The sequence below is a fragment of the Streptomyces sp. NPDC050674 genome (assembly GCF_040654575.1).
Classification (GTDB): Bacteria; Actinomycetota; Actinomycetes; order Streptomycetales; family Streptomycetaceae; genus Streptomyces.
Genome location: NZ_JBFAIG010000012.1, coordinates 111,169 through 167,825, shown reverse-complemented (window position 1 = coordinate 167,825; position 56,657 = coordinate 111,169). Strand labels below are relative to the sequence as shown.

Annotated in this window: 51 protein-coding genes, 1 tRNA gene and 1 pseudogene (2 of these 53 only partly in view); 27 read left to right on the top strand and 26 right to left on the bottom strand. The window is 71.3% G+C overall.

Annotated elements, in window-relative coordinates; genetic code table 11:
• Nucleotides 1-88 carry the 5' portion of an acyl-CoA dehydrogenase gene (locus AB0I06_RS21280; RefSeq protein ID WP_363120372.1) on the bottom strand. It extends 1,127 nt beyond the left edge of the window, so only the first 88 of its 1,215 coding nucleotides appear in the window; its start codon is at nt 86-88; its stop codon lies off the left edge, out of view.
• Between the two features lie 5 nt (nt 89-93).
• A complete protein-coding gene (locus AB0I06_RS21275; protein ID WP_363120371.1) occupies nt 94-1,128 on the bottom strand; it encodes a phosphotransferase family protein in 1,035 nt (344 codons plus the stop codon).
• A 198-nt stretch (nt 1,129-1,326) separates the two neighbouring features.
• Here AB0I06_RS21275 and AB0I06_RS21270 point away from each other — a divergent pair, with 198 nt between their 5' ends.
• On the top strand, nt 1,327-2,277 hold the full coding sequence (locus tag AB0I06_RS21270; protein WP_363120370.1) for an NADP-dependent oxidoreductase: 951 nt from the start codon (nt 1,327-1,329) through the stop codon (nt 2,275-2,277).
• A 27-nt stretch (nt 2,278-2,304) separates the two neighbouring features.
• On the opposite strand, the gene AB0I06_RS21265 is transcribed toward AB0I06_RS21270, so the two are convergent.
• The 4 genes from AB0I06_RS21265 to AB0I06_RS21250 are packed head-to-tail and all read right to left on the bottom strand — an operon-like array spanning nt 2,305 to nt 4,594.
• Nucleotides 2,305-2,664 carry a DUF202 domain-containing protein gene (locus AB0I06_RS21265; RefSeq protein WP_363120369.1) on the bottom strand — a complete coding sequence of 120 codons (360 nt, stop codon included), beginning with the start codon at nt 2,662-2,664 and terminating at the stop codon, nt 2,305-2,307.
• On the bottom strand, nt 2,661-3,053 hold the full coding sequence (locus tag AB0I06_RS21260; RefSeq protein WP_363120368.1) for a DUF202 domain-containing protein: 393 nt from the start codon (nt 3,051-3,053) through the stop codon (nt 2,661-2,663). The genes AB0I06_RS21265 and AB0I06_RS21260 overlap by 4 nt, the downstream gene beginning before the upstream one ends.
• A gap of 10 nt (nt 3,054-3,063) precedes the next feature.
• Nucleotides 3,064-3,642, bottom strand: coding sequence for an NUDIX domain-containing protein (locus AB0I06_RS21255; RefSeq protein ID WP_363120367.1), 579 nt, complete (start codon nt 3,640-3,642; stop codon nt 3,064-3,066).
• Between the two features lie 46 nt (nt 3,643-3,688).
• Entirely contained in the window at nt 3,689-4,594 is a 906-nt protein-coding gene (locus tag AB0I06_RS21250) for a DMT family transporter (RefSeq protein WP_363120366.1), read from the bottom strand.
• Nucleotides 4,595-4,959: 365 nt separating this feature from the next.
• Here AB0I06_RS21250 and AB0I06_RS21245 point away from each other — a divergent pair, with 365 nt between their 5' ends.
• The 4 genes from AB0I06_RS21245 to AB0I06_RS21230 all read left to right on the top strand — a co-directional run bounded on the left by AB0I06_RS21245 (nt 4,960) and on the right by AB0I06_RS21230 (nt 8,923).
• Nucleotides 4,960-5,910 carry a hypothetical protein gene (locus AB0I06_RS21245; RefSeq protein ID WP_363120365.1) on the top strand — a complete coding sequence of 317 codons (951 nt, stop codon included), beginning with the start codon at nt 4,960-4,962 and terminating at the stop codon, nt 5,908-5,910.
• A gap of 33 nt (nt 5,911-5,943) precedes the next feature.
• Nucleotides 5,944-7,479 carry an APC family permease gene (locus AB0I06_RS21240; RefSeq protein WP_363120364.1) on the top strand — a complete coding sequence of 512 codons (1,536 nt, stop codon included), beginning with the start codon at nt 5,944-5,946 and terminating at the stop codon, nt 7,477-7,479.
• A gap of 111 nt (nt 7,480-7,590) precedes the next feature.
• Entirely contained in the window at nt 7,591-8,316 is a 726-nt protein-coding gene (locus AB0I06_RS21235) for a molybdopterin-dependent oxidoreductase (protein ID WP_363120457.1), read from the top strand.
• A complete protein-coding gene (locus AB0I06_RS21230; protein ID WP_363120363.1) occupies nt 8,300-8,923 on the top strand; it encodes a cytochrome b/b6 domain-containing protein in 624 nt (207 codons plus the stop codon). Before AB0I06_RS21235 ends, AB0I06_RS21230 begins: the two co-directional genes overlap by 17 nt.
• 69 nt (nt 8,924-8,992) lie before the next feature.
• On the opposite strand, the gene AB0I06_RS21225 is transcribed toward AB0I06_RS21230, so the two are convergent.
• Genes AB0I06_RS21225 through AB0I06_RS21210 form a run of 4 tightly spaced genes read right to left on the bottom strand, consistent with a single transcriptional unit; the run spans nt 8,993 to nt 12,790 of the window.
• Nucleotides 8,993-10,024 (bottom strand): L-idonate 5-dehydrogenase, encoded by a 1,032-nt coding sequence (locus AB0I06_RS21225; RefSeq protein WP_363120362.1) that lies wholly within the window; start codon nt 10,022-10,024, stop codon nt 8,993-8,995.
• A gap of 20 nt (nt 10,025-10,044) precedes the next feature.
• A complete protein-coding gene (locus AB0I06_RS21220) occupies nt 10,045-10,809 on the bottom strand; it encodes an SDR family oxidoreductase (protein WP_363120361.1) in 765 nt (254 codons plus the stop codon).
• A 13-nt stretch (nt 10,810-10,822) separates the two neighbouring features.
• Nucleotides 10,823-12,220 carry a gluconate:H+ symporter gene (locus AB0I06_RS21215; protein ID WP_363120360.1) on the bottom strand — a complete coding sequence of 466 codons (1,398 nt, stop codon included), beginning with the start codon at nt 12,218-12,220 and terminating at the stop codon, nt 10,823-10,825.
• Nucleotides 12,221-12,271: 51 nt separating this feature from the next.
• Nucleotides 12,272-12,790: a gluconokinase gene (locus tag AB0I06_RS21210; protein ID WP_363120359.1), complete on the bottom strand. Its 519-nt coding sequence runs from the start codon at nt 12,788-12,790 to the stop codon at nt 12,272-12,274.
• A 139-nt stretch (nt 12,791-12,929) separates the two neighbouring features.
• Here AB0I06_RS21210 and AB0I06_RS21205 point away from each other — a divergent pair, with 139 nt between their 5' ends.
• Nucleotides 12,930-13,631, top strand: coding sequence for a FadR/GntR family transcriptional regulator (locus tag AB0I06_RS21205; protein ID WP_363120358.1), 702 nt, complete (start codon nt 12,930-12,932; stop codon nt 13,629-13,631).
• 6 nt (nt 13,632-13,637) lie between these two features.
• Here AB0I06_RS21205 and AB0I06_RS21200 read toward each other — a convergent pair whose 3' ends face one another.
• Both AB0I06_RS21200 and AB0I06_RS21195 read right to left on the bottom strand, forming a co-directional pair.
• Nucleotides 13,638-14,012: a YchJ family metal-binding protein gene (locus AB0I06_RS21200; protein ID WP_363120357.1), complete on the bottom strand. Its 375-nt coding sequence runs from the start codon at nt 14,010-14,012 to the stop codon at nt 13,638-13,640.
• A 62-nt stretch (nt 14,013-14,074) separates the two neighbouring features.
• Nucleotides 14,075-14,159: transfer RNA gene (locus AB0I06_RS21195), tRNA-Leu, on the bottom strand.
• 196 nt (nt 14,160-14,355) lie between these two features.
• Between AB0I06_RS21195 and AB0I06_RS21190 the strand changes: the two genes are divergently transcribed.
• From AB0I06_RS21190 to AB0I06_RS21180, 3 genes are all read left to right on the top strand, one after another.
• The gene (locus tag AB0I06_RS21190) at nt 14,356-15,681 is read left to right on the top strand and encodes a M20/M25/M40 family metallo-hydrolase (RefSeq protein ID WP_363120356.1); all 1,326 of its coding nucleotides are present in this window, start codon (nt 14,356-14,358) and stop codon (nt 15,679-15,681) included.
• Between the two features lie 149 nt (nt 15,682-15,830).
• Entirely contained in the window at nt 15,831-16,064 is a 234-nt protein-coding gene (gene chpH, locus AB0I06_RS21185; protein ID WP_215122472.1) for a chaplin ChpH, read from the top strand.
• Between the two features lie 130 nt (nt 16,065-16,194).
• Nucleotides 16,195-17,286, top strand: a complete 1,092-nt coding sequence (locus AB0I06_RS21180; RefSeq protein WP_363120355.1) for a chaplin — start codon at nt 16,195-16,197, stop codon at nt 17,284-17,286.
• Between the two features lie 79 nt (nt 17,287-17,365).
• Here the strand turns inward: AB0I06_RS21180 and AB0I06_RS21175 are convergent, their stop codons facing one another.
• A complete protein-coding gene (locus AB0I06_RS21175; protein ID WP_010045410.1) occupies nt 17,366-17,554 on the bottom strand; it encodes a DUF5703 family protein in 189 nt (62 codons plus the stop codon).
• A gap of 47 nt (nt 17,555-17,601) precedes the next feature.
• Between AB0I06_RS21175 and AB0I06_RS21170 the strand changes: the two genes are divergently transcribed.
• Nucleotides 17,602-18,303: a hypothetical protein gene (locus AB0I06_RS21170; protein ID WP_363120354.1), complete on the top strand. Its 702-nt coding sequence runs from the start codon at nt 17,602-17,604 to the stop codon at nt 18,301-18,303.
• Between the two features lie 63 nt (nt 18,304-18,366).
• Here the strand turns inward: AB0I06_RS21170 and AB0I06_RS21165 are convergent, their stop codons facing one another.
• The 3 genes and pseudogenes from AB0I06_RS21165 to AB0I06_RS21155 all read right to left on the bottom strand — a co-directional run.
• A complete protein-coding gene (locus AB0I06_RS21165) occupies nt 18,367-20,877 on the bottom strand; it encodes a helix-hairpin-helix domain-containing protein (protein WP_363120353.1) in 2,511 nt (836 codons plus the stop codon).
• Entirely contained in the window at nt 20,874-21,857 is a 984-nt protein-coding gene (locus AB0I06_RS21160; RefSeq protein ID WP_363120352.1) for an aldo/keto reductase, read from the bottom strand. Before AB0I06_RS21160 ends, AB0I06_RS21165 begins: the two co-directional genes overlap by 4 nt.
• Before the next feature lie 112 nt (nt 21,858-21,969).
• Nucleotides 21,970-23,070: pseudogene (locus tag AB0I06_RS21155) on the bottom strand (polysaccharide lyase family 1 protein); the annotation flags it as partial.
• A gap of 207 nt (nt 23,071-23,277) precedes the next feature.
• Here AB0I06_RS21155 and AB0I06_RS21150 point away from each other — a divergent pair.
• Both AB0I06_RS21150 and AB0I06_RS21145 read left to right on the top strand, forming a co-directional pair.
• The gene (locus tag AB0I06_RS21150) at nt 23,278-24,333 is read left to right on the top strand and encodes an LLM class F420-dependent oxidoreductase (RefSeq protein ID WP_363120351.1); all 1,056 of its coding nucleotides are present in this window, start codon (nt 23,278-23,280) and stop codon (nt 24,331-24,333) included.
• A gap of 316 nt (nt 24,334-24,649) precedes the next feature.
• The gene (locus AB0I06_RS21145; protein ID WP_363120350.1) at nt 24,650-25,438 is read left to right on the top strand and encodes a ferritin-like domain-containing protein; all 789 of its coding nucleotides are present in this window, start codon (nt 24,650-24,652) and stop codon (nt 25,436-25,438) included.
• Nucleotides 25,439-25,448: 10 nt separating this feature from the next.
• Here AB0I06_RS21145 and AB0I06_RS21140 read toward each other — a convergent pair whose 3' ends face one another.
• Complete coding sequence (locus tag AB0I06_RS21140) at nt 25,449-26,444, bottom strand: magnesium and cobalt transport protein CorA (protein ID WP_363120349.1); 996 nt, start codon at nt 26,442-26,444, stop codon at nt 25,449-25,451.
• 61 nt (nt 26,445-26,505) lie between these two features.
• On the opposite strand from AB0I06_RS21140, the gene AB0I06_RS21135 reads away from it, so the two are divergent.
• The 4 genes from AB0I06_RS21135 (at nt 26,506) to mshC (ending at nt 29,977) form a co-directional block, all read left to right on the top strand.
• On the top strand, nt 26,506-27,192 hold the full coding sequence (locus AB0I06_RS21135) for a histidine phosphatase family protein (RefSeq protein ID WP_363120348.1): 687 nt from the start codon (nt 26,506-26,508) through the stop codon (nt 27,190-27,192).
• A gap of 78 nt (nt 27,193-27,270) precedes the next feature.
• The gene (locus AB0I06_RS21130; protein ID WP_363120347.1) at nt 27,271-27,858 is read left to right on the top strand and encodes a DUF3090 domain-containing protein; all 588 of its coding nucleotides are present in this window, start codon (nt 27,271-27,273) and stop codon (nt 27,856-27,858) included.
• Nucleotides 27,822-28,652 carry an SCO1664 family protein gene (locus tag AB0I06_RS21125; RefSeq protein ID WP_363120346.1) on the top strand — a complete coding sequence of 277 codons (831 nt, stop codon included), beginning with the start codon at nt 27,822-27,824 and terminating at the stop codon, nt 28,650-28,652. Before AB0I06_RS21130 ends, AB0I06_RS21125 begins: the two co-directional genes overlap by 37 nt.
• 95 nt (nt 28,653-28,747) lie before the next feature.
• The gene (gene mshC, locus AB0I06_RS21120; protein ID WP_363120345.1) at nt 28,748-29,977 is read left to right on the top strand and encodes a cysteine--1-D-myo-inosityl 2-amino-2-deoxy-alpha-D-glucopyranoside ligase; all 1,230 of its coding nucleotides are present in this window, start codon (nt 28,748-28,750) and stop codon (nt 29,975-29,977) included.
• 71 nt (nt 29,978-30,048) lie between these two features.
• On the opposite strand, the gene AB0I06_RS21115 is transcribed toward mshC, so the two are convergent.
• The 6 genes from AB0I06_RS21115 to AB0I06_RS21090 all read right to left on the bottom strand — a co-directional run bounded on the left by AB0I06_RS21115 (nt 30,049) and on the right by AB0I06_RS21090 (nt 37,070).
• Nucleotides 30,049-31,032, bottom strand: a complete 984-nt coding sequence (locus tag AB0I06_RS21115; protein ID WP_363120344.1) for a PAC2 family protein — start codon at nt 31,030-31,032, stop codon at nt 30,049-30,051.
• Nucleotides 31,033-31,190: 158 nt separating this feature from the next.
• Entirely contained in the window at nt 31,191-31,862 is a 672-nt protein-coding gene (locus AB0I06_RS21110) for a FadR/GntR family transcriptional regulator (RefSeq protein ID WP_363120343.1), read from the bottom strand.
• A 127-nt stretch (nt 31,863-31,989) separates the two neighbouring features.
• Nucleotides 31,990-33,606, bottom strand: a complete 1,617-nt coding sequence (locus AB0I06_RS21105) for a glycerol-3-phosphate dehydrogenase/oxidase (RefSeq protein ID WP_363120342.1) — start codon at nt 33,604-33,606, stop codon at nt 31,990-31,992.
• Nucleotides 33,607-33,614: 8 nt separating this feature from the next.
• Nucleotides 33,615-35,153, bottom strand: coding sequence for a glycerol kinase GlpK (glpK, locus tag AB0I06_RS21100; protein ID WP_363120341.1), 1,539 nt, complete (start codon nt 35,151-35,153; stop codon nt 33,615-33,617).
• An 85-nt stretch (nt 35,154-35,238) separates the two neighbouring features.
• Entirely contained in the window at nt 35,239-36,033 is a 795-nt protein-coding gene (locus tag AB0I06_RS21095) for an MIP/aquaporin family protein (RefSeq protein WP_363120340.1), read from the bottom strand.
• A 263-nt stretch (nt 36,034-36,296) separates the two neighbouring features.
• Nucleotides 36,297-37,070, bottom strand: a complete 774-nt coding sequence (locus tag AB0I06_RS21090; RefSeq protein WP_363120339.1) for an IclR family transcriptional regulator — start codon at nt 37,068-37,070, stop codon at nt 36,297-36,299.
• 305 nt (nt 37,071-37,375) lie between these two features.
• Here AB0I06_RS21090 and metH point away from each other — a divergent pair, with 305 nt between their 5' ends.
• The 4 genes from metH to AB0I06_RS21070 all read left to right on the top strand — a co-directional run bounded on the left by metH (nt 37,376) and on the right by AB0I06_RS21070 (nt 45,428).
• Nucleotides 37,376-40,894 (top strand): methionine synthase, encoded by a 3,519-nt coding sequence (gene metH / locus AB0I06_RS21085; RefSeq protein ID WP_363120338.1) that lies wholly within the window; start codon nt 37,376-37,378, stop codon nt 40,892-40,894.
• 128 nt (nt 40,895-41,022) lie between these two features.
• Complete coding sequence (locus AB0I06_RS21080) at nt 41,023-41,724, top strand: HAD family phosphatase (RefSeq protein ID WP_363120337.1); 702 nt, start codon at nt 41,023-41,025, stop codon at nt 41,722-41,724.
• 408 nt (nt 41,725-42,132) lie between these two features.
• Nucleotides 42,133-43,737: an ABC transporter substrate-binding protein gene (locus AB0I06_RS21075; protein ID WP_363120336.1), complete on the top strand. Its 1,605-nt coding sequence runs from the start codon at nt 42,133-42,135 to the stop codon at nt 43,735-43,737.
• Between the two features lie 107 nt (nt 43,738-43,844).
• The gene (locus AB0I06_RS21070) at nt 43,845-45,428 is read left to right on the top strand and encodes an ABC transporter substrate-binding protein (RefSeq protein WP_363120335.1); all 1,584 of its coding nucleotides are present in this window, start codon (nt 43,845-43,847) and stop codon (nt 45,426-45,428) included.
• Between the two features lie 75 nt (nt 45,429-45,503).
• Here the strand turns inward: AB0I06_RS21070 and AB0I06_RS21065 are convergent, their stop codons facing one another.
• Entirely contained in the window at nt 45,504-46,175 is a 672-nt protein-coding gene (locus AB0I06_RS21065) for a response regulator transcription factor (protein WP_030606450.1), read from the bottom strand.
• A 54-nt stretch (nt 46,176-46,229) separates the two neighbouring features.
• A complete protein-coding gene (locus tag AB0I06_RS21060; RefSeq protein ID WP_363120334.1) occupies nt 46,230-47,201 on the bottom strand; it encodes a RecB family exonuclease in 972 nt (323 codons plus the stop codon).
• A gap of 197 nt (nt 47,202-47,398) precedes the next feature.
• Here AB0I06_RS21060 and AB0I06_RS21055 point away from each other — a divergent pair, with 197 nt between their 5' ends.
• The 3 genes from AB0I06_RS21055 to AB0I06_RS21045 all read left to right on the top strand — a co-directional run bounded on the left by AB0I06_RS21055 (nt 47,399) and on the right by AB0I06_RS21045 (nt 51,173).
• A complete protein-coding gene (locus AB0I06_RS21055) occupies nt 47,399-49,324 on the top strand; it encodes a site-2 protease family protein (protein WP_363120333.1) in 1,926 nt (641 codons plus the stop codon).
• A 49-nt stretch (nt 49,325-49,373) separates the two neighbouring features.
• Nucleotides 49,374-50,276, top strand: coding sequence for a tRNA (adenine-N1)-methyltransferase (locus tag AB0I06_RS21050; protein ID WP_363120332.1), 903 nt, complete (start codon nt 49,374-49,376; stop codon nt 50,274-50,276).
• 318 nt (nt 50,277-50,594) lie between these two features.
• On the top strand, nt 50,595-51,173 hold the full coding sequence (locus AB0I06_RS21045; RefSeq protein WP_363120331.1) for a hypothetical protein: 579 nt from the start codon (nt 50,595-50,597) through the stop codon (nt 51,171-51,173).
• A gap of 59 nt (nt 51,174-51,232) precedes the next feature.
• On the opposite strand, the gene AB0I06_RS21040 is transcribed toward AB0I06_RS21045, so the two are convergent.
• Entirely contained in the window at nt 51,233-51,538 is a 306-nt protein-coding gene (locus tag AB0I06_RS21040; protein ID WP_363120330.1) for a ferredoxin, read from the bottom strand.
• A gap of 245 nt (nt 51,539-51,783) precedes the next feature.
• On the opposite strand from AB0I06_RS21040, the gene arc reads away from it, so the two are divergent.
• The 4 genes from arc to prcB form a co-directional block, all read left to right on the top strand.
• Entirely contained in the window at nt 51,784-53,550 is a 1,767-nt protein-coding gene (arc, locus tag AB0I06_RS21035; protein ID WP_363120329.1) for a proteasome ATPase, read from the top strand.
• A gap of 233 nt (nt 53,551-53,783) precedes the next feature.
• Complete coding sequence (gene dop / locus AB0I06_RS21030) at nt 53,784-55,295, top strand: depupylase/deamidase Dop (protein ID WP_363120328.1); 1,512 nt, start codon at nt 53,784-53,786, stop codon at nt 55,293-55,295.
• 178 nt (nt 55,296-55,473) lie between these two features.
• Nucleotides 55,474-55,692 carry a ubiquitin-like protein Pup gene (locus tag AB0I06_RS21025; protein ID WP_057579613.1) on the top strand — a complete coding sequence of 73 codons (219 nt, stop codon included), beginning with the start codon at nt 55,474-55,476 and terminating at the stop codon, nt 55,690-55,692.
• Nucleotides 55,693-56,007: 315 nt separating this feature from the next.
• Nucleotides 56,008-56,657 carry the 5' portion of a proteasome subunit beta gene (prcB, locus tag AB0I06_RS21020; protein WP_363120327.1) on the top strand. It continues 196 nt past the right edge of the window, so 650 of the gene's 846 nt are visible here — the first part of the coding sequence; its start codon is at nt 56,008-56,010; its stop codon lies beyond the right edge, outside the window.

The following is a 56,657-nucleotide window of genomic DNA, read 5'->3' as shown; positions in this document are numbered from 1 at the left end:
CGGCCTCGGCCGGGTAGACGTACTCGTCCATGAAGGCGAGGAGCTTGGCGCGCAGCTCTTCGGTGCGCGCGTCGAAAGCGAAGTCCATGTGGATCAGCCCTCCTGGAGGCCTTCGTGGAGCGTGGTCAGTCCGTGCCGGACGAAGACGGGGACGAGGTCGCCGATGCGGTCGAAGCCGTTGCCGACCGTCTGGCCCAGCGTGTAGCGGTAGTGGATGCCCTCGAGGATCACGGCGAGCTTGAACCAGGCGAACGCCGTGTACCAGGAGACCGCGGAGACGTCGCGTCCCGAGCGCGCGGCGTACCGCTCGATCAGTTCCGACGGCGCCGGATGCCCGGGGGCCTCGGCGGTCGTGGAGACGGGGGAGTCGGCCATGCCCAGCGGCATGCTGTACATGACCAGCAGGCCGAGGTCGGTGAGCGGGTCGCCGAGCGTCGACATCTCCCAGTCGAGGATCGCCTTGATCCGGTCGTCCTCGCCGATCAGCACGTTGTCGAGCCGGTAGTCGCCGTGCACGACGGCCGGGGCGGGGGAGTGGGGCAGTTCGCCTCCGAGGGCGGCGTGCAGCTCGTCGATGCCGTCCAGGTCGCGGTTGCGGGAGGCGTCCAGCTGCTTGCCCCAGCGCCGCAACTGCCGGTCGAGGAAGCCCTCCGGTCTGCCGAAGTCGGCCAGGGACACCTCGCCCGGGTCGACCGCGTGCAGTTCCACCAGCGTGTCGACGAGGTTCAGCACCGCGCCCCGGGTCCGCTCCGGCCCGAGCGGGGCCAGCTGGTCGGCGGTGCGGTAGGGGGTGCCCTCGACGAACTCCATGACGTAGAACGGCGAGCCGAGCACCTCCTCGTCCTCGCACAGCAGCACCGGCTCCGGGACGGGCACGGCGGTGGGATGCAGGGCGCTGATCACCCGGTGCTCGCGCTTCATGTCGTGCGCGGTGGCCAGGACATGGCCGAGCGGGGGCCGGCGCACGACCCACCGGGAGGTGCCGTCGGAGACCGCGTAGGTGAGGTTCGACCGTCCGCCCTCGATCAGCCGGCCCGACAGCGGGCCGTTGACCAGGCCGGGCCGCTCGCGGTCGAGCAGGCCGCGCAGCCGGTCGAGATCCAGTCCGGGAGGATGGTCGGGGCTCATGCGTCGCTCCTACGGGCAGGTGAACAGTTCCCGACTCATGATGCCGACCGGTCGGTATGTCGTCCAGAGCGGGACCGAAACGTGATCGGGGCCACGATAGGCCGACGGCACCTCGCGCGGGGCGCCGGGGAGGTTTCGGCCGGTTCGTTCAGGCCATCCGGCTTGCGTGCCCCGCGACGAGCCCGGAAGGTCAAAGCCATGAAGGCCATCAGCTACTCACGGTACGGCGGTCCCGAGGTGCTGGCGTTCGGGGAGGTGCGCGACCCGAAGGTCGGCCCCGACGCGGTGCTGGTCAAGGTGCGGGCGGCGGCCGTCAACCCCGTCGACTGGAAGGCCCGCGAGGGCTACCTCGACGGCATCCTCGCCCCCGTCTTCCCCGTGGTGCCCGGCTGGGACGTCTCGGGCGTCGTCGTACGCCCCGGGGTGGCCGTCTCGGAGTTCGACGTCGGCGACGAGGTCATCGGGTACGTGCGCGAGGACTTCCTGTCCCGCGGCACCTTCGCCGAGTACGTGGCGGCGCCCCTGCGCACCCTCGCGCGCAAGCCCCGCACCCTCTCCTTCGAGGAGGCGGCCGGGCTGCCGCTGGTCGGGCTCACCGCCCACCAGGTGCTGGTCAAGGTGCTCCAGGTGAAGCGGGGCGAGACCATCCTGGTGCACGCGGCCGCCGGTGGCGTCGGCTCGATCGCGGTGCAGCTCGGCGTCCATCTCGGCGCCCGGGTGATCGGCACGGCGAGCCAGTCCAACCACGACTTCGTGCGGGGCCTGGGCGGCGAGCCGGTGGTGTACGGCGAGGGCCTGGGCGAGCGGGTGCGCGGACTGGCCCCGGAGGGTGTGGACGCCGTGTTCGACACCGTCGGCGGGGACGCGCTGAAGGTGTCGGCGAACCTGCTGGCCCCCGAGGGCCGCCTGGTGTCCATCGCCGACAACGACGTGGTGAACTACGGCGGCCGCTACTACTTCGTCCGCCCGGACGCCCAGGACCTCCAGCACTTGGCGGACCTGGCGGAGCAGGGCGTGATCGGCGTGCACGTCGACGCGACGTTCCCCCTGGAGCGGGCGGCGGACGCGCACCGGCTGAGCCAGGAGGGCCGCACCCGAGGCAAGATCGTCGTGACGGTGGACTGGGAGGACGAGGGCGAGGCCGGGTGACGAACGGGGCGTCCTAGTGCCACGGCACTAGAGAACCAGGGCGGCCCCGCACACCGCCATCGCCACCGTGCACAGCACCGCCGCCGCCGCGTGCCGGGGCGCGAACGCGGGCGGGCCCGGCGCGGCCGCGAGCGTACGGATGCGCAGGTGGGCGACGCGCAGGAAGCCCAGCCAGAGCACACAGCACAGCGCGCACGCGAGGACCCCGGCCGCCGACGCCCCGCCGTGCAGCACCGTCTTGACCGCCAGCACGGCGACGACCGTGCCCGACAGCGTCGTACGCCGCCAGGCGAGCCGGGTCCGTTCGGGCTGGAGGCCGGGATCACGGTCGGGGTCCCGCGGCCCTGGATCGCCGGGGCCGGGCGGAGGGCCGGCCGGGGTGTTCACCCCTCCCACCCCACGAGCACCACCAGGACCATGGCGACCGCCACCACCGCGACGACGAGGCTCAGCAGGGCCGGGAACCGGGACACCGGCAGGTCCTCGCCCCGGCGCATGGCCCGCTCGCAGCGCACCCAGTGGTTGACGGCCCGCAGGGAGCACAGCACACCCGCGGCCAGCAGGGCGAGCGCCAGCCCGACCCGCCAGCCCCAGCGCAGGTCCGGCAGGAACTGGTCCACGGCGAAGCCGCCGCCGATCAGCGCGAGCGCGGTGCGCAGCCAGGCCAGGAAGGTGCGTTCGTTCGCCAGCGAGAACCGGTAGTCGGGCGTCTCGCCGTCCTCCCGGACCTCGGCGGGCGCGAACCACACCCGGACGTTCCGCACGAACTCGATCACGTGCGCGACCCTACCCGTCGGCCCGGCGCGTCCCCGCTTCAGCCGCTCCGGGCGCTTGGGCTGCTTCAGCCGCTCCGGCCGACGACCGGAACGCCTTGAGCCGCTCGTACGCCGCCAGCCCGTCCGGTACCCACTCCCAGTCGCCGAGGCGGCGCTCGACCTCCTCCTCGGGCACGAAGTCGTACCAGGCCACCTCCTCGGCCTGCGGCCGTACCGGGAGCTGGCAGCGGACCTCGTAGACCGCCGCCCACCAGGTCCCTCCGCAGCCGTCGTCGTAGAGGAACTTGAAGAGGTACCGCGGCTGCGGCAGGCCGGTCACCCCCAGTTCCTCCTCCGCCTCGCGCAGGGCCGCCGTGTCGTAGGACTCGCCCGCGCCGACGACCCCGCCGACGAACATGTCGTGCAGGGAGGGGAAGACCAGCTTGGTGGGGGTGCGCCGGTGCACGAAGACGCGGCCGTCGGTGTCCCGGGCCTCGATGAACACACAGCGGTGGCGCAGCCCCCGGGCGTAGGCCTCGCCGCGCGGGGACCGGCCGACGACCCGGTCGTTCTCGTCGACGATGTCGATGATCTCGTCAGCAGAGCTCATGCCCCTCATCCAAGCAGGGGCGTGCGTCCGCGAAGCGCTCGGCCCGTCAGGGCGAGGCCGGGCTGACCGCGGGCGCGGCCACCGGTGTCCGCCGCGGCGCTCCCTGCGGCATCGCCGGGTGCAGTCCGAGCAGCACGATCCCGGCGACCACCGCGAGCAGGCCACCGGCCTCCCAGCTCAGCGCCACCGCGTCCGTGCGCAGCCGGTCGCCCAGGAAGCCGACGCCGCAGACGATCCCGGCGAGCGGCTGGGCCGCGGTCAGGGCCGGCAGCGACTTGCGCAGGGACGCGGTCTCGAACGCGCTCTGCACGAGGACCAGCCCCGTCACACCCAGCGCGAGCACCGCGTACGGCTCCCAGCCGGTGAGCAGTCCGGCGAGGCCGTCCTCGGCCACCTTCTGCCCGCTGATCCGGGTCAGCGCGTCCTGCACGCCGTAGAGCAGCCCCGCGGCCAGGGCCAGCAGCACCGGGCCGGAGCTCAGCCGGGACCGCTTGCCGTGGGTCGTGAGCAGCAGGGCGAGCCCGGTCATGACTCCGATGATCACCCACTGCCGTACCGGATCGGCCGTCGCGGCGCCGCCTTCCGGCCGGCCGGCCACGATGAACGCGGTCACCCCGCCCGCCAGCAGGAAGAGGCCCGCCCAGCCCTGGCGGCCCAGCGGCTGCCGGGTCTGCCGGCGGGAGAGCGCGAGCGCGAAGAGCAGGTTCGTGGCGAGCAGCGGCTCCACCAGGGACAGCTCACCCTGCCCGAGCGCGGCGGCACCGAGCCCCATGCCGGCCACCATCAGCGCGATGCCGCCGAGCCAGCGCGGCACCTTCACGAGGTCGATCAGCAGCCGGAAGGAGAGGAAGTCGCCGAGGGGGGCCCGCTGGGCCGCGTTCTGCTGGAGGACGAATCCGAAGCCCAGACAGCAGGCGGCGCCCAGGGCGAGCGCCAGAACTAGAACCGACACGCGGTGTACCTCGATCGTCAGGTCGGGTCACGGTTGCGCAGGGGCCGACTGTACCGGCCGGCTCCGCCCGGCGCGCCCATACGTCCTGCCATCGTCGGGGCCGGTGGCGCACCGCGCTATGACGTACGCCACAAAAGGGCGAAAGGGAAAAATCGGATGGAGGGGCCCTTGGCCCCTCGCGCCACTCAGATCACAAAACCCTCACAAGTGGCGGCAGTTGACGCGTGTAACGCCCCGGCGACCCTTGACGGCAACCATTGGCTGAGGGTTGGCTGTGCGTGATCAGCTCATGGCAATGCGCACACCCGCGCTCCCTCAGCCGCCGTGAGCCGAAACACCAGAAGAGCGCGTGAGGAAGTCCCGCGGTGCCCCCACCCCCGCCTCCCCTCGGCCGTGGCCGCAGACGTGCGTCGCAGACCTTCGACGAGGCCCTCGACGACGCCGACCTCGTGGCGGCCCGGGCCGCACTGGCGCAGGGCCGATGGCAGGTCGCCCGCTCACTCCTGGTGCACACCGGTGACGACTGGGACCGGCGCGGCCACCGGGTCACCGTCCTCGCGCGTGAGTCCTACTGCGCCGCGTGGGCCCGGGAGTGGCTGCTCGCCGAACCCGAGTCCGCCGACGCCGCCGTGCTGCTCGCCCTCGCCGAGGTCCGCCGCGTCCTGCACGGCAAGGCCAAGCCGCTCCGCGCCCGGGAGGCCTGCCAGGCCGCCGCCGCCCGTGCCCCCGCCGACCCCACCCCCTGGCTCGGCCTGCTCATGCTGGAGTGCGCGGTGGGCGGCGACCAGGACGTGGTCCGCGGCTTCGAGGCGGTCCGCGCCCGGTTCGCCGACCACCACCACGCCCACCACCTGATGGTCGCCCGGCTCGCCGCACGCCGCATCGAGGCCGGTCCGGACCCGCTGCACGAGGTCTACGACTTCGCCGGCTGGGCCGCCGAACAGGCACCCGCCGACTCCCCGCTCGCCATCCTGCCGGTCATCGCGCACGCCGAGCGCTACCGCGCGCTGGCCGCCGCCGGGTACGAGCCCGCCGACCCGGCCGCCTCCGGCCACTGGACGGGCCGCCGCGCCCGGCAGGTCATGAAGGCGGCCTTCGACTGGTGGCTGGAGTGGGAGCTGGAGGGGCACCCGCGGCGGCTGATCGACCTGAACTTCCTCGCCCACGCCAAGTTCTGCGAGGGACGGGGCGCCGAGGCCGCCGCCCTGTTCCACCGCATCGGGCGCCACGCGACCCCGGCCCCCTGGTCCTATCCGGACCGCGACCCGCACGCCGCCTTCGCCGCCGCCCGCGCCGGCGCGCTCGGCACGGCCTGACCACCCGATCCGAAGAGTGAGGACGCTCCCCCGATGACCACGGACAGTTCGAGAACGAGCACAGCCGCCCCCGGCGGCATCAGTACGTTCAAGGGGCAGGAGCGTGCCCTGCGCGCCGACCGGCTCGGGACCGGCGGGCTGCTGCTCTCCGTCCTCGCCGCGACCGCCCCGCTCATGGTCGTCGCGGGTGTCATGCCCACCACATTCGCGGTGATGGGCATCGTCGGCCAGCCGCTGCTCTTCGTCCTCCTCGGCGTCGTCCTCATCCTGTTCAGCATCGGCTACGCCGAGATGAGCCGGCACGTCCACAACGCCGGCGCCTTCTACGCCTACATCTCCCGGGGCCTCGGCGGCACAGCGGGCGCGGGCGCCGCCCTGGTGGCCCTGGTCGCCTACAACGCGCTCCAGATCGGCATCTACGGCATCTTCGGCTTCGAGGTCTCCGGGCTCCTCGCCACCTACGCCGAGGTGGAGATCGCCTGGTGGATACCGGCCCTCGTGGCCGCCCTCGCCGTCGGCCTGCTGGGCTGGCTCAAGATCGACGTCAACGCCCGGGTGCTCGGCGTGCTCCTGGTCATCGAGGTGCTCCTCGTCGTCGTCTTCGACGTGGCCGCCATCGCCGACCCCGGCGCGCAGGGCCTGTCGCTGCACGCCTTCAACCCCGACACCCTCACCGGCGCGGGCGTCGGCACCGCGCTGTGCTTCTGCATCGCCGCGTTCCTCGGCTTCGAGCAGGCCCCCGTCTACGCCGAGGAGACCAGCCGCCCGCACGTCCTGGTGCCGCGCGTGATGTTCCTCGCCGTCGGCGGGGTCGCCGTCTTCTTCGCCCTGAGCTCCTGGGCCCTCACCGTCGCCACCGGCCCCTCCGCCATCGTCGGCACCTCCCGCGAGCAGAGCGCCGGACTGCTGTTCTTCCTCACCGAGTCCCGGCTCGGCGGCACCTTCACCGACGTCCTGCACGTCCTGTTCGTCACCGGCATGTTCGCCGCGCTGCTCAGCTTCCACAACGTCGTCGCCCGCTACGCCTTCGCCATGGGCCGCGAGGGGCTCCTGCCCGCCGCCTTCGGCCGCACCAGCGGCGGCAGCGGCGCCCCCGGCACCGGCTCACTGCTCCAGAGCGTGGTGGCCGTCGTGGTCGTCGCCGGCTTCGCCGTCGCCGACGACAAGCCGGTCGGCGACCCGACCGCGCCCGTCCTGCACCTGTTCACCTGGCTGGGCAACATCGGCGCCCTCGGCGTGATCGTGCTGATGGCGGCGGCCTCCCTGTCCGTCGTGGTGTTCTTCGTCCGCCGCGGCGCCGCCGGAACCCAGGCATGGCGGCTGGTCACCTCCGCGCTGGCGGGCATCGCCCTGCTGGTCATCGCCGGCTACACGGTCAAGGACTTCGAGGTGCTGGTCGGCGCCGGCCCCGACTCCTCGCTGAGCTGGCTGCTGCCCGGCATCATCGGCCTCGCCGCGCTCGCCGGCGTCGTCCTCGGGCTGGTGCTGCGCGCCCGCGCTCCCGAGAAGCACGCCCGGATCGGGCTCGGCAACGAGGCGTTCCAGCTGGACAAGGCGGCCTCCTCCTGAGCGCGGCCCCGTAAGAAGTGGTTACGGAAATCTGACGAGCACCCGCGATCCCTGTCGAACCGGGGCCGCGGGTGCTCGAATGAGTACGTGAACGAGGACGTACACCAAGGTGTGAACGACGAACACCCCGAAGAGCGGGGCACCCCCGTCGGCCGCCGCGTCTTCCTCGGCACCCTCGCCCTGGGCGCCGCGGGCGTGGTCGCCGCGCCCCCGCTGCAACGCGGCCTGGAGGGCTTCCTCGGTGGCGCGGCCGACAAGGACCCCACCGGCCTGACCGGCCTGCTCCCCAACGGGGGCGGCTTCCGCTACTACTCGGTCGCCTCGTCCGTCCCCCGCGAGAACGCCCGCACCTACCGCCTCACCGTGGACGGCCTTGTCGACCGACCGGCGACCTACACGCTCGGCGACCTCAGGGCCCTGCCCCAGACCCGCGTGGTCCGCGACGTCCAGTGCGTCACCGGCTGGCGCGTCCCGCGCACCCCCTTCGAGGGCGTACGCCTCTCCCGCCTCCTGGACGCCGCCCGCGTCCGCCCCACCGCCAAGGCGGTCCGCTTCACCTGCTTCGACGGCACGTACACCGAGAGCCTCACCCTCGACCAGGCCCGCCGCGCGGACGTCCTGGTCGCCCTGCGCATGCGGGACGAGGACCTCGGCCACTCCCACGGCGGCCCGGTCCGCCTCTACGTGGCGCCCATGTACTTCTACAAGTCCGCCAAATGGCTCTCCGGCATCACCGTCACCGACGAGGTCCGGCCGGGCTACTGGGAAGAGCGCGGCTACGACGTCGACGCCTGGGTGGGCCGCTCGAACGGACGGGACGATGACCCTACGAGCTGACACACCCCCGGCCACGGCCGAGGTGCCCCGCTTCACCCCAATACAGCGCTGGATCCACCGCACCACCGCCGCGCTGATGGGCCTCTGCGTCGCCACGGCGGCCTGCCTCTACATCCCGCAGCTCGCGGAACTCGTCGGCCGTCGGGACCTGGTCGTCACCCTGCACCAGTGGTCGGGCCTCGCCCTGCCCGTGCCCGTCCTGGCCGGCCTCGCCTCCCGGGCCTTCCGCGCCGACCTCGGCCGCCTCAACCGCTTCGGCCCGCACGACCGCACCTGGCTGCGCGCCGTCCTGCGCCGCGACAGACGCCACGGGTCCCGCCCCGCGGCCAAGTTCAACGCCGGCCAGAAGATCTACGCGTCCTGGATCGCCGGTGCCACCCTGGTCATGCTCGCCACGGGCCTGATGATGTGGTTCACCCACCTCACCCCCCTGCTCTGGCGCACCAGCGCGACCTTCGTCCACGACTGGCTGGCCCTCACCATCGGCATCGTCCTGGCCGGCCACATCGGCATGGCCGTGGCGGACCCGGAGTCCAGAAGGGGCATGCGCACGGGCAGGGTGAGCAGACAGTGGGCAGAGCGGGAGCACCCTCTGTGGCGCCGGTAGAGCGATCAGGGGCGCGGGGAACCACGCGACAACCCACGACGCACCCGCAGACGCACGCCTACGGATCCGTCACGGCGAAGGGGCGAAATCCAACAGCACCTTGCAGGACCGGCTCCGGTCGGCGGCCAGCGTGAACGCCGACTCGGCCTCCGCCACGGGGACCACCGCGCTGATCAGTTCGTCGAACAGGGACTCGGCCGTGAGCAGGGTCAGTGCCTCGTCGAACTCCCCGTCGAAGCGAAACGCCCCCCGCAGCTCGATCTCCCGGCTCACCACCAGGTTCCCCGCGAAGGGGCTCGGCCCGGGCGGCAGCATGCCGAGCTGGACGACGACGCCGCCGCGCCGCACCAGGCGGAGGCAGGTGTCCAGGCCGGCGGCGACGCCGGAGGCCTCGACGGCCGTGTCGACCTCCGTGGGCCATCCGGGATCCGCGGGGTCGTCGGCCCGTACGAGGGTGTCGGCGCCCGCGGCCGAGGCGTACGCCAGTGCCGTCGGGAGCAGGTCCGTCACGGTCACCCGGGCGGCACCCGCGGCCTTGGCCGCCGCGACCACCAGACAGCCGATGGGCCCGGCGCCGGTGACCAGAAGGTGCCGGCCCCGGACGTCCCCGGCCCGCCGCACCGCGTGCAGCGCCACCGACAGGGGTTCGGCGAGTGCCGCCCGCCGCAGGCCCAGGCCGGGCGGCAGGGGCCGCAACTGCTCGGCCGGTACGACGATCCGGGCGGCGAAACCGCCCTGGACGTGCGGGAAGCGGGCCGCGCTGCCGAGGTAGCGCGTGTCCCGGCACACCTGCCGCCGCCGGTCGGCGCACTCGGGGCACACCCCGCAGGGAGTCGCCGGGTGCACCGCGACGGCCGTGCCGGGAGGGTGGCCTGACCCGCCGTCGCCGTAGGAGAGGACCGTCCCGACCACCTCGTGCCCGAGCACCATCGGCTCCCGCAGCCGGAAGTCACCGACCCCGCCGTGCCGCCAGTAGTGCAGATCGGACCCGCACACCCCGCCGTACCGGACGGCGACCAGCGCCTGCCCCGGCCCGGGCTCCGGCACCGGCAAGTCCGCCACCCGCAGATCACCCTGACCGTGGATCACGCACCCCGGCATCACAGCCGCCTCCCGGCAGGTCACAGCACGCTCGTCATACCGCCGTCGACGTACAGCACCTGTCCGCTGACGAAGTCCGCCGCCGGAGAGGCGAGGAACAGCACCCCGCCCACCAGGTCCTGCGTACGGCCCCAGCGCCCGGCCGGAGTGCGCCGGCGCACCCAGGCGCTGAACTCCTCGTCCTGCACCAGCGGCCGGGTCAGCTCGGTCTCGATGTAGCCCGGGCCCAGTCCGTTCACCTGCACCCCGTACGGCCCCCAGTCCGCGCACATGCCCTTGGTGAGCATCTTCAGCGCGCCCTTGGTGGCGGCGTAGGGCGCGATCCCGGGCCGTACCACCTCGCTCTGCAGCGAGCAGATGTTGATGATCTTCCCGTGGCCGCGTTCCGTCATCCGGCGCGCCGCCTCCCGGCCGACCAGGAAGGCACTGGTCAGGTTGGTGTCCAGGATGCGGTGCCAGTCGGACTCGCCGAACTCCAGCAGCGGGGCCCGCAGTTGCATGCCCGCGTTGTTGACGAGGATGTCGAGCGGGCCCACCCGCTCCTCGACCTCGGCGACCCCCGAGGCCACCGATGATCCGTCGGTCACGTCGAACGCGGCCGTGTGCACCCGGTCGCCGGGCAGCCCGGCGGCGGCCTCGGCGAGCCGGTCCTCGTCGCGCCCGTTCAGCACGACCGTGCAGCCGGCCTCGGCCAGACCGCGCGCGAGGGCGAGACCGATGCCCCGGCTGGAGCCGGTGACCAGGGCCGTACGGCCGCCGATGTCGAAGAGGGGGTGAGCCGTCATCGTCGCAGCCTTCCTAGATCACGAGGGACAGCAGCAGGACGATGCCGCCCGCGACCACGGAGATGATGCACTCCATGACCGACCAGGTCTTCAGGTTCTGCCCGACGCTGAGACCGAAGTACTCCTTGACCAGCCAGAACCCGGCGTCGTTGACATGGCTCAGGAAGAGCGAGCCGGCGCCGATGGCGAGGACCAGCAGGGCGGTGTGCGTGGTCGACATGTCGGCCGCGAGCGGGGCGACCAGACCGGCGGCCGAGACCGTCGCCACCGTCGCCGAACCGGTCGCCAGCCGGATCGCCACCGCGATCAGCCAGGCCAGCAGCAGCGCCGGGATCGACCAGTCCTCGGAGATCTCCAGCACCATCCGGCCGACGCCGGAGTCGATCAGCGTCTGCTTGAAGCCGCCGCCCGCGCCGACGATCAGCAGGATGCCCGCGATGGGCATCAGGCCCTTCTCGACCAGCGGCGAGATCCGCTCCCTGGCGAAACCGGCGGGCCGCAGCAGCGTGAAGATGCCGACGAGAACCGAGGCGAGCAGGGCGATCATGGGGGCGCCGACGACGTCGAAGACCCGCTGCACCATGTTCTCGGGGTCGTCCACGACGATGTCGACCAGCGCCTTGGCGAGCATCAGGATCACCGGCAGCAGCACAGTGAACAGCGTCGCGCCGAAGCCGGGCCGCTTGTCCAGCTCGTCGGAGGCGCGCTGGGGAATCATGTTCTCGGGCGCGGGGACGTCCACCCACCGGGCCGCGTACTTCGAGAACACCGGCCCGGCGATGATCACCGTGGGTATGGCGACCAGCACGCCGAGCGCCAGCGTGATGCCGAGGTCCGCCTTGACCGCGTCGATCGCGACCAGCGGACCGGGATGCGGCGGCACGAGGCCGTGCATCACGGACAGACCCGCGAGCGCCGGGATGCCGATGCGCATCAGCGAGTAGTTGCCGCGCTTGGCGACCATCAGCACCACCGGGATCAGCAGCACGATGCCGACCTCGAAGAACAGCGGCAGCCCGATCACGGACGCGATCAGCACCATCGCCCACGGCATCGACCGGCCGCCGGCCCTGTCGAGGATGGTGTCGACGATCTGGTCGGCGCCGCCGGAGTCGGCGAGCATCTTGCCGAGGATCGCCCCGAGGGCGATCAGCACACCGACGCCGGCGACGGTGGAACCGAGGCCGGTGCTGAAGCTGAGGAGCACCTTGTCCAGCGGCGCCCCGGCGATCGCGCCGAGCGCCAGCGACCCGATGGTCAGCGACAGGAAGGCGTGCAGCTTGAACTTGGTGATGAGCAGGACGATGACGGCGATGCCCGCCAGGACGGCGATGCCCAGCTGAGCGTGGCCGGCCGAGGTGATCGGCTCGGGTGCGTCCGCTGCCAGCATCTCGACGCTGAGTCTGGTCACGGTGGGGAAATCCCTTGCGTTGGGGAGTCGGGGAGAGGGGCCCGGGAGGGGCTACTGGATGGGCTCGGGGAGCGAGTCGAGGGCGGCGGACGCCCGCTCGGTGATCTCCTCCGGACCGCCCGCGACGTCCACCTCGACCCCTGCCTCGTCCGCCGCCAGGGGCTGGAGCGTGGCGAACTGGGAGTCGAGCAGCGCCGTGGGCATGAAGTGCCCCTGCCGGTGCGACATCCGGTCCTCGATCAGCGCGCGGTCCCCCGTGAGGTGCACGAAGACCACGCCCGGCGCGGCGGACCGCAGCCGGTCGCGGTACGACCGCTTCAGCGCCGAGCAGCTGACCACCCCGCCGAGCCCGGCCCGCCCGTGCGCCCACGCGCCGATGGCGTCGAGCCAGGGCAGGCGGTCCTCGTCGGTGAGCGGGGTACCGGCCGACATCTTGGCGATGTTGGCCGGCGGGTGGAAGTCGTCGCCCTCGGCGTAGGGAACGCCGAGCCGGGCCGCGAGCAGGGGACCGATGGTGGTCTTGCCGGTGCCCGCTACGCCCATGACCACGACGACATGGGGGGTGTTCATCGCTGCCTCACTTGTCCGCTGTCCGAGGTCGACACGTGATGTCGACGCCACTGAAACCCATTAGGTAAGACGAATTCAAGAGGTCGTCGCCAATAAGTCTGACTTTTTGTCTCTGTGATCCACCCCGTACGCTGAGTGCATGAGCACAGCGGGCCGGGGGCTGCACGGCCACGTACTGGACACCCTCGGCCCCGAGATCACGGCGGGTGACTACCCTCCGGGCAGCGTCCTGCGCACCGACGAGCTCGCCCAGCGCTTCGACGTGTCGCGCTCCGTGATGCGCGAGGCGGTCCGCGTGCTGGAGTCCATGTACCTGGTCGAATCCCGCCGCCGCGTCGGCGTGACGGTCCGCCCGAAGTCCGAGTGGAACGTCTACGACCCCCAGGTCATCCGCTGGCGACTGGCCGGTGCCGACCGCCCCGGACAGCTGCGCTCCCTGACGGTGCTGCGCTCGGCGATCGAACCGGTCGCGGCCGGCCTCGCCGCCCGGCACGCCACGGCGCGGCAGTGCGCGGAGCTCACCGAGTGCGCCCTCGGCATGGTCGCCCACTCACGCGGTCACAAGCTGGAGGGCTACCTCCTGCACGACGTCGCGTTCCACCGCGTGATCCTCGAGGCCTCCGGCAACGAGATGTTCGCCCGCCTCGGGGACGTCGTCGCCGAGGTCCTCACCGGCCGCACCCAGCACGACGTGATGTTCGAGGACCCCGACCCGGCCGCCGTCACCCTGCACGTCCAGGTCGCCGAGGCCGTCCGCGCCAAGGACGCGGCCCGGGCGGAGGAACTGACCCGCCGGATCACGGTCGGCGCCCTCCAGGAACTCGACATCCTGGCGCCGTAGCGGCCGCTACGCCAGGAACTCCCCGTCGACGTACACCCAGGCCCCGTCGACCCGCTCGAACCGGCTCCGCTCGTGCAGCGACCCGCCCCGGTACGACGCCCGGAACTCCACGGTCCCGGTGGTGTGGAACGCCGAGCCGTCGCTCGCGCCCAGGATCTCCAGCCCGGTCCACCGCGTCCCCGGATCCAGCTCCAGGGTCGCGGGCCGCGTCCGCGGATGCCAGGTCCGCAGGAGATAACCGGAGTCACCCTTGACGAAGGCGCAGTACCGCGACCGCATCAACTTCTCGGCGCTCGGCGCGGCGGCGGCCCCGGAGTGAAAACGGCCACAGCACGCCTCGTAGGCCTCGGGGAGCCCGCAGGGGCAGGAACGCCTGGTCATCGTCGCCCTTCCTGGGAACGACCGAGGGCCGTGACCTCGCGGTCACGGCCCTCAGTTCCATGTGTCCGAGGGGGGACTTGAACCCCCACGCCCGATAAAGGGCACTAGCACCTCAAGCTAGCGCGTCTGCCATTCCGCCACCCGGACAAGGTGTCTGTCGCGTGGGTTCTCCCCGCGGCGACGACGTAAACATTACCAGGCTTTCCGGGGTGGCCGATCACCCCCCGTCCGCACCCCGGCGGGGCGTGAACGGCCTGTGACGGGCCGGGAGCGCTCTTGGGGCGCGGACGCGGGAGAGGGAGGATGTGGGTGACCCACCAGCAGTGACAGCGGGAGGAAGCACGTGAGCGAGACGGACACGGCCAGCAGCGTCACCGGCGAGGACGAGGTCGTGGACCTCTGCCGCGAGCTGATCCAGATCGACACCAGCAACTACGGCGACCACTCGGGCCCCGGGGAGCGCAAGGCGGCCGAGTACGTCGCCGAGAAGCTCGCGGAGGTCGGGCTCGAACCGCGGATCTTCGAGTCCCACCCGGGCCGCGCCTCCACCGTGGCGCGCATCGAGGGCGAGGACCCCTCCCGGCCCGCGCTCCTCATCCACGGCCACACCGACGTCGTACCGGCCAACGCGGACGACTGGACCCACCACCCCTTCTCCGGCGAGGTCGCCGACGGCTGTGTGTGGGGCCGCGGGGCCGTCGACATGAAGGACATGGACGCGATGACCCTCGCGGTCGTCCGCGACCGGCTGCGCAGCGGGCGCAAGCCCCCGCGCGACATCGTCCTCGCCTTCCTGGCCGACGAGGAGGCCGGCGGCACCTACGGCGCCAAGCACCTCGTCCGCAACCACCCCGACCTGTTCGAGGGTGTCACCGAGGCCATCAGCGAGGTGGGCGGCTTCTCGTTCACCGTGAGCGAGCAGCGCCGGCTCTACCTGATCCAGACGGCCGAGAAGGGCATGCACTGGATGAAGCTCACCGTGGCCGGCACGGCGGGCCACGGGTCGATGATCCACCGGGACAACGCGATCACCGAGCTGTCGGAGGCCGTCGCGCGGCTGGGACGGCACAAGTTCCCGGTGCGGGTCACCAAGACCACCCGCGCCTTCCTCGACGAACTCGGCGACGCGCTCGGCACCGAGCTCGACCCCGAGGACATGGAGTCGACCCTCGCCAGGCTCGGCGGTATCGCCAAGCTCATCGGCGCGACCCTGAGCAACACGGCCAACCCCACGCAACTAGGCGCCGGCTACAAGGTCAACGTCATCCCGGGCGAGGCGACCGCCCACGTCGACGGACGGTTCCTGCCCGGGCACGAGGAGGAGTTCCTCGCCGACCTCGACCGGATCCTCGGCCCGAAGGTGCGCCGCGAGGACGTGCACGCCGACAAGGCCGTCGAGACCACCTTCGACGGGGCGCTGGTGGCGGCGATGCAGTCCGCGCTGCTGGCCGAGGACCCGACCGCCAAGGCGATCCCCTACATGCTCTCGGGCGGGACGGACGCCAAGTCCTTCGACGACCTGGGCATCCGCGGCTTCGGCTTCGTGCCGCTGAAGCTGCCGCCGGAGCTGGACTTCGCCGGCATGTTCCACGGCGTGGACGAGCGGGTGCCGGTGGAGGGCCTGAAGTTCGGCGTGCGGGTGCTCGACCGTTTCATCGACGCGTCCTGAAACACCCCTGCCACACGGCGATATTCGGTCGCGCGTACGGAATCTACTGGGAAGAGTGAATGCGACCATAAGCTCGTAGCCTCATTACTCCAGCCTCGTTACAGGTAATGCGATCGCAAGATGGGTCGCTTTGCCAACTAGGAGGAATAATGATCAAGAAGGTCGTCGCTGCTGCGGCTGCCACCGGTGGGCTGGTTCTCGCGGGCGCGGGCCTCGCCGTCGCCGACTCGGGTGCTCAGGGTGCCGCCGTGCACTCCCCGGGCGTCCTGTCCGGCAACGTTGTCCAGGTGCCCGTTCACGTCCCGGTGAACGTCTGCGGCAACACGGTCTCCGTGATCGGCCTGCTGAACCCCGCCTTCGGCAACACCTGCGTCAACAAGTGACGCTTCCCCCTCGCTGAGGGGAGTTCCAAGCCATCGGTCCCGGAGCGCGTGCCATGCGCTCCGGGACCGAACGCTTCTTTCGAGGAATTCGAGAAGAATTCGAGACAGGGTCGAAAGCAGGTATTCAGCAATGCGACAGGCTACCCGCAAGGGTCTGATGACCGTGGCGGCCGCGACCGGCGTGATCGCCGCCGCGGGCGGCACCGCGCACGCCGACTCGGGCGCTCAGGGCACCGCCTCGGGCTCGCCGGGCGTGCTGTCCGGGAACTCGGTACAGGCCCCGGTGCACGCGCCGGTCAACGTCTGCGGGAACACGGTCAACGTCATCGGCGTGCTCAACCCGTCCGTCGGCAACTCGTGCGCCAACAAGGGCGGTGGATCGTCGTCGGGGGGATACGGCGAACACGGCCACGGCGGTCATGGCGGTCACGGTGGTTCGCACGCGGGCGGGCACGCCGGAGACTCGCCCGGTGTGGGCTCGGGCAACCACGTCCAGGCACCGGTCCACGTGCCGGTGAACGTCTGCGGCAACAGCGTCGACGTCGTCGGTGTGCTCAATCCGTCCGTCGGCAACTCGTGCGCCAACGGGGGCGGTGGGTCGTCGTCGGGGGGATACGGCGAACACGGCGGTCACGGTGGCTCGCACGCGGGCGGGCACGCCACCGACTCGCCCGGTGTGGGCTCGGGCAACCACGTGCAGGTACCGGTTGACGCGCCGGTGAACGTCTGCGGCAACAGTGTCGACGTGATCGGCGTCGGCAATCCCAGCACGGGCAACGACTGCTCGAACGGGGGCGGCGGGCACCACCACGGCACTCCGCCCGGCGGCGGCCACGGGACGCCCGGCCAGCCGGGCCACCCCGGCGACCCGGGTCACCCGGGCAACCCCGGTGGCCCCGGCACTCCGGGCCAGCCCGGAACGCCCGGAACGCCTGGAAACCCCGGAACGCCCGGCGGTCCCGGCACCCCGGGCCACCCCGGCGGCCCTGGTGAGTCCGGTCACCCCGGAACCCCGGGCACCCCGCCCGCCACCGGTGTGAACACCCCCGGCGGCTCCTCGCACGGCAACCAGCCGGGCGGCCAGTTCATCACCCAGCCGAAGGGTGACGCCCAGCTCGCCGCCACCGGCAGCGACCTGCCGCTCGGCCTCACCCTCCCGGCCGGCGCGGGCGCGCTGCTGGCGGGCGCGATCCTCTACCGCAAGGCGCGCGCCTCGGCCTGACGCGCCCCCGCACAACGGAGCGGGCCCCGCCGCTGAGGGGCCCGCTCCGTCATGTGCTTCTCCCTGTGCCCGTCTCAGCTCACCACGTGGCCCGTACCTGGCGGATGATCCTCCGACGCAACCGCACCTTGCGGCTGCCGTCGCGCAGCAGGCTCAGACGGTGCAACTCCCAATGTCCGTACTCCGCGTGGTCCGTCAGCAGACGTGCCGTCTCCTTGCGGGAGACCCCGCGCGGCACGTACACGTCGACAAATTCGTATTCCGGCATCGCATCTATTGTGCGGGCTGGGGCCAGGTACGGATAGCGTCTGCACTATGTCTGATGCTGCGCAGCCCACCGCTGCCGAGGTACGCGCCGCCGCCGAGGCGGTCAAGACCGCGCTCGACCGCCACCTTGCGGCGGTCGAACGCAGGTCGGGGGAGGACGACCCGGCCGTCTACGAGGCGTTCAACCAGCTGGCCGCGGCCGCAGAGGTGTACGACGAACTGCTCTACGACCGCTACGACGAGGTCACCCCCTTCGAGATCCCCGGGGCGGAGGACGCGCTGCCTCCGTACACCGGACCCGAGGAACCGAACGCGCTGAGCGTGCTGATCCGCCGTGACTACGCCGTCGCCGAACCGCAGCGGCTGCTGGCGCAGGCGCAGCGGATCGAATCGGCGGAGGGCGACGACGTCGTCGCGGCCTCCGGGACGGTGCACGGCGCGCTGGGGCTGCTGTTCGGTGAGTTCGAACCCGACGAGGTCGCCTCCCGGCACAAGGAGTTCGGGCTGGAGGAGGGCGACTCCACGCTCTGGGTGACGGCCGCGGACGAGCCGGCCGAGCCCGGTGAGTGGCTTCGGGCGCCGTTCGAGCAGGTCGATCCCCAGCAGGTGGTCTGCCGCTTCGACGTCAGCGCCGTCTTCGACGACGAGATCGACGACGAGGACGACGAGGACGGCGAAGAGCTCGACGAGCTCGACAGCGACCTGGACGAGGACGAGGACCTGGAGCCGCTGGACGCGGACCGCCGCTGAGCGCACCCGGAGTCGATCACGAGGGGGTGGGTCACGGGCCGAGGCCCGTGACCCACCCCCTCGTCACGTGCCGCTGAGCTGGGGGGCGAGCAGCACCGGGAGCCGGGTCGTCCGCGGCTTGGCCGGAACCTCGGCCACGGCCCGGGGGAGTGCCTGGTCCACGCCGTGCACCACGGACAGATGCCGGTCGGCCCGGCCGAACGCCGTGTACACCCACGGCCGGCTGAGCGCCTGCGCCGCATCGCCGGGCAGCACCACGACCACCGCGGGCCACCGGCTCCCCACGGCCTGGTGCGCGGTCAGCGCCCAGGCGTGCCGGACGGACTGCTCCACCCGCTCCTTCGGCACGACGACGGCCTCGCCCTCGCACGACAGGTGCAGCCCCTCGGCGTCCGCCGTCACCACACGGCCCGGCACCGCCCGCCCCGGGACGGGGGAGTGGACGATCCGGTCACCGGGGTCGAACCCGCCGAAGCGGCCCGGGCCCGGGTTGAGCCGCTCCTTCAGCGCCGCGTTCAGTACCCGCGTGCCCACCGCTCCGCCGTGCCCCGGCGTGATGACCTGGGTCTCCTCGGCCGGTACGCCGATCGCTCGGGGCACCGAATCCACGACGAGCTGCACCGTCCGGTGCACCGCCTCGCCCGGGTCCCGCACCGGCACGATGACGACCTCCTTGCCGGGGGCCTCGACCTGGTTCAGCTCGCCGACGCCGATCCCGGAGACGAGCTCGCCCAGCGGTCCCGGATCCGGCCGCCGCGAGGCCACGTGGGGGCAGATCCGCGCCGCGAGCAGATCCGCGAACACCCGGCCGGGCCCCACGGACCACAGCACCGAAGGGTCCCCGGCCAGCACCAGGCGCGCCCCGTCCGGCAGCGATTCCGTCAGCAGGGCGGCCGTCTCGACGTCCAGCTGCGGCGCGTCGAGCACCACGAGGAGGTCGAGGTCGAGGGCGCCCTCCGCGTCCCGGCCCGGTCCTTCCCGGCCCGCGAGGAGCCCGGTGACGGTGGCGACGGGGGAGTCGGGAGAGCCGGCGGGCATCTCGTCCGTTCGCCCCGGGCCGTCCGCTGCCGGGCCGGAGCGGCGCAGCAGGGCCGCGAAACGGTTCCGCCCGGCCGGACCGTGGGTGGCCGCCCAGGCCCGCAGCCCGAGGGACCGGGCGGTGTCCAGCAGGGCGGCGGGCTCGGCCAGCGACGCCTCGCCGCCGGTTTGGAGCACCAGGCCGTGGCCGGCGACCGCGCGGATCAGCTCCGCCGCCGACCCCCGGGCCGCGGCGGCACGCTCCCAGTCCTCGGCCGAACCGTCCTGCTTGGGAGCCGAGTTGACCAGCCGGGCCAGGCCATCGGCCAGGCTCTCCTCCGCCAGCGCGTACCGCTCCAGCCCGACCAGGACACGGACCGGACGCTCCTCGTCCTCCTCGGCGCCCTCCCCGTCGCCCGGGGCCGGGGCGGCGGCCCGCTCCTCCAGGGCGTCCTGGAAGACCAGCGCCTCACCCTCCGCGATCGCGTCCTGCACGGCACTGTCGGGTTCCGGCACCCCCCGCTGGGCCAGGGCCGCGAGGAGGGCCGGCATCTCCAGGGCGGTGTGCCCGGCCAGCGCCGCCTGTTCCAGGAGCCAGCCGGTCAGGGCCCGGCCCCGCCGCTCGTCGTCCGGGCCGCACTCGGCGCCGAGCAGGGCCCGCGCGAATCCGTCGGCCTGCTCGGGCCGCACGCCCGGGATCCTCAGCAACTGCCAGGGGTCGGCGCGCAGCTGTTCGTCCGCGCCCTCGCCGAGGGCGGTCGCGATCTGCGGCGCGAGCGCCTCCGGGGCACCACCCTCGCCGAGCACCCGCGCCACGGCCCGGACCGCCTCCGGCGCGGGTGCCGCCGATGCGGCGGTCGGCTCGGGCGCCACCGGCTGCGGCCGCCGCTCCGGTTCGGGGGCGGCGCGGCGGGGAGCGGGCCGGGGCCCTTCGAACACCGTGGCCACCGGCTTGTCGCCGCTCTCGACGGCTCGTACGGCCGCGAGCAGGTCCGCGGCCTTGCCGCTCAGCTTGGTGCCGGCCGCGATCGGGCTCTTCTTCTCGGCCTTGCGCTGCTCGATGCGCTCCCGCTCGATCTGCTGGGCGAGCAACTCGGCCTCCGCCTCGGAGAGCTGCCCGGGCCCTGCGGCCGGGGCGTCCTCGCCGCCGGATTCCTGCCCGGCGTCGGCTCCAGGGCCCTGGGCGCCGGCCTCCTGCCCAGCGCCGCCTTCACCGTCTTCGCCGTGGGACTCCTGCCCGTCCCCGGCTTCGACGCCTCGGTCCTCGTCCCCGTGCCCCGCGTCGCCTCCGGCCCCGTCGGCACCGGGCCCCTGCCCGTCACCGGCATCACCGTCCTGCGCCTCAGGCCCCCGCCCGGCGTCCTCGGCCCGGGGCTCCCCCTCGGCCCCCCGACCGCCCCCCGCCTCGCCCCGCGCCGCCGGTGCGCCGACGGCCTCCGCCTCGCCCCGCGCCGCCGGTGCGCCGACGGTCTCCGCCCCGCCCCGCGCCGCCGTTGTGCTCCCGGCGCCCGGCGTCCCCGGCTCGGCTTCCTCCGTGGTCTCGGGCTCCGTGCTCACAGCGTGCTCCAGTCGTGATCGGGATAGCGGTGCACGGGCGCCGACACATCGTCGAGCGCCCGGCAGATCTCGTCAGGAAGACTAAGGGTCTCCACTGACAATGCCGCCGTGAGCTGCTGCGCGTTGCGCGCGCCGACGATCGGGGCGGCCACGCCCGGCCGGTCGCGCACCCACGCCAGGGCCACCTGGAGCGGCGTCACCGCCAGCCCGTCCGCCGCGGTCGCCACGGCGTCCACGATGCGGCTCGCCGTGTCGTCGAGGTACGGCGCGACGAACGGCGCGAGGTGCTCCGAGGCACCGCGTGAGTCCGGCGGTATGGAGTCGCCCCGGTACTTGCCCGTCAGCACTCCGCGCCCGAGCGGTGAGGACGGCAGCAGCCCCATGCCCAGGTCCAGCGCGGCCGGCAGCACCTCACGCTCCACACCGCGCTGGAGCAGGGAGTACTCCAGCTGCGTACCGGCCAGGCGGGTCCTGCCGGGTGCCGAGAGCTGCCAGGTCGCGGCCTTGGCCAGCTGCCAGCCGCAGAAGTTGGAGACGGCGGCATAGCGGGCACGCCCGCTGGAGACCGCCAGGTCGAGGGCCTGGAGGGTCTCCTCCAGCGGGGTGTCCGGGTCGTACGCGTGCACATGCCACAGGTCGACATGGTCGGTGCCGAGCCGGGAGAGAGAACCGTCCAGCGCGGCGAGCAGATGCCCGCGCGACCCGTCGAAACGGCGGTCGGGATCCGGCACGCTGCCGGCCTTGGTCGAGATGACCAGGTCGCGCCGTGGCACCAGGCCGTCCATGAGCCGGCCGAGCAGGTACTCGGCCTCACCGTCGCCGTACACGTCCGCGGTGTCGACGAGGGTCCCGCCCGCTTCCCAGAACGTCTTCATCAGGTCAGCGGCGTCGTGCTCGTCGGTGTCCCGCCCCCAGGTCAGGGTGCCGAGCCCGATCCGGGACACACGCAGGCCGGTGCGGCCGAGATGCCTCTGCTCCATGAACGCCGAGATTACTGGCCAGAACCTGCGGTGTGGGTGGCCGCGGACCACCGATTTCCAGGAGCGGGGCCGTGGGGTTCGCTGATCCGCCGGTGACCGGTGCCCTCGGCTAGCACGTGCCGTCGGACACCTGAAGGCCCTTGTTCGCGCCCGCCGTCCGGTTCACCACGGCCGGCACGCAGGAGGCGGTGTCCGCGCGGAACGTGTACGGGAGGGTGACGGTGGTGTTCGACTTCGGGTCGGGTCCGGCCGGGTGGTTCTCGCTGCCGGGGTTCGACCAGGTCACGTTGTCGAAGACGTTGCCGCCGACCTGCCAGTACCCGGCTTCGTCGGTGTAGAAGGTGCCGAGGACGTCCTTGGAGTCCTCGAAGTAGTTGTTGTCCACCCTGGCGCGGGCGCCGGCCCGGGAGTTGATGCCGGACTCGTTGAGGCGCACGTAATGGTTGTTGTACATGTGCGCGATGCCGCCGCGCAGCAGCGGGGCGCGGGAGTCGATGTTCTCGTAGCGGTTGTGGTGGTAGGTGATGAACCCGTTCGACCGGTCGCTCTCGCTGCTGCCGACCAGGCCGCCGCGGCCCGAGTTTCGCAGGACGCTGTAGGACAGGGTCACGTACTGGGTGTTGTTCTTCATGTCGAACAGGCCGTCGTAGCCCTCCGACTCACCGCCCGAGGCCTCCAGGGTGGTGTGATCGACCCAGACGTTGCGGACGTTGCTCTCCATGCCGATGGCGTCGCCGCCGTTGGACGTGGGGGAGCCCGACTTCTTGACGTTCCGGACGGTCACGTTCTGGATGACGATGTTCTTCGATTCGCGGATGTGGATGCCCACTTGGTCGAAGACGGCCCCGCTGCCGACCCCGACCAGGGTCACATTGCTGACCTTCTTGAGTTCGATCACGCCGTCGGCGGTGTCACAGCCGCTGCCGGAGGCCTTCTTGGTGTTGGCGTGGTTGATGGTCCCCGTGACCTCGATGACGATCGGGGTGCTGGTGCTCGCCCGGCCGCACAGGGCCTGGTGGATCCCCGTGCCCGTGGTGGCCCTGACGATCCGGCCTCCCGCTCCGCCGGTGGTTCCGCCGTTCTGGGCCGCGTAGCCGGTGGCGGCGCCGGTCGCCGCCGACGCCTCGGGCGTCGACACCAGGGTGCCGGTCGCGGCGGCGAGGGCCAGCGTGGCCAGGGTCGCGTGGAGCCTCAAGGGAAGTGCTCGCTTCATCGTGCCTCTCCGTTCGCCTTCGGACGGTGGTGAGAGAAAGCGCTTTCCAGCGAAAGGTACGAACTTGCCGTGGACGCGTCAATGGCCGTGTCCATGATTTCTGTTCACTCATCTAAACGCTGGACCGGCCGTGGCCGTGTACCTCGCCCCGGCCTCCGCGCTAAGGTGCCCGCACAGGCACGTTACTGATCGGTAAGGGGATGCGGCATGCAGCTCGGTATCAACCTCGGCTACTGGGGTGCCGGAATGGACGCGGACAACCTGGCCGTCGCCCAGGAGGCCGACCGGCTCGGCTACGCCGTCTGCTGGGCCGCCGAGGCCTACGGCTCCGACGCCGCCACCGTACTGAGCTGGGTCGCCGCCCAGACCGAGCGCATCGACGTCGGCTCGGCCATCTTCCAGATCCCGGCCCGCCAGCCCGCCATGACGGCCATGACGGCCGCCACCCTCGACTCCCTCTCCGGCGGCCGCTTCCGCCTCGGCCTCGGCGTCTCCGGACCGCAGGTCTCCGAGGGCTGGTACGGCGTCAAGTTCGACAAGCCGCTCGCCCGCACCCGCGAGTACGTCGAGATCGTCCGCAAGGCCATGACCCGCGAGCGCCTGTCCTACGAGGGGCAGCACTGGACGCTGCCCCTGCCCGGCGGCCCGGGCAAGCCGATCAAGCTGACCGTGCACCCGCAGCGCGAGCACATCCCGCTGTACATCGCCGCGATCGGCCCGAAGAACCTCGAGCAGACCGGCGAGATCGCCGACGGCGCCCTGCTGATCTTCCCGTCCGCCGAGCACCTCGAGGACACGACGATCACGCACCTGCGCGCCGGGCGCGAGAAGGCCGGCAAGACCCTCGACGGGTTCGACGTCTGCCCGACCCTGCCGCTCGCGGTCGGCGACGACAAGGACGTGGCCGCGCTCGCCGACACCTTCCGCCCCTACACCGCGCTGTACGTCGGCGGCATGGGCAGCCCCAAGCAGAACTTCTACAACCAGCTCGCCCAGCGCATGGGCTACGAGCGGGAGGCGGCCGAGATCCAGAGCAAGTACCTCTCGGGCGACAAGCAGGGCGCCGCGGCCGCCGTGCCGCACGACCTGATCGACAAGACGACCCTGCTCGGTTCCGTGGACCGCATCGCGGACCGGATGAAGGCCTACGCCGCCGCCGGGGTCACCACCCTGTCGCTCGCCCCGGCGGGCTTCACGCTCGATGAGCGGCTCGCGTCGCTGCGCGCCGGCACGGAGGCCCTGGAGCGCGCCGGACTCGCCTGAGGCCTGTCGTTCGGATCATCCCGGCGCCGCGTCCTGCGGCCGGCCTGATCCAAACGAGGCCCTAGAGGTTCCGCGGCCGTGGTGGGGGCTCGGGGGTCTTCCCCGCCACGGCCGTCACGCGGAACAACGCGCCGGGCCGCCGGTGGTTACGGCACCGCGCCCGCACCCGGCCCGGGACGCCCGCCCGCGCGTCCTCCATTCGGCGCAGTTGTCCCTCACCCCTGTTGCAGCACCCCCCACCCCGCACTTGACTCGTTCTTCGCGGAACCCTGCGGAAGGCCGCAGTACGCCCACGCGCGCGGGAGAGGTGCCCACGATGCTTTCGGCCAAGAGTCTGTTCCAGGAGATCCTCGACAACGACGAGTCCTTCGCCCTGTTCTGCTCCATCGCCGCGAGCGGCGAGACCCAAGGCGGCTGGGAGAACGCCCGTATCGCCGCGCTCGTCCCCGAGGCCGAGCGTGAACTCGCCCCCAAGATCAGCCGGCACGGCGCCGACGAGGACAAGCACGGCCGGATCTTCAACGCCCTGATGAAGAAGCGCGGTCTCGACCCCGTCCCGGTCCCGCCGGAGACCGACTACACCATGCTCCTGGAGAAGAACGGCATCGGCCTCGCGCACGAGCAGCTGAGGCGCGACGAGCGGCTCACGGTCCAGGACATCGTCACCTACCTCTCGCACAGCAGAGTCACCGAGCAGCGCGCCTCCGAGCAGATGGACCTGCTCCGCAAGCACTTCGCCGACCACCCCGACATCGGCCGCGCGGTCCGGCAGATCTCCAACGACGAGGACAACCACCTCGCCTACTGCCACGAGGAGCTGCTGCGCTTCGCCTACGCGGGCCACGGCCGGGCCATCCAGCGCACCCTGCGCGCCTGCGCGCTCGCCGAGATCCGGATCTACCGGGACGTCAGCCTCGCCGTCATGGCGCACATGGGCCGCATCCTCGGCTGGTCCAAGGCCAAGTCGGCGGTGCTCGCGGCCGGCATCCACGCCGTGTACGCCTACGAACGCGCCGGCGGCTGGCGCCGCATGGTGTCGCTGGAGACGCCCGAGCGCCGCAACGCCCTCGGCGGTCCCGCGGCCCCGGAACCCGAGTTCGCCTGAGCCGGCCCGGCTACAGCCACCCGCGGTGCTTGAACAGCCGGAAGATCATCACCTCCAGGGCGGCCATCACGACGAGCAGGGCCGGATAGGACCAGACCCAGCGCAGCTCGGGCATGTGCTCGAAGTTCATGCCGTAGATCCCCGCCAGCATCGTGGGGATCGCGGCCATGGCCGCCCAGGCGGAGATCTTCCGCATGTCGTCGTTCTGCCGGACGCTCATCTGCGCCAGGTGCGCCGAGAGGATGTCCGACACCAGCCGGTCCAGGTTCTCCACGGAGTCGTTCACACGCGTGAGGTGGTCGTTGACGTCGCGGAAGAACGGCCGGGCGCGGTCGTCCACGAAGGGCACCGCCACGCCGGACGTCGCCGTGCCCGCCAGCCGGCTCATCGGTGGGGCCAGCGGGCCGGTCGCCCGTCGGAACTCCAGGACCTGCCGCTTGAAGTCGTAGATCCGGGAGGCCGTGTTCCGCGAGCCCCCGCCGTCCGGCGAGAACACCTCCGCCTCCAGCCCCTCCAGGTCGGTCTGGAGCTCGGTCGCCACGTCCAGATAGTGGTCGACGGTGGCGTCGGCGACCGCGTACAGCACGGCCGTGGGCCCTTTGACCAGCAGCTCCGGCTCCTGTTCGAGCCGGTGGCGCACGGCCCTGAGCGGGGAGCCCTCGCCGTGCCGGACGGTCACCACGAACGAGTCACCGAGGAAGATCATGATCTCGCCGGAGGAGACGGTGTCGCTCTGCGGCTCGTACGCCACCGGCTTGAGCACCACGAAGAGCGAGTCGTCGTACACCTCGAGCTTGGGCCGCTGGTGGGCCTTGAGGGCGTCCTCGACGGCCAGCGGGTGCAGCCCGAACTCCCGGGTCACATGGTCGAACTCGCCCTCGGTCGGCTCGTGCAGCCCGATCCACACGAACCCGCCCGCCGTGCGGGCCTCGCCCAGGGCGTCGGAAAGGTCCTCGGGCCCTTCCGTCCGCTGTCCGTCGCGGTAAATGGCACAGTCCACGATCACGAGGCGAGTCTCCCGTCACTCGAACGACACCGCACGCGCGCGTGCGCCTACGCTGGAGCGCATGCCCACGTTGATCCTGGTCAGGCACGGACGCTCCACCGCCAACACCGAGGGACTGCTCGCCGGCTGGACCCCCGGCGTCTCCCTCGACGAGCGCGGTGCCGCACAGGCCGCCGCGCTCCCGGGGCGGCTGGCCGGACTGCCCCTCGCCGAAGTCGTCACCAGCCCGCTCCAGCGCTGCCAGGAGACCGTCCGGCCGTTGCTCGACGCCCGGCCGGAGCTGAGCCCGCACACCGACGAACGCATCGGCGAGTGCCACTACGGCGACTGGTCCGGACGCAAGCTCGCCGAACTCACGGACGAGCCGCTGATGGAGGTGGTGCAGGCGCACCCCTCCGCGGCGGCCTTCCCCGGCGGGGAGTCCATGCGCGCCATGCAGACCCGCGCCGCCGAGGCCGTACGCGAGTGGAACGCGCGCGTGGAGCGCGACCACGGCCCCGACGCCGTCTACCTCATGTGCTCGCACGGCGACATCATCAAGTCGCTCGTCGCCGACGCGCTCGGACTCCATCTCGACCTCTTCCAGCGGATCTCCGTCGACCCGTGTTCCGTCACCGCGATCCGCTACACCCGGCTGCGGCCCTTCCTCGTCCGGCTCGGCGACACCGGCGACTTCACGTCCCTGGCGCCGCGCGAGGAACCGCCGGGCGGTGAGGCCGAAGTCGGGGGTGGTGCGGGCGCACCGTGATCGTTCGCCGCAGTAGGGTGAAGCGGTCGCAGCAGTGCCGTGCTCATACGGTTCCCACGATTCCAATGGAGACAGGACGTGTCCCGTCAGGTGTTCCTCTACGACCATCCGGAGCGTTTCGTGGCCGGTACGGTCGGACTGCCCGGGCGCCGTTCGTTCTACCTCCAGGCCTCCGCCGGCTCGCGCGTGACCAGCGTGGCCCTGGAGAAGACCCAGGTCGCCGCGCTCGCCGAGCGCATGGACGAACTGCTCGACGAGGTCGTACGCCGTAGCGGCGGGAGCGCCCAGGTCCCCGCCGTCGCCCCCTCGGACACCGACACCGCCCCGCTGGACACCCCCATCGAGGAGGAGTTCCGGGTCGGCACCATGGCGCTCGCCTGGGACGGCGACGAGCAGCTCATGATCGTCGAGGCGCAGGCGCTCGTAGAGCTCGACGCGGAATCCGAGGAGGACCTCGCCGAGGCCGAGGAGCGGCTGCTCCAGGACGAGGAGAACGGGCCCCCGATGCTGCGGGTCCGCCTCACCGGCGCGCAGGCCAGGGCCTTCGCCAAGCGCGCCCTCGACGTCGTCAACGCCGGGCGGCCGCCGTGCCCGCTGTGCAGCCTCCCGCTCGACCCGGAAGGACACGTATGTCCGCGCCAGAACGGATACCGCCGCGGAGCGTGACGTCGCCACCGGACGCCGCCGAGCTGCTCGCCCGGGGTGAACTGACCGTCCGCGGACGCATCCGTGAGGCCTCCAACGCGGCCCTGTACTGCACGGTGGCGTACGACGGCCGGGAGGCGGCCTGCGTCTACAAACCGGTCGCGGGGGAGCGGCCGCTGTGGGACTTCCCCGACGGGACGCTGGCCCAGCGCGAGGTCGCCGCGTACGAGGTCTCCGAGGCGACCGGCTGGGGCCTGGTGCCGCCCACCGTGCTGCGCGACGGGCCCTACGGCGAGGGCATGTGCCAGCTGTGGATCGAGGTGGCACCCGAGGCGGAGCTGCTCGCCCTGGTCGACGGCGAGGAACCGGAGCCGGGCTGGAAGGCCATCGGTTTCGCCGAGGTCGGCGAGGGACGCACCGCGCTCCTCGTGCACGCCGACGACGCACGGCTGCGGCGCCTCGCGGTGCTGGACGCCGTGATCAACAACGCCGACCGCAAGGGCGGGCACCTGCTGCCCACCGGTGAGGGACGGCTGTACGGCATCGACCACGGGGTCACCTTCAACGCCGAGAACAAGCTGCGGACCCTGCTGTGGGGCTGGGCCGGGGAACCCCTGCCGCAGGAGGCCCTGGACGTCCTCGACGACCTCAGGAAAGGCCTTGCGCAGGGCGGGACGCTCACCGCGCGGCTCGAACCGCTGATCACCGGTGCCGAGATCGACGCCACCCGGGCGCGGGTCGCCGCCCTGCTCGCCTCGGGAACCCACCCGGAGCCGAGCGGTGAGTGGCCGGCGATCCCCTGGCCACCCGTGTAGCAGCACAGACACCCGGGACACCGCAAGAGCGCCTTCTCGGCCGTGTGGCCCGCTCCCGTTCGTATCCGGAACTTCAGTCCGGTTAGGCTCATGGCATGCATGCCTGGCCCGCTTCCGAGGTCCCCGCCCTGCCTGGTCAGGGCCGCGACCTGAGGATCCACGACACCGCGACCGGCGGCCTCGTCACCCTCGACCCCGGTCCCGTCGCCCGTATCTACGTCTGCGGCATCACCCCGTACGACGCCACTCACCTGGGACACGCGGCGACCTACAACGCGTTCGACCTCGTGCAGCGCGTGTGGCTCGACACCAAGCGGCAGGTTCACTACGTCCAGAACGTCACCGACGTCGACGATCCCCTCCTGGAGCGGGCGCAGCGCGACGGCGTCGACTGGGCCGCCCTCGCCGAGAAGGAGACGGCCCTCTTCCGCGAGGACATGACGGCCCTGCGGATGCTGCCGCCGCGGCAGTACATAGGCGCCGTCGAGGCCATACCCGGGATCGTCCCGCTCGTCGAGCGGCTCCGGGACGCCGGCGCCGCCTACGAGCTCGACGGGGACGTGTACTTCTCCGTCGAGTCCGACCCGCACTTCGGCAAGGTCTCGGGCCTCGACGCCGCGGCGATGCGGCTGCTGTCCGCCGAGCGCGGCGGTGACCCGGACCGCCCGGGCAAGAAGAACCCGCTCGACCCGATGCTGTGGATGGCGGCCCGTGAGGGCGAGCCCAGCTGGGACGGCGGATCGCTCGGGCGCGGACGGCCCGGCTGGCACATCGAGTGCGTGGCCATCGCCCTGGACCACCTCGGCATGGGCTTCGACATCCAGGGCGGCGGTTCCGATCTCGCCTTCCCGCACCACGAGATGGGCGCCTCGCACGCCCAGGCCCTCACCGGCGAGTTCCCCATGGCCAAGGCGTACGTGCACGCCGGCATGGTCGCCCTCGACGGCGAGAAGATGTCCAAGTCCAAGGGCAACCTGGTCTTCGTCTCCAGGCTCCGGTACGACGGCGTCGACCCGGCCGCGATCCGGCTCGCGCTGCTCGCCCACCACTACCGCGCCGACTGGGAGTACACCGACCAGGTCCTCCAGGACGCCGTCGCGCGGCTCGGCCGCTGGCGGGCCGCCGTCTCCCGGCCCGACGGGCCCCCGGCCGAGGAGCTCGTCGAGGAGATCCGCGAGGCCCTCTCCGACGACCTGAACGCCCCGGCCGCGCTCACCGCCGTCGACCGCTGGGCCGCCCTCCAGGAGCGGAGCGGCGGCACGGACATCGGCGCGCCCGGCGTGGTCTCCCGTGCCGTGGACGCGCTGCTCGGCGTGGCGCTATAGCCGGAAGCCGGACAGAGCCGAAGGGGCGCCTCCCGGCCGGGAGGCGCCCCTTCGGCGTTCGTGCGTGCGTCTCAGTCCTCCGACGACTCGTCGTCGTCCGTGCCCGGCTTGGGGGGTTTCGGCGGGCGCGTGCGGCCCCCGGGGTTGTCCCGCAGGTACGACGTGCTGTCGCTGCCGTCGGCCGTGGCGTGGCCGCCCGTCGCGGGCGGTCCGCCCCCGTCACGGCGCCGCAGATAGCGCTCGAACTCCCGGGCGATCGCCTCGCCCGACGCCTCCGGCAGCTCGGCGGTGTCCCGGGCCTCCTCCAGCGACTGGACGTACTCGGCGACCTCGCTGTCCTCGGCGGCCAGCTGGTCCACGCCGGTCTGCCAGGCGCGCGCGTCCTCGGGCAGCTCGCCCAGCGGGATGCGCACGTCGATCAGGTCCTCCAGGCGGTTCAGGAGGGCCAGCGTGGCCTTCGGGTTGGGCGGCTGCGACACGTAGTGCGGCACCGCCGCCCAGAGGGAGACGGCCGGGACGCCCGCGTGCGTGCAGGCCTCCTGGAGGACGCCGACGATGCCCGTGGGGCCCTCGTACTTGGTCTCCTCCAGGTCCATGCGGCGGGCCAGGTCCGGGTCGGATGTCGTGCCGCTGATCGGAACCGGACGGGTGTGCGGGGTGTCGCCGAGCAGCGCGCCCAGGACGACCACCAGTTCCACCCCCAGTTCGTGCGCGAAGCCGAGCAGTTCGTTGCAGAACGAACGCCACCGCATGGAGGGTTCGATGCCCCGGACGAGTACGAGATCGCGCGGCTTGTCCCCGCCGACCCGGACCACCGACAGCCTCGTCGTGGGCCAGGTGATCTTGCGAACGCCCGCTTCCATGAACACCGTGGGGCGGTTCACCTGGAAGTCGTAGTAGTCCTCGGCGTCCAGCGCCGCGAACACCTCGCCCTTCCACTCCCTGTCCAGATGCGCGACCGCGGTGGAGGCGGCGTCGCCGGCATCGTTCCAGCCCTCGAACGCGGCCACCATGACCGGGTCGATCAGCTCGGGAACCCCCTCGAGCTCGATCACCCAGTGCCTCCTTCCGACGTGCCCTCGCTTGACCACCCAACCTTACGGCGTGCCGCGGGGGCGCCCGCAGCCCCCTTGCAGGGGGAGTGCCCCCATCACTGCCCCGCCATCCGGCCCTGAACACCCCGGATTCGTGCGAGCGGTGCGCCGGGCCCCGGTCACAACGTGGAGCGCAGCCACTGCTCCACGCTCGCGATGTGCACGGTCGCCCACGAGCGGGCCGCCTCGGCGTCCCGGTCGCGCAGGGCGGCGAGGATGGCCCGGTGCTCGCGCAGGGTGCGGGCGACGGCGTCCTCCTGGGTGAGGCCCCGCCAGATCCGGGCCCGGGTGGTGGGACCCGACAGTCCGTCGAGCAGCGAACAGAGCACGGAGTTGCCCGAGCTGCGCACGATGCCCCGGTGGAACTCCAGGTCGCAGGCGACCAGATCCTCCACGGACGGGGTGGCGCCGAGCTTGTCCAGCTGGGCCCCGAGCGCGTCCAGTTGCTGCTCGCTGATCCGCAGCGCCGCCATGGCGGTCGCCGCCGGTTCCAGGATGCGGCGTACGGCCAGGAACTCCAGGACCGTGTCGTCGCGGTGGAAGTCGACGACGAAGCTCATCGCCTCCAGCAGGAGTTGCGGGTCGAGGCTGGTGACGTACGTGCCGTCGCCCTGCCGCACGTCCAGGATGCGGATCAGCGACAGGGCGCGCACGGCCTCCCGCAGGGAGTTGCGCGACAACCCCAGATCGGCGGCGAGTTCGCTCTCCTTGGGCAGCCGGTCACCCGGGCGCAACGCGCCGGAGACGATCATCCCCTTGATCTTCTCGATCGCCTCGTCGGTGACTGCCATGGCGGCCTCCCTGTGCTTTTAAGACCTCCGACGTATCAGGTCATTATGGGGGCACGGGAACGCGGCAGGGGCGGCTCCGTCGGCGTGGAGCCGCCCCTGCCGGGATGGGGTGTCCCGGTACCCGTGCCTACTTCTTGTCGAGCACGTCCTGCACCTTGGCCCGGACGTCGTCCGTGGCCAGGCCGCGGATGGTCAGCGTGGTGCGGCGGCGCAGCACGTCGTCCTGCGTCTCGGCCCACTCGTGGTCCCGGGCCCAGACGACCTGCGCCCAGATCTCCGGGGCGTCGGGGTGGACGCGCTCGGCGAGCTCGGGGCTCTCGTTGGCCAGCCGGGCGATGTCGAAGGCCAGCGAACCGTAGTGCGTGGCCAGGTGCCTGGCCGTGTCGGGCGCCATGCGCGGGCCCGGCGCGGGCCGGTCGGTGAGCAGCCGGTGGGCGACCGCGCGCGGGTTGGCGATGCCGGGCAGCGGCAGCTTCTTCGGCAGCGCGCTGATCGGCTCGAAGTCGTCGCCCAGCGGGTGGCCCGGCAGCGACTCCAGCTTCTTCATGATCGTCCGGCCGATGTGGCGGAAGGTGGTCCACTTGCCGCCCGCGACGGACAGCATGCCGCCCCGGCCCTCGGTGACGACCGTCTCGCGCTTGGCCTTGGCGGTGTCGCCGGGGCCGCCCGGCAGCACGCGCAGGCCGGCGAAGGAGTACGTGATGAGGTCGCGGCTGAGCTGCTGGTCGCGGACCGAGAAGGCGGCCTCGTCCAGGATCTGGGTTATGTCCTGCTCGGTGACCGAGACGTCCGCCGGGTCGCCCTCGAACACCTCGTCGGTGGTGCCGAGCAGCAGCATGTCCTCCCAGGGGAGGGCGAAGGTGATGCGGTACTTGTCGATCGGGGTGGCGAGCGCGGCCTTCCAGGGGGAGGTCCGCTTCAGGACGAGGTGCGCGCCCTTCGACAGGCGGATGGACGGAGCCGCGTTCGGGTTCTCCATCTTGCGCAGGTGGTCGACCCACGGGCCGGTCGCGTTCAGCACCAGCCGGGCGTTCACGCCGAACTCGTCGCCGGACAGGCGGTCCCTCAGCTCGGCGCCGGTGACCCGGCCCTGAGTGAAGCGCAGGCCCGTCACCTCGGCGTGGTTGAGCACGACCGCGCCGGCCTCGACGGCCCCGCGGACGGTCATCAGCGCCATGCGGGCGTCGTTCATCTGGTCGTCGCCGTACACGGCCACGGCCTTGAGGTTCTCGGTGCGCAGCTCCGGCACGTCCTGCGCGGCCTTGGCCGGGGAGAGCAGGTGCCCGACGCCGTCACCGAAGGCGGAGAGCGCGGAGTAGGCGAAGACACCCGCGCCGAGCTTCGCCGCGCCGTGCGGCCCGCCCTTGTACACGGGGAGGTAGAACGTGAGCGGGTTCGCCAGGTGGGGGGCCACCTGGCGGGAGACCGCACGGCGCTCGAAGTGGTTCTCCGCCACCAGCTTCACCGCACCGGTCTGGAGGTAGCGCAGACCGCCGTGGAGGAGCTTGGAGGAGGCGGAGGACGTGGCGCCGGCGAAGTCGCCGGCGTCCACCAGAGCCACCCTGAGGCCGGACTGCGCGGCGTGCCAGGCGGTGGAGATGCCCAGGATGCCGCCGCCGATCACGAGAAGGTCGTACGACGCCTTGGAGAGCTGCTCCCTGGTCTCGGCTCGGCTCGGGTTCGAGCCGGAGGCCGGGTGCGTCCCCAGGGCAGGCACGGACTGCAGGGTGGACTTGGTGGTCATGCTGTTTCTTACTCCTCGTCCTCGAGCCAGCCCATGGTCCGCTCGACGGCCTTGAGCCAGTTCTTGTACTCACGGGCGCGGGTCTCCGCGTCCATGCGGGGGGTCCACTCGGCGGCCCGCCGCCAGTTGGCGCGCAGGTCGTCGGTGCTGTTCCAGAAGCCGACGGCGAGACCGGCGGCGTAGGCGGCGCCGAGGCAGGTGGTCTCGGCGACCATCGGGCGCACCACGGGGGCGTCCACGAAGTCGGCCAGGGTCTGCATCAGCAGGTTGTTGGAGGTCATGCCGCCGTCGACCTTCAGGGCGGCCAGCTCGACGCCGGAGTCCTTCGTCATGGCGTCGGCGATCTCCCGCGTCTGCCAGGCGGTCGCCTCCAGCACGGCACGCGCGAGGTGGGCCTTGGTGACGTACCGGGTCAGACCGGCGATGACACCGCGGGCGTCGGAGCGCCAGTAGGGGGCGAACAGACCGGAGAAGGCCGGCACGAAGTAGGCGCCGCCGTTGTCCTCGACAGACAGGGCGAGGGTCTCGATCTCGGCGGCGGTGGAGATCAGGCCCATCTGGTCGCGCATCCACTGCACCAGCGAGCCGGTGACCGCGATCGAGCCCTCCAGGGCGTAGACCGTCTTCTGGTCGCCGATCTTGTAGCCGACGGTGGTCAGCAGGCCGCTGTAGGAGTTGATGATCTTGTCGCCGGTGTTCATCACCATGAACGTGCCGGTGCCGTAGGTCGACTTGGTCTCGCCCTCGGCGAAGCAGGTCTGGCCGAACAGGGCCGCCTGCTGGTCGCCGAGCGCTGAGGCGACCGGGATGCCGCCGAGCAGGTCGCCCAGCCTGCCGCCGGTGATCTCGCCGTAGACCTCGGCGGAGGAGCGGATCTCGGGCAGGATCTGCTTCGGGACGCCGATGGAATCGCAGATCTTGTCGTCCCACTGCATGGTGTGCAGGTTCATCAGCATGGTGCGCGAGGCGTTGGTGACGTCGGTGACGTGCTTGCCGCCGTCGACACCACCGGTCAGGTTCCAGATGACCCAGGTGTCCATCGTGCCGAAGAGGATGTCGCCGGCCTCGGCGCGCTCCTTCAGGCCGTCGACGTTGTCGAGCAGCCAGCGGGCCTTGGGGCCGGCGAAGTAGGAGGCGAGGGGCAGGCCCGTCTCGCGGCGGAAGCGGTCCTGGCCGACGTTGCGGCCGAGCTCGCGGCAGAGGGCGTCGGTGCGGGTGTCCTGCCAGACGATGGCGTTGTGGACGGGCTCACCGGTGTTCTTGTCCCACAGCACGGTCGTCTCGCGCTGGTTGGTGATGCCGATGGCCTTGATGTCGTCGCGGGTGATGCCGGCCTTCTCGATGGCCCCGGCGACGACCTCCTGGACGTTGGTCCAGATCTCGGTGGCGTTGTGCTCGACCCAGCCCGGCTTCGGGAAGATCTGCTCGTGCTCCTTCTGGTCGACGGAGACGATCCGGCCGTCCCGGTCGAAGACGATGCAGCGGCTGGAGGTGGTGCCCTGGTCGATGGCGGCGATGAAGGGGCCGGCGGTGTGCGCGTCGGTCACTGTGTCTCCTGGGAAGTTCCGTGTTTATGGGGCTTTACGTACGGCGCGTGCCGAGAGTTTCTCGAAGCGGCGGTGATTGCCGCTCCTAGGCGAACGCGACGTTGTAGATGCCTGCGGCGATGGCACCGCCGATCAGCGGTCCCACCACCGGGACCCAGGCGTAGCCCCAGTCGGAGCCGCCCTTGTTGGGCAGGGGCAGCAGGGCGTGCACGATGCGCGGGCCGAGGTCACGGGCCGGGTTGATCGCGTACCCCGTCGGACCACCGAGCGACAGGCCGATGGAGACCACGACGAGGGCGGTGACCAGGGCGCCCAGGGTGCCCAGGCCGTTGCCCTTGTCGTTCAGGCCCTGGGTGAGCACCGCGAGCACCAGCACGATGGTGCCGATGACCTCCGTGGCGATGTTCTGCCAGGCGACGCGGACCTCGGGGCCGGTGGAGAAGACGCCCAGCACGGGGCCGGCGCCCTTCTCCTGGGCCTCGACGGCCTTGGCCGTGGTGTCCTGCGCACCCGGGGCGCCGACTATCTCGCGGTCGGTGAGGTGGGCCTGGAACTGACCGTAGTAAGCGATCCAGACCAGGGCCGCGCCGATCATGGCGCCCAGGATCTGACCGGCCCAGTAGACCGGGACGTTCTTCCAGTCGCCGTCCTTGATCGCGAGCGCGAGGGTGACGGCCGGGTTCAGATGGGCGCCGGACAGCGGCGCCGAGGTGTAGACGGCCGTGAGCACCGCGAAGCCCCACCCGAAGGTGATGGCGAGCCAGCCGGCGTTGCGGGCCTTGGAAGCCTTCAGCGTGACGGCGGCACAGACGCCACCGCCGAGGAGGATGAGTATGGCGGTACCGATGGTCTCGCCGATGAAGATGTCGGAGCTGGACACCCGCGACTCCTTTGTCCTACGTCCAGGGAAGTTCGATACCGGCCTGGCGTTGTCACACTCTAGCGCGTATTGCCGGTAGCTGTTCGACAATGTCGACCGATGGACGGGAGTCTTGCTTCGGCGTTACGAGCACGTCAAGGGCTGTGTTGTCGAAAACACGATCGTTACTGATCGCCGCGTGTTCGAAGATCTTCTCCGCAGGTGGACGCGGACATGCCGAGGGCCGGAACGCCGTACGACGTCCCGGTCCGCTCGTCGGGTCCTCAGAACCGCCCGGCGCCCAGGTCCCGCGAGACCGCGCGGGCGCAGTCCCGCACCGCCGCGATCAGCTCGGGCCGCAGCGCGCCCTCCTCGTCGGGCCGGCACAGCCGCTCCACGGCGCCGGTGATGCCGACCGCGCCGACCGGCATGCGCCGCCGGTCGTGGATGGGGGCGGCGAGGGAGGCCACGCCTTCCCAGGTCTCCTCCACGTCCGCCGCGTAGCCCCGCGCGCGCGTGACGTCGAGGATGTGCTCGAAGCCCTCCGGCTCGCACACGGTCCGGTCGGTGAACGCCTTGCGGTCCGCCTCCAGGGCCTCGCTGTGCGCCACCGGGTCGTAGGCGGACAGCACCTTGCCCAGGGCCGTGGAGTGCAGCGGCTGCATGGCCCCGATCTCCAGGACCTGCCGGCTGTCGTCGGGCCGGAAGACGTGGTGCACGATCAGCACGCCCTGCTGGTGCAGGACGCCGAGGTAGACGCTCTCGCCGCTGGAGCGGGCCAGGTCGTCGGTCCACACCAGGGCGCGCGCCCGCAGCTCGTGCACATCGAGGTAGGTGGTGCCCAGGCGCAGCAGCTCCGCGCCCAGCTGGTAGCGCCCGGAGGCGTCGTCCTGCTCCACGAACCCCTCCTGCTGGAGGGTGCGCAGGATGCCGTGGGCGGTGCCCTTGGCCAGGCCCAGCGACGAGGCGATGTCCGACAGGCCGAGCCGCCGCTCGCCGCCCGCCAGCAGCCGCAGCATCGCGGCCGCCCGTTCGAGCGACTGGATGTTCCGTGCCATCGCCGTACTGCCTCCGTCCCCTTCGACCGCCGACAAGCGGCACCAGAGCCCTCGTTCGGCAATGCCGAACACTACCGGTCCATGTCGACCTCCCGCTAATGGCAGGTCGCCACTTGTTACGTCACCGGGGGCGCACGGCGGCGCCGGGCGGGGTCCTGGGCGCCGCCGGAGTCCGCCCCGTGGACGTGCTGCCCATCCAAGCCGACTCCCGGTTACGCTGGCGCGGTGCGCCCTTCCCCGGAAGCCCTCCGGCCGTCCGGGAAGCCGCAAAGCCGACAGCCGTCGCACCTGAGGGAGCCCTTCACATGGCCTCGTTGCCGCCGACCCCTTCCACCGACAGCCGGACCCGCGTGTCCGCGCTCCGAGACGCCCTGGCCACCCGTGTGGTCGTGGCCGACGGAGCCATGGGCACCATGCTCCAGGCGCAGGACCCCACGCTCGAGGACTTCGAGAATCTCGAGGGCTGCAACGAGATCCTCAACCTGACGCGGCCGGACATCGTCCGCTCCGTCCACGACGCCTACTTCGCTGTGGGCGTGGACTGCGTGGAGACCAACACGTTCGGTGCCAACCACACCGCCGCCGCCGAGTACGAGATCTCCGACCGGGTGCACGAGCTGTCCGAGGCGGGTGCCCGGATCGCCCGCGAGGTGGCCGACGAGTACGCCGCCCGGGACGGCCGGCCGCGCTGGGTGCTCGGCTCGATCGGCCCCGGCACCAAGCTGCCCACGCTCGGCCACGTCGGCTACGCCGTGATCCGCGACGGCTACCAGGCCAACGCCGAGGGCCTGCTCGCGGGCGGCGCGGACGCGCTGCTCGTGGAGACGACCCAGGACCTCCTCCAGACCAAGGCGTCCGTCCTCGGCGCCCGCCGCGCCATGGAGGCCACCGGCGCCGACGTGCCCCTGCTGGTCTCGATGGCCTTCGAGACCACCGGCACCATGCTGCTGGGCTCCGAGATCGGCGCGGCGCTCACCGCGCTGGAGCCGCTCGGCATCGACATGATCGGCCTGAACTGCTCCACCGGCCCGGCCGAGATGAGCGAGCACCTGCGCTACCTCACGCGCCATTCGCGCATCCCCCTGCTGTGCATGCCGAACGCCGGCCTGCCCATCCTCACCAAGGACGGCGCGCACTTCCCGCTCGACCCCGAGGGCCTGGCCGACGCGCAGCAGAACTTCGTCCGCGACTACGGCCTCTCCCTCGTGGGCGGCTGCTGCGGCACCACCCCCGAGCACCTGCGACAGCTGGTCGAGCGGGTCCGGGACGTCGCCCCGACCGAGCGCAGCCCGCAGCCCGAGCCGGGCGCGGCGTCCCTGTACCAGTCGGTCCCCTTCCGGCAGGACACCTCCTACCTGGCGATCGGCGAGCGCACCAACGCCAACGGCTCCAAGAAGTTCCGCGAGGCCATGCTGGAGGGCCGCTGGGACGACTGCGTGGAGATGGCCCGCGACCAGATCCGCGAGGGCGCGCACATGCTCGACCTGTGCGTGGACTACGTCGGCCGGGACGGCGTGGCCGACATGGAGGAACTGGCCGGCCGTTTCGCCACCGCCTCCACGCTGCCGATCGTGCTGGACTCCACCGAGGTCGACGTCATCCGGGCCGGCCTGGAGAAGCTCGGCGGCCGTGCGGTGATCAACTCGGTGAACTACGAGGACGGCGACGGCCCCGACTCCCGCTTCGCCAAGGTCACGGCGCTCGCCAAGGAGCACGGCGCCGCGCTGATCGCGCTGACCATCGACGAGGAGGGCCAGGCCCGCACCGCCGAGAAGAAGGTCGAGATCGCCGAACGGCTGATCGAGGACCTGACCGGCAACTGGGGCATCCACGAGGAGGACATCCTCGTGGACTGTCTGACCTTCACCATCTGCACCGGCCAGGAGGAGTCCCGGGGGGACGGCATCGCCACCATCGAGGGCATCCGCGAGCTCAAGCGGCGCCACCCGAGGGTGCAGACCACGCTCGGCCTGTCCAACATCTCCTTCGGTCTCAATCCGGCCGCCCGCATCCTGCTGAACTCCGTCTTCCTCGACGAGTGCGTCAAGGCGGGGCTGGACTCGGCCATCGTGCACGCCAGCAAGATCCTGCCGATCGCCCGCTTCAGCGAGGAGGAGGTCCGCACCGCCCTGGACCTCATCCACGACCGGCGCGCCGAGGGCTACGACCCGCTGCAGAAGCTCATGCAGCTGTTCGAGGGCGCCACCGCCAAGTCCCTCAAGGCCGGCAAGGCCGAGGAGCTCGCCGCCCTGCCGCTGGACGAGCGGCTGAAGCGGCGCATCATCGACGGCGAGAAGAACGGCCTCGAAGCCGACCTCGACGAGGCGCTCCAGGAGCGGCCCGCGCTGGACATCGTCAACGAGACCCTGCTGGACGGCATGAAGGTCGTCGGTGAACTGTTCGGCTCCGGCCAGATGCAGCTGCCGTTCGTCCTGCAGTCCGCCGAGGTCATGAAGACGGCCGTCGCCCACCTCGAACCGCACATGGAGAAGGTCGAGGGCGACGAGGCCGGCAAGGGCACGATCGTGCTGGCCACCGTCCGCGGTGACGTGCACGACATCGGCAAGAACCTCGTCGACATCATCCTGACCAACAACGGCTACAACGTCGTCAACCTCGGCATCAAGCAGCCGGTCTCCGCGATCCTCGAGGCCGCCGAGGAGCACAAGGCCGACGTGATCGGCATGTCCGGGCTCCTGGTCAAGTCCACGGTGATCATGAAGGAGAACCTGGAGGAGCTCAACCAGCGCGACCTGGCGGCGAAGTACCCGGTCATCCTCGGCGGCGCCGCCCTCACCCGCGCCTACGTCGAGCAGGACCTGCACGAGATCTACCAGGGCGAGGTCCGCTACGCCCGTGACGCCTTCGAGGGCCTGCGCCTGATGGACGCCCTCGTCGGCGTCAAGCGGGGTGTGCCCGGCGCGAAGCTGCCCGAACTCAGGCAGCGCCGGGTGCGGGCCGCCGCCGTCGAGGTCGAGGAGCGGCCCGAGGAAGGCCACGTCCGCTCCGACGTCGCCACCGACAACCCCGTCCCGCGCGCCCCCTTCCAGGGCACCCGGGTGATCAAGGGCATCCAGCTCAAGGAGTACGCGAGCTGGCTCGACGAGGGCGCCCTGTTCAAGGGCCAGTGGGGTCTGAAGCAGGCCCGCACCGGCGACGGCCCCTCCTACGAGGAGCTCGTCGAGAGTGAGGGCAGGCCCCGGCTGCGCGGCCTGCTGGACCGGCTCCAGACGGAGAACCTGCTGGAGGCGGCCGTGGTCTACGGCTACTTCCCGTGCGTCTCCAAGGACGACGACCTGATCATCCTGGACGAGCAGGGCAACGAGCGCACCCGCTTCACCTTCCCGCGCCAGCGCCGCGGCCGGCGCCTGTGCCTGGCCGACTTCTTCCGCCCGGAGGAGTCCGGCGAGACCGACGTCGTCGGCCTCCAGGTCGTCACGGTCGGCTCGCGCATCGGCGAGGAGACCGCCCGGCTGTTCGAGGCCAACGCCTACCGCGACTACCTCGAACTGCACGGCCTGTCCGTGCAGCTCGCCGAGGCGCTCGCCGAGTACTGGCACGCCCGCGTGCGTTCCGAACTCGGCTACGCCGGCGAGGACCCGGACGAGATGCAGGGCATGTTCGAGCTGAAGTACCGCGGCGCCCGCTTCTCCCTCGGCTACGGCGCCTGCCCGAACCTGGAGGACCGCGCCAAGATCGCCGACCTGCTCCAGCCGGAGCGCATCGGCGTCCACCTGTCCGAGGAGTTCCAGCTGCACCCGGAGCAGTCCACGGACGCCATCGTGATCCACCACCCGGAGGCGAAGTACTTCAACGCCCGCTGACCCCGCCTCGCCGGGCCGCACGGGCTGAACGAGCGTTTCGGTCGCGCACGACGTAGACTGGTCGGTCCACTGCAGGCCGGCTCCCTTTGTGGGAGCCGGCCTGATCGTCCCTTCAAGGAGGTAGGTGGATGACCAGTACGGTCCCCGCACTCGGTACCCGGTCCGCCGAGGGGTCGGCCCTGCAAGCCGTGCTCCTCGACATGGACGGCACCCTGGTGGACACCGAGGGCTTCTGGTGGGACGTCGAGCGGGAGGTCTTCGCCTCCCTCGGTCACACGCTCGACGAGTCCTGGCGCCATGTCGTGGTCGGCGGCCCCATGACCCGCAGCGCGGGCTTCCTGATCGAGGCCACCGGCGCCGACATCACCCTCGACGACCTCACCGTGCTCCTGAACGACGGGTTCGAGGCCCGCATCGGCCGCGCCCTGCCGCTGATGCCGGGCGCCGGGCGTCTGCTGGCCGAGCTGTACGAGTACGAGATCCCCACGGCCCTCGTCTCCGCCTCGCACCGGCGCATCATCGACCGGGTGCTGGATACCCTGGGCGCCCACCACTTCAGCCTCACCGTGGCCGGCGACGAGGTGCCCCGCACCAAGCCCCACCCCGACCCGTACCTGGCAGCCGCCGCCGGACTCGGCGCCGAGCCGGCCCGCTGCGCCGTCATCGAGGACACCGCCACCGGAGTCGCCGCCGCCGAGGCCGCGGGCTGCCAGGTGGTGGCCGTGCCCTCCGTGGCCCCCATCGCCCCGGCCCTGCGCCGTACGGTCGTGACCTCCCTGGAAGAGGTCGACCTGGCATTTCTGCACGATCTGATGACGGAAATGCGCTAGGCGTTCACCCAGCGTGCAGCGGCGTTAACGCGGCAATTCCGAAGGCAATTCGAGCCCCTCCGGATGAGCGAATTCCCATACCCCCGAACCCGTTCAGGCGTGTGACGTTCCCCACGCGGGCCGGGCTCGACAGGGGATCCCGCGTGTGCTGCGCACCCCCCGTGGGGGGCCGTGGGCGTGCCCTTGTGTCCCGATTGATGGGACGCTGCACCAAAGCTTCCGCTGGCGGGCTTTCGGTGTGTCCGCACCCGGTTCCGCAGCGTGATGGGTGCTCAACTCCGGTGGCTGCGAACCCTCCTGCCGGCCCCGACTAATCTCGTCGCGAGAACATCGCCCCATCCCCGTGATCCGCTGCGCCACCCCTGCATGCCGGGTACACGGAGTCGACAGCTCTGGAGAAACTCGAGCATGAACCGCAAGACTTTGGTGCTGCCGGCCGTGATCGGCCTGCTCGCGCCGGTGCTCGCCGCCTGCGGCGGGTCCGACAGCGGGAGCGGCGACAGCGACGCGATCGTCGTCGGCACCACGGACCGGTTCACCGCCTCGAAGGACGCCCCCGCGCCCCTCGACCCGGCGTACGCCTACGACGTCGGCACCTGGAACATCCTGCGCCAGACCGTGCAGACCCTGATGATCCAGCCGCGCGGCGAGGGCGAGCCGGTACCGGAGGCCGCGGAGCGCTGCGGCTTCACCGACACCGGCAACGAGCGCTACGCCTGCACCCTGCGCGACGGCCTGAAGTTCGCCAACGGCGACGCCGTGACCGCGGCCGACGTGAAGTACTCCATCGACCGCGCCCGCTCCCTCAAGGCCGACAGCGGCGTGTTCGCGCTGCTGTCCACCATCGACACCGTCGAGACGCAGGGCGACCGCGAGGTCATCTTCCACCTCAAGACCGCCGACGCGACCTTCCCGTACAAGCTGTCGACCCCCGTCGCCGGCATCGTCGACCCCGACGACTACCCGAAGAACAAGCTGCGCGACGGCTTCGAGCTGGACGGCTCCGGCCCGTACACCCTCAAGGCCGACGTCGAGAACGGCGAACTCGTCAAGGCCGAGTTCACCAAGAACCCCGATTACCAGGGGACCCTCGAGGTGAACAACGACAAGGTCGACATGGTCTCGTTCAAGGACGCCGACGCCATGGGCGAGGCGCTCCACAAGGGCGACATCGACCTGATGACCCGTGCCATGTCGCCGGATCAGATCCGCAAGCTCTCGGCTGACGCGGACACCGACATCGACCTCGTCGAGATGCCCGGCCTGGAGATCCGCTACCTGGGCTTCAACACCGACGCCCCGACGGTGAAGTCCAAGGCCGTGCGCCAAGCGATGGCCCAGGTCGTCAACCGCAGCGCGCTCGTCTCGAAGGTCTACGGCTCCCAGGCCGAGCCGCTGTACTCGCTGGTCCCGGCCAGCGTCACCGGCCACTCCAACTCGTTCTTCAACAAGTACGGCGAGCCGAACGTCAGCAAGGCCCGTGCCCTGCTCAACCAGGCGAACATCACCACCCCGGTGAAGCTGACGCTGCACTACACGACCGACCACTACGGCCCGGCCACCAAGAAGGAGTTCGAGGTCCTGAGCGACCAGCTGAACTCCAGCGGCCTGTTCGAGGTCGGCATCAAGGGCACCCCGTGGAACACGTTCCGCCCGGCCGAGAAGAAGGGCGAGTACGACGTCTACGGCATGGGCTGGTTCCCGGACTTCCCGGACGCCGACAACTTCCTCGCGCCGTTCCTCGACGCGGACAACACCCTCGGCTCGCCGTACGAGAACCGGCGGATCCGCGACACCCTGATCCCGGAATCCCGCCGGGAGGCCGACCGGCTGTCCGCCTCCACCTCCCTGACGGACATTCAGGACCTCGTCGCGGCCGACGTGCCGGTGCTGCCGCTCTGGCAGGGCAAGCAGTACGTCGCCGCGCGCGACGACATCACGGGCACCGCGTACGCGCTCAACTCCGCCTCGACGCTCCAGCTGTGGGAGCTCGGGCGGGGCGTGAGCGGCTGACGGACCCGCTGGTTCCCCGGGGCCCCTGACCGAGGCCCCGGGGAACCGTGCCCCGGAGCCAGGGACACGCTCCGGGTGTTCTCGAGAACCGACGACAAGGCACACACGTGAAGATACGCAACCAGTGGCCGGTCCTGCCCATCGTGGCGGGCCTCGCCTCCGGACTGCTGACCGGCTGTGGCACGGAGAGTGGAGACGCCGCGGGGGACGGCTCCAACGTGGTGGTGGGGATGTCCGACGACGTCCTGGCCACGGACCCGGCCTCCGGCTACGACCCCGGCTCCTGGCTGTTGTTCAACAACGTCTTCCAGTCCCTGCTGAGCTTCCCCAAGGGCGCCACGGAACCGCAGCCGGAAGCCGCCGAGAGCTGCGCCTTCACCGACACGCAGACCACGGTCTACACGTGCACGCTGAAGGACGGCCTCAAGTTCAGCAACGGTGACGAGCTCACCTCGAAGGACGTCAAGTTCTCCTTCGACCGCATGCTGAAGATCAACGACCCCGACGGGCCCGCGATCATGTTCCCCATGCTGGAGAAGGTCGAGGCGCCGGACGACAAGACGGTCGTCTTCCGCCTCAACACCGCGGACGCCACCTTCCCGAGCAAGATCGCCTCCGGTGCCGGCTCCATCGTCGACCACACCCAGTACGACGCGGACGGCCTGCGCAAGGACGGCGAGGCGGTCGGCTCCGGCCCCTACCAGCTCGACTCGTTCGACGACGAGCAGGCGGTCTTCTCCGTCAACGAGAACTACAAGGGCACCGCCGAGGTGAACAACACCGGCGTGACGCTCAAGTTCTTCGACGGCGACCAGACGGCCCTGAAGCAGGCCATCCAGAACGGCGACGTCGACATCGCCTACCGCGGTCTGACCGCCGGCGACATCGCGGACACCGAGAAGGCCGACGACGGCACCGGCGTCGAGGTCGTCGAGGGCAGCAGCGCCGAGGTCCAGCACCTGGTGTTCAACATGGACGACCCGGTCGCCGGAAAGCTCGGCGTCCGCAAGGCCATCGCCCACCTGCTCGACCGCGACGCCCTCATCAAGGACGTCTACCAGGGCACCGCCACCCCGCTGTACTCGATCATCCCGGCCGGCATCGCGGGCCACAACACGGCGTTCTTCGACACCTACGGCGCCCGCCCGTCCCGGTCCAAGGCCCAGGCCGCGCTGCGCAAGGACGGCATCACCGGCAAGGTCAAGCTGACGCTCTGGTCCACCCCGTCCCGCTACGGACCCGCCACCGACCAGGAGCTGAACGCCATCGCCGGCCAGCTCAACGCCAGCGGCCTGTTCGACGCGAGCGTCAAGTCGGTCCCCTTCGGCCAGTACGAGAAGGACATCGCCGCCGGCAAGTACGGCGTCTACGTGAAGGGCTGGGTGCCGGACTACCCGGACGCCGACAACTTCACGGCCCCGTTCTTCGGCAAGGGCAACGTGCTGAGCAACAACTACGACAACGGCACGATCACCGGTTCGCTCATCCCGCGCACCGCCGCCCTGACCAACCGGGCCGGCACGGACAAGGAGTTCGGGGAGCTGCAGGACATCGTCGCCGACGAACTCCCCGTCCTGCCGGTGTGGCAGGCCAAGCAGTACGCGGTCGTCCGCGACGGCGTCTACGGCCTGGAGTACTGCCTCGACGCGTCGACGGTGTTCCGCTTCTGGGAGCTCAGCAAGGACGCCTGACACCCGCACAGGTGTGCAGAAGGGCGCCTCCCGCTCGGCGGGGGGCGCCCTCGCGCGTATCTGCCGTGCCGGGCGCTACTGCGCGCCGGGGCGCACCAGCCCGCTCTCGTAGGCGTACACCGCCGCCTGCACCCGGTCGCGCAGACCCAGCTTGGTCAGCACGTGCCCGACATGCGTCTTCACGGTCGTCTCGCTGACGAACAGGTCGGCGGCGATCTCCGCGTTGGACAGCCCTCGGGCCACCAGCTTCAGCACCTCGACCTCGCGGTCGGTGAGCGTGTGCAGCGTGTCCGGCACCGGCTCGTCGCCCGACGGCAGATGCGTGGCGTACTTGTCGAGCAGCCGGCGCGTGATGCTCGGCGCGAGCATCGCCTCACCCGCGGCCACGACCCGGATGGCCTGCACCAGCTCGTTGGCGGGCGCGTCCTTCAGCAGGAACCCGCTGGCGCCCGCGCGCAGCGCCTCCACCACGTACTCGTCCAGGTCGAAGGTGGTCAGCACCAGGACCTTCGCCGGGCCGTCCCGCCCGGGCCCGGTGATCTGCCGGGTCGCTTCCACACCGTCCATCCGCGGCATGCGGATGTCCATCAAAACCACATCGGGTTGCAGCGCACGCACCTGGTCGAGTGCCTGCAGTCCGTCACCGGCCTCCCCGACGACCGCGAGGTCCTGCTCCGCCTCCAGAATCATCCGGAAGCCGGTTCGCAGCAGGGGTTGGTCGTCGACCAGTAGGACGCGGATGGCCACGTGAGTCTCCTTCGCTAGTCCGGCCCCATTCTGCCCTGCGCGGGCCCGCCGGACTCAGCCGCCCTCGCCCGGCGCCGACTGCACCGGCAGCTCCGCCGCACGCACCGGCAGGGGGTACGGCGGGGGAGTACCGCCGAACTCGGGGCAGTGGGCCTGGTGGTCGCACCAGCCGCACAGCTTCGTGGGGCGCGGCCGCCAGTCACCCGTCTCCGTGGCATGCCGGATCGCCTCCCACAGCGCCAGCAGCTTGCGCTCGACCCGCTCCAGGTCGGCCAGGACCGGGTCGTACGTCAGCACCTGGCCGCTGCCCAGGTAGACCAGCTGGAGCCGCCGGGGGACGACGTTCTTCAGCCGCCACACCACCAGGGCGTAGAACTTCATCTGGAACAGCGCGCCCTCGGAGTACTCCGGCCGGGGCGCCTTGCCCGTCTTGTAGTCGACGATCCGCACCTCGCCCGTGGGGGCCACGTCGACCCGGTCGATGATGCCGCGCAGCCGCAGCCCCGACTCCAGCTCGGTCTCGACGAACAGCTCCCGCTCGGCCGGCTCCAGCCGGCTCGGGTCCTCCAGGGTGAACCAGCGCTCGACCAGCTGCTCGGCCTCGCCCAGCCACCGGGCCAGCCGCTCACCCTCCGGATCGTCGGCGAACAGCTCCACGACCTCCGGCCGCGTCTCGCGCAGCCGGTCCCACTGGCCGGGGATCAGCGACTTCGCCCGCGGCGCCGTGCGCTCGGCGGCCGGGGCGTCGAACAGCCGCTCCAGGACCGCGTGCACCAGCGTGCCGCGGGTCGCCGCCTCGCTCGGCTTCTCCGGCAGCCGGTCGATGACCCTGAAGCGGTAGAGCAGCGGGCACTGCATGAAGTCACTGGCACGCGAAGGGGACAGCGAGGCGGGCGGTATGGCGGTGGGCGCGGTCGGTGCGGTCGTCTCCACTGCTGTCGCGGCGGACCCGGCCGCTGCCGGCGGGTCCACCGCCGCGGCCGGGTCGCCGCCGGGCTGCGCCGCGTCCTCGGTGCTCGTCTCCATGCCCCAGACCATACGGCCCGCCACTGACAGTGACCCAGCCGCGGTCTGCGTGCGCGAGGGCAGAAGCCGTGAGAGGAGGGGAGGTACGGGAAACACCGGGGGTGCCGGGGCGAAACGCGCCTCGACGGACGCATACCATCGACTCGAGACCCTCCCGTCCGGCAGGCGCGGGAGACGCTTCGATCGAGGGGACACCGGTGGACGAGAGCGGCGGGCGCGGGCGGCCGCGGTCCGGCAACGACGAGTCGGCCGAGCGTCACACGGGGACCCCGGCCCGGGCCGCCGACCCGACCCCCGCCGACGAACAGCCCACGGACGAACGGCGCTTCACCCCAAAGCGAGCCACCCCGACGGCTGACGCCGCGGAATCAGCCCCTGCCGTGCCGACCGAGCCCGCCGGCCCGCGCCCGGCTTCCGCGCGTGACGCGCACGCCGAGCCCCCGACCTCCGCCACCGGCGAGCCGTCGGACCGGCAGCCGTCGGACGCTGCCCCTGACGCGCCCGGCGAGCGCGGCGTGCCGACCGAGCCCGCCGCCCCCGTGCGTGACGACCGCACCTCCGTATCCGGCGAGGCTCCTGTCCGGCAGCCGTCGGACGCTTCCCCCGTGCGCCCCTCGCCGCCCGAGGCCGCCGAGGCGCCCGGCGTGCGGTCGCCGGAGCCGGACGTAGTCCCTGGGCAGCCCTCGCCGGACCCTTCCCCTGACACGCCCGGCGAGCGCGGCGTGCCCACCGGCCCGCACACCGCCCCCGCCCCCGCCCCTGACGAACACCCGGCACCCATCCGCCCCGAGCACGAGGACGGCCCTCCGCCGGAGGGCGACGCGCACCCCGACCGCGCCTACGCTGGAGACCCCCACCCGGCCCCCGCCGCCGAGCGGCCCGAGGCGAACCAGCCTCACCACCAGCCCGGCCCCGCCGCACCCGCGCCCGCCCGCTCCGCCGACGGCAAGGGCCCCGCTCCCCAGCGGCCGGAGCCCAGGGGCGGGCTGCTCATGGGACGGCCCTTCGGCGTGCCCGTGTACGTGGCGCCGAGCTGGTTCCTGGTCGCCGCGCTGATCACCTGGGTGTTCGGCGGCCAGCTGGAGCGCGTGCTGCCCGAGCTCGGGGCCGCCCGCTACCTGGTCTCCCTGTTCTTCGCCGTGGCCTTCTACGCCTCCGTGCTGGTCCACGAACTGGCCCACACCGTCGCCGCCCTCCGCTTCAAGCTCCCGGTCCGCCGCATCCAGCTCCAGTTCTTCGGCGGCGTCTCCGAGATCGAGAAGGAGGCCGAGACCCCCGGCCGGGAGTTCATGCTGGCCTTCGTCGGGCCCCTGCTCTCCCTCGTCCTCTCCGGCGCCTTCTACGCCGCGATGCAGGCCGTGGAGCCCGGCACCGTCCCCGGCGTCCTGCTCGCGGGCCTGATGATCTCCAACCTCATCGTGGCGGCGTTCAACCTCCTGCCCGGCCTGCCCCTCGACGGCGGCCGGATGCTGCGCGCCGTCGTGTGGAAGCTCACCGGCAAGCCGATGACCGGCACCGTCGCCGCCGCATGGGTCGGCCGCGCCCTCGCCGTCTGCGTGCTGATCGGCCTGCCCCTGCTGACCCAGTCCGGTGCCTTCGGCACCGACGCCGTCGACAACGTCGGCATGGACACCGTCCTGGACGCCCTGCTCGCCGCCATCCTCGCCGCGATCATCTGGACCGGCGCCGGCAACAGCCTGCGCATGGCCCGTCTGCGCGAGCACCTCCCCGAGCTGCGCGCCCGGGCGCTCACCCGCCGCGCGGTCCCCGTCGAGTCCGACACCCCGCTCTCGGAGGCCCTGCGCCGCGCCAACGCCGCCGGAGCGCGCGCCCTGGTCGTCGTCGACGCCGACGGCCGGCCCCTCTCCCTGGTCCGCGAGGCCGCCATCGCCGGCGTGCCCGAGCACCGCCGCCCCTGGGTCGCCGTCAGCGGCCTCGCCCAGGACCTCACCGACGGCATGCGCGTCTCGGCGGAGCTGTCCGGCGAGGAACTCCTGGACGCCCTGCGCGCCACCCCCGCCACCGAGTACCTGGTGGTGGAGGAGACCGGCGAGATCTACGGCGTCCTGTCGGCGGCCGACGTGGAGCGCGCCTTCGTCAAGGCGATGGCGAGGCCGTCCTAGGAAGGTCCTGGTGGTCGGTGGCCCTCTCCGGGGCCGGTAGGCTGGTCACATGTCCGAACCGACCGGTGCCGCCCGCAGGCGCGGGCCCTTCAAGGTCGGGGACCAGGTTCAGCTGACCGACCCCAAGGGCCGCCACTACACGTTCACGCTCGAGGCCGGGAAGAACTTCCACACCCACAAGGGTTCCTTCCCGCACGACGAACTGATCGGTGCTCCCGAGGGCAGCGTTGTCCGCACCACCGGAAACGTCGCCTACCTCGCGCTGCGCCCCCTGCTCCCCGACTACGTCCTGTCCATGCCCCGCGGCGCCGCCGTGGTCTACCCCAAGGACGCGGGGCAGATCCTGGCCTTCGCCGACATCTTCCCCGGCGCGCGCGTCGTGGAAGCGGGCGTCGGCTCCGGCTCGCTCAGCAGCTTCCTGCTGCGGGCCATCGGCGACCAGGGCATGCTGCACAGCTACGAGCGCCGCGCCGACTTCGCCGAGATCGCCCAGGCGAACGTGGAGCGCTACTTCGGCGGCCCGCACCCCGCCTGGCAGCTCACCGTCGGCGACCTCCAGGACAACCTGTCCGACGCCGACGTCGACCGCGTCATCCTCGACATGCTCGCCCCCTGGGAGTGCCTGGAGGCCGTCTCCAAGGCGCTCGTGCCCGGCGGCATCCTGTGCTGCTACGTGGCGACCACCACGCAGCTCGCCCGGACCGTGGAGTCCATCCGCGAGATCGGCTGCTTCAACGAGCCGAGCGCCTGGGAGTCGATGATCCGCAACTGGCACATCGAGGGTCTGGCGGTCCGCCCGGACCACCGGATGATCGGCCACACCGGCTTCCTGCTCACCGCCCGCCGCCTCGCCGACGGCGTAGAGCCGCCCATGCGCCGCCGCCGCCCCGCCAAGGGAGCGTACGGCGAGGACTACTCCGGCCCCAACGCCGACGGCGGCGCCGCCCGCTGAGCCGGCCCGTCCACCGCGCCCAACGCACAGGCGCCGTGGCGCAGTTCCCGGATCCGTTCCGAACTGCGCGACGGCGCCTTTCCGTTGCCGCCCCGGGTGAACCCTCGCGGGACGCCGTTGACCTGCCGCGCGGGCCGTGACGGGCCCGTCGCGCCGCAGCGGGGGCCGGACGCGCACGGGGACGCTGACACCGCGGCAGGAACCGTAACCCTTCTCCCTTCCCCGGCAGCGGACATGCACACCCCGCCGTTCCCTCGCGGTGTGACGTGTGGCACCATGCTGGCCACCCCACCGGCACAGCCTCAGGAGACCCTCCTAGTGCAGTCTTCCGCCGTCCCGGAGCTCGCCCACACCCACGCCCGCCCCATCCACTGGCTCGCCACCGCGACGGCCGTCGCCGGGGTCGTGGCCTTCTCCTCGGTCCTTCAGCCCGGAGCGGCGACCGCGGCTTCGCCCGCCGCCCCCGAGACCAAGAGCGCCCCGGCGCCCCTCACTCCGCCCGACCCGGGCGCGGTCACGTACCCGGTCGACTGCGGCACGGTGAAGACCGTGGTGAAGAAGCGGGCCTTCGGGGACCTCGACGGCGACGGCCGGCCCGAGACGGTGGCCGTGGTCCACTGCGACTCCCCGATGGGGACCCCGCCGGACGGCGTCTACGTCCTCACGCGCGACGCCGACGGCGGCAGGCCGCGGATCGTGGCCACCCTGCTCGATCCCGAGGACGGCAGCACCGTGACCGACTTCGCCGTACGGGCAGGAGCCGTCACGGCCACGCTCCTCGGCTACTCGTCGGCCGACGTGCCGCGTTGCTGCCCCGACGAGAAGAGCGACGTGAAATGGCGTTGGCAGAACGGCTCGTTCGTCCGCTCGACCCCGGCCGGCGCCCGCAGCGTGTGAGGCGCCTGAGCCGCCGCGTGTGAGATATCAGACAGCAGTAACGGAACGTGGAGAAGTGGTCACTCTGCGTCCGGTCCGAAGACTTCGGCCCTGTCCGAAACCCGACGTACGTGGATGCACTCGCCCGGACACTCCTTCGCGGAGTCGATCACGTCCGTGAGCAGCGGCAGCGGAACGGGCGTCGTCGCACCCTTGTCCTGGAGCAACTCGTCGTCGGAGCTCTTCACATAGGCCAGACCGTCGATGTCCAGCTCGAACACCTCGGGCGCGTACTGGGCGCAGATGCCGTCGCCGGTACACAGGTCCTGGTCGATCCAGACCTCCAGCTCCTCGCCGTCGGCCCCGGCCACCTGCTGCACGCTCATCTCTCCTGCCGTTTCTCCGCCGAGCCGTGTCGGGAATCCGGCCAGCTCCGGCGGGTGTTGAACAGTTCGACCCTACCTCCGGCTGGGTTCCAATCATGTTCGCTGGGTATTCCCCTGGCGTGAGGGAGAGCGCAAGGGTGAAGATCGGACACACCCCGATCGTCTTTGTGATCTAGGGGTTTCAATCGACACCCGCCCAGGTAGGGTCTGGAAGCGTCCAGCTCCCCTTGGAGGAGGTGAGGACCGTGGCAGCCCACGACGACGACATGAACCGCGGCATCCGCCCGGGAAGCGGGTCCGACGACCCGGCCGGGCAGATCGCCTATCTTGAGCAGGAGATCGCCGTCCTGCGACGCAAGCTCGCCGACTCTCCGCGACACACGAGGATTCTCGAAGAGCGGATCGTCGAGCTGCAGACCAATCTGGCCGGCGTGTCCGCGCAGAACGAGCGACTCGCCAACACACTGCGTGAGGCCCGCGACCAGATCGTGGCCCTCAAGGAGGAAGTCGACCGGCTCGCGCAGCCGCCGGCCGGCTTCGGTGTGTTCCTGACGGCCAACGAGGACGGCACCGCCGACATCTTCACCGGCGGCCGCAAGCTCAGGGTGAACGTCAGCCCCAGCGTCGAGCTCGAAGAGCTCCGGCGCGGCCAGGAAGTAATGCTCAACGAAGCGCTCAACGTGGTCGAGGCCATGGAGTACGAGCGCGTCGGTGACATCGTCACCCTCAAGGAGATCCTCGAGGACGGCGAGCGGGCCCTCGTGCTCGGGCACACCGACGAGGAGCGGGTGGTACGGCTCGCCGAGCCGCTGCTGGACGTCACCATCCGCCCCGGCGACGCCCTCCTGCTCGAACCCCGCTCCGGTTACGTCTACGAGGTCGTGCCGAAGAGCGAGGTCGAGGAGCTCGTCCTCGAAGAGGTCCCCGACATCGGCTACGAGCAGATCGGCGGTCTCGGCGGCCAGATCGAGGCCATCCGCGACGCGGTCGAGCTGCCGTACCTCTACCCGGACCTGTTCAAGGAGCACGAACTGCGGCCGCCGAAGGGCGTCCTGCTGTACGGGCCCCCCGGATGCGGCAAGACGCTCATCGCCAAGGCCGTGGCCAACTCGCTGGCCAAGAAGGTCGCCGAGGTGACCGGCCAGGCCGCCGGCAAGAGCTTCTTCCTCAACATCAAGGGCCCCGAGCTCCTGAACAAGTACGTCGGTGAGACGGAGCGGCAGATCCGCCTCGTCTTCCAGCGGGCCCGTGAGAAGGCCAGCGAGGGCACCCCCGTCATCGTCTTCTTCGACGAGATGGAGTCCCTCTTCCGCACCCGTGGCTCCGGTGTCAGCTCGGACGTGGAGAACACCATCGTCCCGCAGCTGCTCGCCGAGATCGACGGTGTCGAGGGCCTGCAGAACGTGGTCGTGATCGGTGCCTCCAACCGTGAGGACATGATCGACCCCGCCATCCTGCGGCCCGGCCGGCTCGACGTGAAGATCAAGATCGAGCGTCCGGACGCCGAGGCGGCCAAGGACATCTTCGGCAAGTACCTCACGGAGCGCCTCCCGCTGCACGGCGACGACCTCGCCGAGCACAGCGGCTCCAAGGCCTCCACGGTCCAGAGCATGATCCAGACGGCCGTGGAACACATGTACGCCGAGTCCGAGGAGAACCGCTTCCTCGAGGTCACCTACGCCAACGGTGACAAGGAAGTCCTCTACTTCAAGGACTTCAACTCCGGCGCCATGATCGAGAACATCGTCGGCCGCGCCAAGAAGATGGCGATCAAGGACTTCCTCGAGAAGAACCAGAAGGGCCTCCGCGTCTCCCACCTCCTCCAGGCCTGCGTGGACGAGTTCAAGGAGAACGAGGACCTGCCGAACACCACCAACCCGGACGACTGGGCCAGGATCTCCGGAAAGAAGGGCGAGCGGATCGTGTACATCCGTACGCTCATCACCGGAAAGCAGGGCACCGACACCGGACGCTCCATCGACACGGTGGCGAACACCGGTCAGTACCTGTAAAAGACAGGGCGGCTGCGGGTGCCCTCGGCGGGTACCCGCAGCCGACTGTTTTTCGGGCCACGGCTGGAGCACGCAATGACGCAAATGATCTCCCCACCAGCGCAAAGGCGTTCTAGGCTCTTGCGTACCGCCGAGTCGCGCAGTGCGGGGACGGGCACCGCACACGCAACCGAGCGCCAGCGGTATCTGAGCGGCGCCCACGACCGAGGGCGCCGCCGGGCAAGGAGGGCCGCATGACCGTACGGCGAGTAATGGGCATCGAGACGGAGTACGGGATCTCCGTCCCCGGCCACCCCAACGCCAATGCCATGCTCACCTCGTCCCAGATCGTGAACGCCTACGCGGCGGCGATGCACCGGGCCCGCCGGGCCCGCTGGGACTTCGAGGAGGAGAATCCGCTGCGGGACGCGCGAGGCTTCGACCTCGCCCGCGAGGCCGCCGACTCCAGCCAGCTCACCGATGAGGACATCGGCCTGGCCAACGTGATCCTCACCAACGGTGCACGGCTCTACGTCGACCACGCGCACCCCGAGTACAGCTCGCCCGAGGTGACCAATCCCCGGGACGCCGTCCTCTGGGACAAGGCCGGCGAGCGGATCATGGCCGAAGCCGCGGAACGGGCCGCCCAGCTGCCCGGTGCGCAGCCGATCCACCTGTACAAGAACAACACCGACAACAAGGGCGCGTCCTACGGCACGCACGAGAACTACCTGATGAAGCGGGAGACCCCCTTCTCGGACATCGTGCGCCACCTGACGCCGTTCTTCGTCTCCCGTCAGGTCTTCGCCGGAGCGGGCCGCGTCGGCATCGGCCAGGACGGGCACGAACACGGCTTCCAGCTCAGTCAGCGGGCCGACTACTTCGAGGTCGAGGTCGGCCTGGAGACGACGCTCAAGCGCCCGATCATCAACACCCGCGACGAGCCGCACGCGGACGCCGAGAAGCACCGCCGTCTGCATGTGATCATCGGCGACGCGAACCTGTCGGAGATCTCGACCTATCTCAAACTGGGCACGACCGCGCTGGTGCTGTCGATGATCGAGGACGGGTTCATCGCCGTCGACCTGGCCGTCGACCAGCCGGTGCGCACCCTCCACCAGGTGTCGCACGACCCGTCCCTGAAGCGCCTGGTCACGCTCCGCAGCGGCCGGACGCTCACGGCTGTCCAGCTCCAGATGGAGTACTACGAGCTGGCGCGCAAATACGTGGAGGAGCGGTTCGGCGCCGACGCCGACGAGCAGACCAAGGACGTCCTGTCCCGCTGGGAGGACACCCTCACCCGTCTGGAGCACGACCCGATGAGCCTGGCCGGCGAGCTGGACTGGGTCGCCAAACGGGAGCTCATGGAGGGCTACCGGCGCCGGGACAGCCTCGACTGGGACGCGGCCCGGCTGCACCTGGTCGACCTCCAGTACGCCGACGTGCGGCCCGAGAAGGGCCTGTACAACCGTCTCGTGGCCCGTGGACGCATGAAGCGGCTGCTCACGGACGCGGACGTGGAGCGGGCCCGTACGGTGCCGCCTGAGGACACCCGGGCGTACTTCCGCGGCCGCTGCCTCGAGCAGTACGCGGACGACGTGGCGGCGGCCTCCTGGGACTCGGTGATTTTCGACCTGCCGGGCCGGGACTCGCTCCAGCGCGTCCCAACCCTGGAACCGCTTCGCGGAACGCGTAATCACGTCAAGGAGCTCCTGGACCGCTGCCGCACCGCGGAAGACCTGGTCAGGGTGCTTTCGGGCGGGTGACCGCGCGGAGCGGGTACTCGTCGGGAACCGTCCGGGCAGGGTGGAAAAGCCCTGGTCCGGGAATCATCGAGGTGGTCCCCGTACGTTGCAGCAACTACGGGGCCGTTGTCAGACCCGGCGAGTAGGGTCTGATCTTGACCGAGCAACTGTGTCGGGCGAACCGAGCGGGGTGAGGGATATGGCGACCAAGGACACCGGCGGCGGACAGCAGAAGGCCACCCGGTCCACCGAGGAGGTCGAGGAGCAGGCTGCGGAGACGCAGGGCTCCGAGGACCTCAAGGAGCGTCAGGAGAAGCTGAGCGACGACGTCGACTCGGTTCTGGACGAGATCGACGACGTACTCGAGGAGAACGCAGAGGACTTCGTGCGGTCCTTCGTTCAAAAGGGTGGTCAGTAAGGCGCCTGAGCCTTCCTTTTGAAGGTGAACGAGGTGCGCGGGCGACGGACGAGCCGGAATGCGGAGCGCTGCGCGCGGGGCAGCACCTGAAAGGGTGCCCTCGCGCGCGGCGCTCCGGGCTTCGGTGGCGTCCCCGCCCGGCGGGCAAGTGCGGCGCAGCTTGGGCGCAGTTGGTCCCGCAGGGCATGTGGATCACCGCCGAAGGACGGGTAGGGTCCGAGGCATACCGAGCCCCCGGCCGTGAACGGGCCGGGGTTGTTCCAAGGATCGGCCCGACGTCACAGGGCGGGCTGTCGCATACGTGGAAGGAATCGCGTGGAAGCCAACACTCGTAGCACCGGGCGTCTACCAGCTGCCTTCCTGACGCCAGGGTCCTCCTCCTTCATGGACTTCCTCTCCGAGCACCAGCCGGAGATGCTGCCCGGCAACCGGCAACTGCCTCCCACCCAAGGCGTGATCGAGGCACCGCACGGCACCACGATCGTCGCCGTGACGTTCCCCGGCGGTGTGGTCCTCGCCGGTGACCGGCGGGCGACCATGGGCAACGTCATCGCGCAGCGGGACATCGAGAAGGTCTTCCCGGCCGACGAGTACTCGGCGGTGGGCATCGCCGGCACGGCGGGCCTGGCCGTCGAGATGGTGAAGCTGTTCCAGCTGGAGCTGGAGCACTTCGAGAAGGTCGAGGGCGCGCAGCTGTCCCTGGAGGGCAAGGCCAACCGCCTGTCGACGATGATCCGCTCCAACCTCGGCATGGCCATGCAGGGCCTGGCCGTGGTGCCGCTGTTCGCCGGGTACGACGTGGACCGCGGCAAGGGCCGCATCTTCTCGTACGACGTCACCGGCGGCCGCTCCGAGGAGCAGAACTACGCGGCGACGGGCTCCGGCTCGATCTTCGCGCGCGGCGCGATGAAGAAGCTCTTCCGCAACGACCTCAGCGAGGCCGAGGCCACCACGCTCGTGGTCCA

What these genes read in the sequence shown, in the direction of transcription:
- AB0I06_RS21275 (WP_363120371.1), bottom strand. Translation starts at nt 1,128, where the DNA reads ATGAGCCCCGACCATCCTCCCGGACTGGATCTCGACCGGCTGCGCGGC.
- AB0I06_RS21270 (WP_363120370.1), top strand. Translation starts at nt 1,327, where the DNA reads ATGAAGGCCATCAGCTACTCACGGTACGGCGGTCCCGAGGTGCTGGCG.
- AB0I06_RS21255 (WP_363120367.1), bottom strand. Translation starts at nt 3,642, where the DNA reads ATGAGCTCTGCTGACGAGATCATCGACATCGTCGACGAGAACGACCGG.
- AB0I06_RS21240 (WP_363120364.1), top strand. Translation starts at nt 5,944, where the DNA reads ATGACCACGGACAGTTCGAGAACGAGCACAGCCGCCCCCGGCGGCATC.
- AB0I06_RS21230 (WP_363120363.1), top strand. Translation starts at nt 8,300, where the DNA reads ATGACCCTACGAGCTGACACACCCCCGGCCACGGCCGAGGTGCCCCGC.
- AB0I06_RS21225 (WP_363120362.1), bottom strand. Translation starts at nt 10,024, where the DNA reads ATGCCGGGGTGCGTGATCCACGGTCAGGGTGATCTGCGGGTGGCGGAC.
- AB0I06_RS21220 (WP_363120361.1), bottom strand. Translation starts at nt 10,809, where the DNA reads ATGACGGCTCACCCCCTCTTCGACATCGGCGGCCGTACGGCCCTGGTC.
- AB0I06_RS21210 (WP_363120359.1), bottom strand. Translation starts at nt 12,790, where the DNA reads ATGAACACCCCCCATGTCGTCGTGGTCATGGGCGTAGCGGGCACCGGC.
- AB0I06_RS21205 (WP_363120358.1), top strand. Translation starts at nt 12,930, where the DNA reads ATGAGCACAGCGGGCCGGGGGCTGCACGGCCACGTACTGGACACCCTC.
- AB0I06_RS21200 (WP_363120357.1), bottom strand. Translation starts at nt 14,012, where the DNA reads ATGACCAGGCGTTCCTGCCCCTGCGGGCTCCCCGAGGCCTACGAGGCG.
- chpH (WP_215122472.1), top strand. Translation starts at nt 15,831, where the DNA reads ATGATCAAGAAGGTCGTCGCTGCTGCGGCTGCCACCGGTGGGCTGGTT.
- AB0I06_RS21180 (WP_363120355.1), top strand. Translation starts at nt 16,195, where the DNA reads ATGCGACAGGCTACCCGCAAGGGTCTGATGACCGTGGCGGCCGCGACC.
- AB0I06_RS21175 (WP_010045410.1), bottom strand. Translation starts at nt 17,554, where the DNA reads ATGCCGGAATACGAATTTGTCGACGTGTACGTGCCGCGCGGGGTCTCC.
- AB0I06_RS21170 (WP_363120354.1), top strand. Translation starts at nt 17,602, where the DNA reads ATGTCTGATGCTGCGCAGCCCACCGCTGCCGAGGTACGCGCCGCCGCC.
- AB0I06_RS21160 (WP_363120352.1), bottom strand. Translation starts at nt 21,857, where the DNA reads ATGGAGCAGAGGCATCTCGGCCGCACCGGCCTGCGTGTGTCCCGGATC.
- AB0I06_RS21150 (WP_363120351.1), top strand. Translation starts at nt 23,278, where the DNA reads ATGCAGCTCGGTATCAACCTCGGCTACTGGGGTGCCGGAATGGACGCG.
- AB0I06_RS21145 (WP_363120350.1), top strand. Translation starts at nt 24,650, where the DNA reads ATGCTTTCGGCCAAGAGTCTGTTCCAGGAGATCCTCGACAACGACGAG.
- AB0I06_RS21135 (WP_363120348.1), top strand. Translation starts at nt 26,506, where the DNA reads ATGCCCACGTTGATCCTGGTCAGGCACGGACGCTCCACCGCCAACACC.
- AB0I06_RS21125 (WP_363120346.1), top strand. Translation starts at nt 27,822, where the DNA reads ATGTCCGCGCCAGAACGGATACCGCCGCGGAGCGTGACGTCGCCACCG.
- mshC (WP_363120345.1), top strand. Translation starts at nt 28,748, where the DNA reads ATGCATGCCTGGCCCGCTTCCGAGGTCCCCGCCCTGCCTGGTCAGGGC.
- AB0I06_RS21110 (WP_363120343.1), bottom strand. Translation starts at nt 31,862, where the DNA reads ATGGCAGTCACCGACGAGGCGATCGAGAAGATCAAGGGGATGATCGTC.
- AB0I06_RS21105 (WP_363120342.1), bottom strand. Translation starts at nt 33,606, where the DNA reads ATGACCACCAAGTCCACCCTGCAGTCCGTGCCTGCCCTGGGGACGCAC.
- AB0I06_RS21090 (WP_363120339.1), bottom strand. Translation starts at nt 37,070, where the DNA reads ATGGCACGGAACATCCAGTCGCTCGAACGGGCGGCCGCGATGCTGCGG.
- metH (WP_363120338.1), top strand. Translation starts at nt 37,376, where the DNA reads ATGGCCTCGTTGCCGCCGACCCCTTCCACCGACAGCCGGACCCGCGTG.
- AB0I06_RS21080 (WP_363120337.1), top strand. Translation starts at nt 41,023, where the DNA reads ATGACCAGTACGGTCCCCGCACTCGGTACCCGGTCCGCCGAGGGGTCG.
- AB0I06_RS21075 (WP_363120336.1), top strand. Translation starts at nt 42,133, where the DNA reads ATGAACCGCAAGACTTTGGTGCTGCCGGCCGTGATCGGCCTGCTCGCG.
- AB0I06_RS21060 (WP_363120334.1), bottom strand. Translation starts at nt 47,201, where the DNA reads ATGGAGACGAGCACCGAGGACGCGGCGCAGCCCGGCGGCGACCCGGCC.
- AB0I06_RS21050 (WP_363120332.1), top strand. Translation starts at nt 49,374, where the DNA reads ATGTCCGAACCGACCGGTGCCGCCCGCAGGCGCGGGCCCTTCAAGGTC.
- AB0I06_RS21040 (WP_363120330.1), bottom strand. Translation starts at nt 51,538, where the DNA reads ATGAGCGTGCAGCAGGTGGCCGGGGCCGACGGCGAGGAGCTGGAGGTC.
- dop (WP_363120328.1), top strand. Translation starts at nt 53,784, where the DNA reads ATGACCGTACGGCGAGTAATGGGCATCGAGACGGAGTACGGGATCTCC.
- AB0I06_RS21025 (WP_057579613.1), top strand. Translation starts at nt 55,474, where the DNA reads ATGGCGACCAAGGACACCGGCGGCGGACAGCAGAAGGCCACCCGGTCC.